55 protein-coding genes, 1 tRNA gene, 1 pseudogene and 1 CRISPR repeat array are annotated in these 57671 nt (G+C 45.8%); of the genes and pseudogenes, 27 read left to right on the top strand and 30 right to left on the bottom strand.

Going from position 1 to position 57671, the window contains the following annotated elements:
• Window positions 1-50: 50 nt before the first annotated feature.
• A CRISPR array of direct repeats spans window positions 51-833; the repeat unit is 37 nt; unit sequence GTTTCAATCCCCTAGATCGGGGAAATTCTAATCAAAT.
• Window positions 834-1264: 431 nt separating this feature from the next.
• From cas2 to cas6, 3 genes are all read right to left on the bottom strand, one after another.
• Window positions 1265-1537 carry a CRISPR-associated endonuclease Cas2 gene (gene cas2, locus Q0174_RS07195; protein WP_298042864.1) on the bottom strand — a complete coding sequence of 91 codons (273 nt, stop codon included), beginning with the start codon at window positions 1535-1537 and terminating at the stop codon, window positions 1265-1267.
• Window positions 1534-3729, bottom strand: coding sequence for a CRISPR-associated endonuclease Cas1 (gene cas1, locus Q0174_RS07200; RefSeq protein WP_298042865.1), 2196 nt, complete (start codon window positions 3727-3729; stop codon window positions 1534-1536). Before cas1 ends, cas2 begins: the two co-directional genes overlap by 4 nt.
• 74 nt (window positions 3730-3803) lie before the next feature.
• Entirely contained in the window at window positions 3804-4616 is an 813-nt protein-coding gene (gene cas6, locus Q0174_RS07205; protein ID WP_298042867.1) for a CRISPR system precrRNA processing endoribonuclease RAMP protein Cas6, read from the bottom strand.
• A gap of 302 nt (window positions 4617-4918) precedes the next feature.
• On the opposite strand from cas6, the pseudogene Q0174_RS07210 reads away from it, so the two are divergent.
• Window positions 4919-5011 (top strand): annotated as a pseudogene (locus Q0174_RS07210) (IS1595 family transposase); the annotation flags it as partial.
• A 172-nt stretch (window positions 5012-5183) separates the two neighbouring features.
• On the opposite strand, the gene nrfD reads toward Q0174_RS07210, so the two are convergent.
• Genes nrfD through Q0174_RS07245 form a run of 7 tightly spaced genes read right to left on the bottom strand, consistent with a single transcriptional unit; the run spans window position 5184 to window position 11397 of the window.
• Window positions 5184-6071, bottom strand: coding sequence for an NrfD/PsrC family molybdoenzyme membrane anchor subunit (gene nrfD / locus Q0174_RS07215; RefSeq protein ID WP_298042868.1), 888 nt, complete (start codon window positions 6069-6071; stop codon window positions 5184-5186).
• A gap of 2 nt (window positions 6072-6073) precedes the next feature.
• A complete protein-coding gene (locus Q0174_RS07220; protein ID WP_298042870.1) occupies window positions 6074-6721 on the bottom strand; it encodes a molecular chaperone TorD family protein in 648 nt (215 codons plus the stop codon).
• Between the two features lie 10 nt (window positions 6722-6731).
• Window positions 6732-7283, bottom strand: a complete 552-nt coding sequence (locus tag Q0174_RS07225) for a 4Fe-4S dicluster domain-containing protein (protein WP_297943581.1) — start codon at window positions 7281-7283, stop codon at window positions 6732-6734.
• 1 nt (window position 7284) lies between these two features.
• Window positions 7285-9576, bottom strand: a complete 2292-nt coding sequence (locus Q0174_RS07230; RefSeq protein ID WP_298042871.1) for a molybdopterin-dependent oxidoreductase — start codon at window positions 9574-9576, stop codon at window positions 7285-7287.
• Between the two features lie 22 nt (window positions 9577-9598).
• Window positions 9599-10495, bottom strand: coding sequence for a hypothetical protein (locus tag Q0174_RS07235; RefSeq protein ID WP_298042873.1), 897 nt, complete (start codon window positions 10493-10495; stop codon window positions 9599-9601).
• 11 nt (window positions 10496-10506) lie between these two features.
• Window positions 10507-11220 (bottom strand): disulfide bond formation protein B, encoded by a 714-nt coding sequence (locus Q0174_RS07240; protein WP_297943572.1) that lies wholly within the window; start codon window positions 11218-11220, stop codon window positions 10507-10509.
• 9 nt (window positions 11221-11229) lie between these two features.
• A complete protein-coding gene (locus Q0174_RS07245; protein WP_169765898.1) occupies window positions 11230-11397 on the bottom strand; it encodes a hypothetical protein in 168 nt (55 codons plus the stop codon).
• A gap of 312 nt (window positions 11398-11709) precedes the next feature.
• Here Q0174_RS07245 and Q0174_RS07250 point away from each other — a divergent pair, with 312 nt between their 5' ends.
• On the top strand, window positions 11710-12861 hold the full coding sequence (locus tag Q0174_RS07250; RefSeq protein WP_298042875.1) for a hypothetical protein: 1152 nt from the start codon (window positions 11710-11712) through the stop codon (window positions 12859-12861).
• Between the two features lie 89 nt (window positions 12862-12950).
• Here Q0174_RS07250 and Q0174_RS07255 read toward each other — a convergent pair whose 3' ends face one another.
• The gene (locus tag Q0174_RS07255) at window positions 12951-13544 is read right to left on the bottom strand and encodes an effector protein (protein ID WP_298042878.1); all 594 of its coding nucleotides are present in this window, start codon (window positions 13542-13544) and stop codon (window positions 12951-12953) included.
• 201 nt (window positions 13545-13745) lie between these two features.
• Window positions 13746-13822: transfer RNA gene (locus Q0174_RS07260), tRNA-Met, on the bottom strand.
• A gap of 70 nt (window positions 13823-13892) precedes the next feature.
• Here Q0174_RS07260 and Q0174_RS07265 point away from each other — a divergent pair.
• A complete protein-coding gene (locus Q0174_RS07265; protein ID WP_298042881.1) occupies window positions 13893-14456 on the top strand; it encodes a LemA family protein in 564 nt (187 codons plus the stop codon).
• Window positions 14457-14766: 310 nt separating this feature from the next.
• On the opposite strand, the gene ybaK is transcribed toward Q0174_RS07265, so the two are convergent.
• The 5 genes from ybaK to rsmA form a co-directional block, all read right to left on the bottom strand.
• The gene (gene ybaK, locus Q0174_RS07270; protein ID WP_298042883.1) at window positions 14767-15240 is read right to left on the bottom strand and encodes a Cys-tRNA(Pro) deacylase; all 474 of its coding nucleotides are present in this window, start codon (window positions 15238-15240) and stop codon (window positions 14767-14769) included.
• 20 nt (window positions 15241-15260) lie between these two features.
• Window positions 15261-16022: a pseudouridine synthase gene (locus tag Q0174_RS07275; protein ID WP_297942974.1), complete on the bottom strand. Its 762-nt coding sequence runs from the start codon at window positions 16020-16022 to the stop codon at window positions 15261-15263.
• 8 nt (window positions 16023-16030) lie between these two features.
• Window positions 16031-16993: a KpsF/GutQ family sugar-phosphate isomerase gene (locus tag Q0174_RS07280; protein ID WP_298042885.1), complete on the bottom strand. Its 963-nt coding sequence runs from the start codon at window positions 16991-16993 to the stop codon at window positions 16031-16033.
• Between the two features lie 376 nt (window positions 16994-17369).
• Window positions 17370-19610: a ribonuclease J gene (locus tag Q0174_RS07285; protein WP_298042886.1), complete on the bottom strand. Its 2241-nt coding sequence runs from the start codon at window positions 19608-19610 to the stop codon at window positions 17370-17372.
• Window positions 19591-20451: a 16S rRNA (adenine(1518)-N(6)/adenine(1519)-N(6))-dimethyltransferase RsmA gene (gene rsmA / locus Q0174_RS07290; RefSeq protein WP_298042888.1), complete on the bottom strand. Its 861-nt coding sequence runs from the start codon at window positions 20449-20451 to the stop codon at window positions 19591-19593. Before rsmA ends, Q0174_RS07285 begins: the two co-directional genes overlap by 20 nt.
• Window positions 20452-20542: 91 nt before the next feature.
• Here rsmA and hisF point away from each other — a divergent pair, with 91 nt between their 5' ends.
• The 6 genes from hisF to Q0174_RS07320 all read left to right on the top strand — a co-directional run bounded on the left by hisF (window position 20543) and on the right by Q0174_RS07320 (window position 24431).
• Window positions 20543-21463 (top strand): imidazole glycerol phosphate synthase subunit HisF, encoded by a 921-nt coding sequence (gene hisF, locus Q0174_RS07295; protein ID WP_298042890.1) that lies wholly within the window; start codon window positions 20543-20545, stop codon window positions 21461-21463.
• Window positions 21464-21816: 353 nt separating this feature from the next.
• Complete coding sequence (locus Q0174_RS07300; protein WP_298042892.1) at window positions 21817-22362, top strand: purine-nucleoside phosphorylase; 546 nt, start codon at window positions 21817-21819, stop codon at window positions 22360-22362.
• Window positions 22359-23468, top strand: a complete 1110-nt coding sequence (gene rlmN, locus Q0174_RS07305) for a 23S rRNA (adenine(2503)-C(2))-methyltransferase RlmN (protein ID WP_298042894.1) — start codon at window positions 22359-22361, stop codon at window positions 23466-23468. Before Q0174_RS07300 ends, rlmN begins: the two co-directional genes overlap by 4 nt.
• A gap of 8 nt (window positions 23469-23476) precedes the next feature.
• Window positions 23477-23710 carry a hypothetical protein gene (locus Q0174_RS07310; RefSeq protein WP_298042896.1) on the top strand — a complete coding sequence of 78 codons (234 nt, stop codon included), beginning with the start codon at window positions 23477-23479 and terminating at the stop codon, window positions 23708-23710.
• Window positions 23703-24110, top strand: a complete 408-nt coding sequence (locus Q0174_RS07315) for a hypothetical protein (RefSeq protein ID WP_297990224.1) — start codon at window positions 23703-23705, stop codon at window positions 24108-24110. Before Q0174_RS07310 ends, Q0174_RS07315 begins: the two co-directional genes overlap by 8 nt.
• Window positions 24111-24239: 129 nt before the next feature.
• Window positions 24240-24431, top strand: a complete 192-nt coding sequence (locus tag Q0174_RS07320; protein WP_297990226.1) for a hypothetical protein — start codon at window positions 24240-24242, stop codon at window positions 24429-24431.
• Between the two features lie 414 nt (window positions 24432-24845).
• On the opposite strand, the gene Q0174_RS07325 is transcribed toward Q0174_RS07320, so the two are convergent.
• Complete coding sequence (locus tag Q0174_RS07325; RefSeq protein WP_297990228.1) at window positions 24846-25328, bottom strand: hypothetical protein; 483 nt, start codon at window positions 25326-25328, stop codon at window positions 24846-24848.
• A gap of 125 nt (window positions 25329-25453) precedes the next feature.
• Window positions 25454-26842: an RluA family pseudouridine synthase gene (locus tag Q0174_RS07330; protein WP_298042898.1), complete on the bottom strand. Its 1389-nt coding sequence runs from the start codon at window positions 26840-26842 to the stop codon at window positions 25454-25456.
• Between the two features lie 75 nt (window positions 26843-26917).
• Between Q0174_RS07330 and purB the strand changes: the two genes are divergently transcribed.
• Together purB and Q0174_RS07340 are read left to right on the top strand one after the other, a co-directional pair.
• Entirely contained in the window at window positions 26918-28255 is a 1338-nt protein-coding gene (gene purB / locus Q0174_RS07335) for an adenylosuccinate lyase (RefSeq protein WP_298042901.1), read from the top strand.
• Window positions 28256-28792 carry a hypothetical protein gene (locus tag Q0174_RS07340; protein WP_298042904.1) on the top strand — a complete coding sequence of 179 codons (537 nt, stop codon included), beginning with the start codon at window positions 28256-28258 and terminating at the stop codon, window positions 28790-28792.
• 103 nt (window positions 28793-28895) lie between these two features.
• On the opposite strand, the gene Q0174_RS07345 is transcribed toward Q0174_RS07340, so the two are convergent.
• A complete protein-coding gene (locus tag Q0174_RS07345) occupies window positions 28896-29528 on the bottom strand; it encodes a hypothetical protein (protein ID WP_298042907.1) in 633 nt (210 codons plus the stop codon).
• Window positions 29529-30161: 633 nt separating this feature from the next.
• On the opposite strand from Q0174_RS07345, the gene Q0174_RS07350 reads away from it, so the two are divergent.
• The 5 genes from Q0174_RS07350 to Q0174_RS07370 all read left to right on the top strand — a co-directional run bounded on the left by Q0174_RS07350 (window position 30162) and on the right by Q0174_RS07370 (window position 34605).
• The gene (locus tag Q0174_RS07350; protein ID WP_298042978.1) at window positions 30162-31508 is read left to right on the top strand and encodes a DASS family sodium-coupled anion symporter; all 1347 of its coding nucleotides are present in this window, start codon (window positions 30162-30164) and stop codon (window positions 31506-31508) included.
• 166 nt (window positions 31509-31674) lie between these two features.
• Window positions 31675-32328, top strand: coding sequence for an amino acid ABC transporter permease (locus tag Q0174_RS07355; RefSeq protein ID WP_298042910.1), 654 nt, complete (start codon window positions 31675-31677; stop codon window positions 32326-32328).
• 2 nt (window positions 32329-32330) lie between these two features.
• Window positions 32331-32987: an amino acid ABC transporter permease gene (locus tag Q0174_RS07360; RefSeq protein ID WP_297897210.1), complete on the top strand. Its 657-nt coding sequence runs from the start codon at window positions 32331-32333 to the stop codon at window positions 32985-32987.
• Entirely contained in the window at window positions 32987-33724 is a 738-nt protein-coding gene (locus Q0174_RS07365; protein WP_298042914.1) for an amino acid ABC transporter ATP-binding protein, read from the top strand. The genes Q0174_RS07360 and Q0174_RS07365 overlap by 1 nt, the downstream gene beginning before the upstream one ends.
• 20 nt (window positions 33725-33744) lie before the next feature.
• Complete coding sequence (locus Q0174_RS07370; RefSeq protein ID WP_298042917.1) at window positions 33745-34605, top strand: cysteine ABC transporter substrate-binding protein; 861 nt, start codon at window positions 33745-33747, stop codon at window positions 34603-34605.
• Window positions 34606-35218: 613 nt separating this feature from the next.
• Here Q0174_RS07370 and Q0174_RS07375 read toward each other — a convergent pair.
• From Q0174_RS07375 to Q0174_RS07390, 4 genes are all read right to left on the bottom strand, one after another.
• Complete coding sequence (locus Q0174_RS07375; RefSeq protein ID WP_298042920.1) at window positions 35219-36604, bottom strand: DUF3137 domain-containing protein; 1386 nt, start codon at window positions 36602-36604, stop codon at window positions 35219-35221.
• A gap of 198 nt (window positions 36605-36802) precedes the next feature.
• Window positions 36803-37996 (bottom strand): MalY/PatB family protein, encoded by a 1194-nt coding sequence (locus Q0174_RS07380; protein ID WP_298042922.1) that lies wholly within the window; start codon window positions 37994-37996, stop codon window positions 36803-36805.
• Window position 37997: 1 nt separating this feature from the next.
• Window positions 37998-38840 carry a DUF3737 family protein gene (locus Q0174_RS07385; protein ID WP_298042923.1) on the bottom strand — a complete coding sequence of 281 codons (843 nt, stop codon included), beginning with the start codon at window positions 38838-38840 and terminating at the stop codon, window positions 37998-38000.
• A gap of 430 nt (window positions 38841-39270) precedes the next feature.
• Window positions 39271-39750 (bottom strand): hypothetical protein, encoded by a 480-nt coding sequence (locus Q0174_RS07390; protein WP_297904142.1) that lies wholly within the window; start codon window positions 39748-39750, stop codon window positions 39271-39273.
• Window positions 39751-39866: 116 nt separating this feature from the next.
• Here Q0174_RS07390 and Q0174_RS07395 point away from each other — a divergent pair, with 116 nt between their 5' ends.
• From Q0174_RS07395 to Q0174_RS07440, 10 genes are all read left to right on the top strand, one after another.
• Window positions 39867-40229, top strand: coding sequence for a DUF1508 domain-containing protein (locus tag Q0174_RS07395; RefSeq protein ID WP_297921438.1), 363 nt, complete (start codon window positions 39867-39869; stop codon window positions 40227-40229).
• Entirely contained in the window at window positions 40230-40676 is a 447-nt protein-coding gene (locus tag Q0174_RS07400; protein WP_298042925.1) for a hypothetical protein, read from the top strand. It abuts the gene before it with no gap.
• Between the two features lie 623 nt (window positions 40677-41299).
• Window positions 41300-41770 carry a cyclic pyranopterin monophosphate synthase MoaC gene (moaC, locus tag Q0174_RS07405; protein WP_298042928.1) on the top strand — a complete coding sequence of 157 codons (471 nt, stop codon included), beginning with the start codon at window positions 41300-41302 and terminating at the stop codon, window positions 41768-41770.
• The gene (locus Q0174_RS07410; RefSeq protein WP_297921867.1) at window positions 41748-42008 is read left to right on the top strand and encodes a DUF493 domain-containing protein; all 261 of its coding nucleotides are present in this window, start codon (window positions 41748-41750) and stop codon (window positions 42006-42008) included. Before moaC ends, Q0174_RS07410 begins: the two co-directional genes overlap by 23 nt.
• Window positions 42009-42019: 11 nt before the next feature.
• Window positions 42020-43279, top strand: a complete 1260-nt coding sequence (locus tag Q0174_RS07415; protein WP_298042930.1) for a hypothetical protein — start codon at window positions 42020-42022, stop codon at window positions 43277-43279.
• Between the two features lie 1089 nt (window positions 43280-44368).
• Window positions 44369-45178 carry a M48 family metallopeptidase gene (locus Q0174_RS07420; RefSeq protein ID WP_298042932.1) on the top strand — a complete coding sequence of 270 codons (810 nt, stop codon included), beginning with the start codon at window positions 44369-44371 and terminating at the stop codon, window positions 45176-45178.
• Window positions 45179-45499: 321 nt separating this feature from the next.
• Entirely contained in the window at window positions 45500-46813 is a 1314-nt protein-coding gene (locus Q0174_RS07425) for a hemolysin family protein (RefSeq protein WP_297882525.1), read from the top strand.
• A gap of 650 nt (window positions 46814-47463) precedes the next feature.
• Window positions 47464-48777, top strand: coding sequence for a sodium-dependent transporter (locus Q0174_RS07430; protein WP_298042934.1), 1314 nt, complete (start codon window positions 47464-47466; stop codon window positions 48775-48777).
• Between the two features lie 124 nt (window positions 48778-48901).
• Window positions 48902-49165, top strand: a complete 264-nt coding sequence (locus Q0174_RS07435) for a type II toxin-antitoxin system RelB/DinJ family antitoxin (protein ID WP_298042937.1) — start codon at window positions 48902-48904, stop codon at window positions 49163-49165.
• Window positions 49162-49425, top strand: coding sequence for a Txe/YoeB family addiction module toxin (locus Q0174_RS07440; RefSeq protein ID WP_298042939.1), 264 nt, complete (start codon window positions 49162-49164; stop codon window positions 49423-49425). Before Q0174_RS07435 ends, Q0174_RS07440 begins: the two co-directional genes overlap by 4 nt.
• Before the next feature lie 695 nt (window positions 49426-50120).
• Here Q0174_RS07440 and Q0174_RS07445 read toward each other — a convergent pair.
• Genes Q0174_RS07445 through Q0174_RS07455 form a run of 3 tightly spaced genes read right to left on the bottom strand, consistent with a single transcriptional unit; the run spans window position 50121 to window position 53862 of the window.
• A complete protein-coding gene (locus Q0174_RS07445) occupies window positions 50121-52637 on the bottom strand; it encodes a molybdopterin guanine dinucleotide-containing S/N-oxide reductase (protein ID WP_298042942.1) in 2517 nt (838 codons plus the stop codon).
• Window positions 52634-53242, bottom strand: a complete 609-nt coding sequence (locus tag Q0174_RS07450) for a cytochrome C (protein ID WP_298042945.1) — start codon at window positions 53240-53242, stop codon at window positions 52634-52636. The genes Q0174_RS07445 and Q0174_RS07450 overlap by 4 nt, the downstream gene beginning before the upstream one ends.
• A 20-nt stretch (window positions 53243-53262) precedes the next feature.
• Window positions 53263-53862: a disulfide bond formation protein B gene (locus tag Q0174_RS07455; RefSeq protein WP_298042948.1), complete on the bottom strand. Its 600-nt coding sequence runs from the start codon at window positions 53860-53862 to the stop codon at window positions 53263-53265.
• A gap of 377 nt (window positions 53863-54239) precedes the next feature.
• Here Q0174_RS07455 and Q0174_RS07460 point away from each other — a divergent pair, with 377 nt between their 5' ends.
• The gene (locus Q0174_RS07460; protein WP_298042951.1) at window positions 54240-54674 is read left to right on the top strand and encodes an Imm12 family immunity protein; all 435 of its coding nucleotides are present in this window, start codon (window positions 54240-54242) and stop codon (window positions 54672-54674) included.
• Between the two features lie 264 nt (window positions 54675-54938).
• Here the strand turns inward: Q0174_RS07460 and hutX are convergent, their stop codons facing one another.
• The 3 genes from hutX to Q0174_RS07475 all read right to left on the bottom strand — a co-directional run bounded on the left by hutX (window position 54939) and on the right by Q0174_RS07475 (window position 57600).
• Window positions 54939-55451: a heme utilization cystosolic carrier protein HutX gene (hutX, locus tag Q0174_RS07465; protein WP_298042953.1), complete on the bottom strand. Its 513-nt coding sequence runs from the start codon at window positions 55449-55451 to the stop codon at window positions 54939-54941.
• Between the two features lie 217 nt (window positions 55452-55668).
• Window positions 55669-56112, bottom strand: a complete 444-nt coding sequence (locus tag Q0174_RS07470) for a DUF805 domain-containing protein (protein ID WP_005872982.1) — start codon at window positions 56110-56112, stop codon at window positions 55669-55671.
• Window positions 56113-56172: 60 nt separating this feature from the next.
• Window positions 56173-57600 carry a TM2 domain-containing protein gene (locus tag Q0174_RS07475; protein WP_298042956.1) on the bottom strand — a complete coding sequence of 476 codons (1428 nt, stop codon included), beginning with the start codon at window positions 57598-57600 and terminating at the stop codon, window positions 56173-56175.
• Between the last annotated feature and the right edge of the window lie 71 nt (window positions 57601-57671).

Consider the following 57671-nt stretch of genomic DNA (forward strand, 5'->3'; position numbering starts at 1 on the left):
TAATCAGATATGCCATTGGTAACACCGCTATAGCTGTTACACGCAAATTTGTTTCAATCCCCTAGATCGGGGAAATTCTAATCAGATATAGACGAGAAAGTTGCTGCGCCGTTACTTGCAAATATGTTTCAATCCCCTAAATCGGGGAAATTCTAATCAGATTCGTTTCCCACTTCCAAAAGAGGCGGATAAAGGTAAACGGTTTCAATCCCCTAGATCGGGGAAATTCTAATCAAATTTTTTCTCGCGAGTGGAATAGTCAATTTTATTGCTGGGAATGTTTCAATCCCCTAGATCGGGGAAATTCTAATCAAATAATTTAGTTTTATTATTTTTTTTAAAGGAGAACAAAGTTTCAATCCCCTAGATCGGGGAAATTCTAATCAAATTTAAGGAGAAAAAATGTTAAGTTTCGATCTTAATCCGAGTTTCAATCCCCTAGATCGGGGAAATTCTAATCAAATAGGAGAAAAACATGAAAACAACAGTAGCGCAACTTGGCGACGTTTCAATCCCCTAGATCGGGGAAATTCTAATCAAATGCTTACTCGCTAAGCGAACTTTATACGATGGAGTATGAAGTTTCAATCCCCTAGATCGGGGAAATTCTAATCAAATTTTCATTGCCAGTGTATAAAGTAGATGCTGGTAACGTTTCAATCCCCTAGATCGGGGAAATTCTAATCAAATTTGCCGAATTACAAGGTAATTTCCGGCAACTGGGAGTTTCAATCCCCTAGATCGGGGAAATTCTAATCAAATTGAATACTTTAACTGGGCGCTTCAGAATATGGAGGTTTCAATCCCCTAGATCGGGGAAATTCTAATCAAATAGCCCAAAAACCGCATTAAAATTGACAATGAGTTTTTAAAGAACTATTTGTGAGCGCCATTATATCACAAAACGCGAAAAAGTCCGAGAAAGGGGCGAAAAATTAATTTCAAATTTCGAGGTTTTTGCTTAGAGCGAGCTTAAAAGCGTGGATTTAAGCGTCTTTGCGTAAGCGCAAAAGTCCGAAAATCTAAACGCAAAAATTAAAATTTTAGGCTTTTTCGAATTTCTGCCAAATTCCGCAAACGTAAAAAGCCCTAAAAATGGGGCTTTAAAAATAGGCTAAATAGCGGAAGTCCGAGAAAGGGTTTTTGGCGCGAGCAAAATTTGAGCTTTGCGGACATTTTGAAACTTAGTAAAATATTAAAGTACGCTAAAATCGGACTTTTAGAATTTGAAAAAGTCCGAAAATCAAATCCCTAAAAATGGGACTTAGACGTAGGTATCAGGAGAGCGAAATATCTCGCCTTCGCCTAGGCTCTCGCTTTTAGCCATACAAGTTTTGCAGATGCGGTAGAATAGGACTTTGTCGGTTTTAGGCTCGATTATGCGCGCGATGCGCTGTTTTAGCTCGGCATAAATCCGCTCGGAGACGTCTAGCTCAAATACTGAGTAGTTCGCCCGCAGCCCGTAGCTTTCTAATAAGGCGGCGAGTTTGTTGCGGCGCTTAGTTTTGCAAACGTCGTAGCAGATGATTAAATTCATTGAAATCTCCCGATGAAAGGCTTATATTTTTCGTTTTGGGTTACGGCGCGTTTTAGGGCGTAGGCTTGCCTATCTATAATATCCTGCGCCTTTAGCTGTTCGCCTCTGTATTGCGTGCAAGCGAAGAGCTTTTCATTTACGTTTTTGGCGATATTTTGCCTGGTTGCGACAGATAGGAGCCCGTCTTTTATCTCAAAGGGCTCGTTTTTATTGACCATCGAGATTACGGCGCGATCGACGATGAAGGCTCGAAATTCCTCGATGAGATCGAAGGCGAGAGTGGGCTTTTGCTCATCAAGCGCGTGCAGATAGGATACATGCGGCGACAGACCTGTGGCGGCAATGGATTTTAAAATTTTTGAATAGAGGATCGCATAGCCGTAGTTTAGAGCGGAATTTACGACGTCGGTAGCGCCCTGAGTCACTCTACCGATAAAGCCGAATTTATAGTCGATGGCTTTTGCGATAGCCTGCCAATAGGCGGTTGCGGCGCTACCCTCAAAGCCCAAAAGCTCGTTTACGCTTGCAGCATTTGGGACGCGGAGCTTTAAAATTTCTTGCATCGCTTTAATTTCGGCGCCTAGATTTTTATGGTATTTGCCTAGATATTTTAGATAATTGATCTGATTTTTTAGCTTGCCGATGATGAACTGCTGGGCGATGCGGAGCGATTTTTTGGTCGTTAGCAGCGAAATTTGCGAAGCGGCGGTTTTAGAGATGGCGGAATTTGCACTAATGAGCGTGGCGTAGCTCAAGTTTGTCTTTTCGTCGATGAAATTTATGGAAATTTTCTTTTTGGCGCACTCTTTGATGACGGCGGAGCTAAGCGAAATTTGAGCGTTTATGATAATCTGGCTGATTTGGTTTATGGGGAATTTGTGCTTGATAGCGCCTTTGCTTTTTAGCACGAGCTTTCCTTGCGACAGAGCGAGGAAGTAAAAAGGCGTCGTGATGTGGATAATCGAGCTTTGCGAGAAGGTTTTTAGGTATTCGCGCTTTTTAGCCTCAAGGGCGTTTTGGACGGATTTGACGGCGGGACGCTTGGCGTTTTTGAAGTAGGTTAGAATTTTAGCCTTTCTAGCCGTTTTGCCTAGCTCGTAGGGGAAGTTTAGGTTGATTAGGGCTTCTGCTAGCGTCCGCTTGTCCGCGGTTTTTAGAAATCTGCGTATTAGGCTCGTTACGACCTCGCCAAAATGCAAGCAAAACCTATCTTTTTGCGAAGGCGAGAAAAGCTTAAGCGAAATGGCTTTTAGATGATACACATAGGCGTTTAAATTTTCTACGCTTTGGCTTATCGCTTGCTTTTTGGCAGAGCTTGCGAGTTTGGCTAGAATGCGCTTAAATTTTTCCTCGCCGATGCTTAAATTTGCGCCTTTAAAGCTTACGCCCAAAAAGACGAATTCGCTATCTTTTCCGTGAATGGAGGTTTTGGCTTCGTTTAGAGATAAGCTTATGGTTTTTAAAAAATCTTTCAGGCGCGCGAGTCCTATCTCGGCGGCTTCATATGAAACAAAAAACATAACGAAATCATCGGCGTATCTGACGAACTCTACGCCTGAGTTTTCTAAAAATTTATCCATTTGATTTAGGTAGATATTCGAAAGCAGCGGGCTTAGGACGTCTCCTTGATGAACGCCTTTTGCGTGAGCGCGGTAATCAAAGCGCTCAAAAATTCCGTTTTTGATCCAAAGCTCGATGAGCCTAATGATACGGGAGTCGCGAATGTTTGCGCGTAAAATTTCAAGCAATTTTTCGTGATCGATATTTTCAAAGAAATCTTTGATATCGGTTTTGACGGCGAAGTCGAAAATTTGAAAAAAATCACGAGCGCGAAAGATCGCGTTAGCATAGGATTTGCCGTTTCGATAAGCATAAGAGCGGTTTGAAAAGCTTTTATCAAAATAGCCTGAAAGCTCGCGAGTGAGGATATTTTGCGCAAATTTATCTTTTAGCGAGGGCACGGCGAGCTTGCGAAGCTCGTCTTTGGCTTCTTTTGGGATAAAGGCTCGTTTTAAGGGCTGCGGCGAATAAGAAAGGCTAAAAATTTCGCTCTTTAGCTCAGCGTAAAATTCGCCCGAACAAATATCCTCAGCGCTAAGTCCATCAAGCCCCAAAGCCGTGCGCTTTAGCCTTTTTAGCGCGTATTCAAAGGCGCCTGCGGTAAAAATATCCTCTAAACTTAGATCAAACATAACGCCTCCTTGTCATTGCATTTAGCTAGTAAATATCGAGCAAAATGCGCCAATACCGTAATCTGTGGCGAAATTTAAATCCGCTCTGCCTTTATCTTGCCTAGTCCAAAAACCGTGCTTTTACCAACTCCAGTAATTTGAGCGAGTTGTAAAAGCTTTGCTGAGCGCTCATCAAGTCCGAAAACTCGCATCCGTCCGATCACGCCGCCAAATTGCATTTTAGTGTGCTGGCGATTTGAGTAGCGATTGATGTCGTAAAAGTGCAAATCCTGCTCGAAGTGGCGGAATTTTACCTCGAATTTATCTATAGCCTCGCCCGTTATGTTCTCAAATCTCATAGCGGTTTGGCGAATAAAGGACTTAAAGTCGATCTCACGGCGGACGAGGACGTTTTTTTGCTTCATACGAAGCGGAGTAAGAAGCGAAATTTCATAATCGCCCGCAGCAAAATCGGGCGTGAAATTTAGCGGCTCAGGCTCATTTGAAAGTAGAAATTTAGGCTCTACGATTTCGCCGTTTAGAGTAAAATTTGAAAATTTAAACTTGCGCCTACTTACCTCAAGTCCGATTTCTTGCATATTTGCAATAGCGATAGCGACGTAAGGCAGGTAGCGCGCAGCACGCTCAAAAAGTAAAATTTTAAAATCAAAGCTCTTTTGATTAAGATTAATATCGAGCCTAAAATTTGGCGTATCGGATACATTTTCAAAAAATTCATTATACGCGCATTCGCCAAATATATCGCATTTCTCGCAGTTTACACTTACGAAAGGACAGCTCGCCTTTCTAAGAGCGTATCCAAAAGCACCCCTGATCGCCGAGCCGATAAAAGGATGCGAGGGCTTTAAATCGGTGCCGCAAATGCCTAGCTCTAAATATTTAAGCATGAATGACCTTTTGTATTTTTGAGAAAATTATACTATAAAATGAGCTTTTGCATTTTAAAGCGGACGAAATATGCTTGCAATTGTAAGTTTGATAAGAAATTTTACACAGTAAAATTATTTAAAATTTGATCACTCTTTAGAATAAAAAGGTGATCTAAATCGGTTTCATGGATATTGAGAAAGAATAGACCGTCTGAAATTTTTCAGATGGTCTTTTTATTTGTCCTCGCGTAGTGTGCAACTTGTTGCACGAAATATGCTCTTGAAAAGTAACGAGCGTAGCGAAGTTAAAAAATAAGTATATAATTCGTTTCCGAATTTCAGAAAAGAAATTTAGAGAAATTCTCAAGTATTTTGCAGAGGATATAGAAGCATCAAAGATATCAAATTTGACTAAGCGTAAATTTAATGGTGTGCTTGTCAAAATTTGGGTTAGTTTTTAACCCAAATTTTAAAGTCAAGAGTTGTGTAGTGCCGTGTCGCTTTTGGCGGTCTACCGAAAAATCACAATTTAAGATTAAAATTTAAAGGTCGGACTTGCGCCCGACCAGTATCAGAAAGGAGGAGTTAAAATATATAGACCGCGCCGAGCACGATAAACGCTCTTAAGCAAAAGCCGCCCACAAGCACGCCGTATTCGTTATAAACACAGCTTTTTACCTCCTCGCCGCCGTGCGCGCAGATGCTGCCGTCCGCATTCACGCTGCAGCTGCGAAGCATAAATTTACTTCCGCCTAGCAGCGGCAGAGCAAGTCCAAACACGACAAAGCCTATCCAAAACATCGGCGCAAGCGAGCCGCCGACTATCTTCGTTACGCTAGCCATGCCCGCAGCCTCGCTTCTCACGCTCGCAAACAGCGCTAGTACCGCAACGATCTCAAGCGCGACTAACACGACGTGAAATTTATGCGCGCAGTGGCTTAGCCCGTGCCCGGCATTTAACGTAGCGGCGGCGTTCGCACTAAGCCCCGTAGAGATCGCGGAGATCGTAAATAAAATCGGCAGCCACACGCTAGCCCAAAGCGGGATCGCCTTTACGACGTAAAGCAGTAGCCCCGTATATCCCATCACTCCAAGCGCCAAAATAGCTCCGAGCGTGAGCATCATATCGCAAATTTTACCGCTCTTTTTGATCTGCAAAAGCACCAAAACGCTGACTACGATAAAAAACGTAAGTAGATACGTACCTATGCTCATCATCGATACCGGACGCGTATAGAGCTGCAAAATTTTAAGAGGATTTATCGCAGCGCTCGGCGCCAGGTCAAATAGCAAAAGCGCGGTTCCTATTATTACCGCAACGGGTGCTAGCAGAAAGCCGAACTTATAAAACCTCTCGTTTAATGAGCCCAAAAAGCCTTTGTAAGCCAAAGCCGAGCACAAAAACGCCCCGGCGCCTAAACCGCCTAAAAACAAATAGATGACTATGAGCCATCCCCAAGTCGTCTGTACCATTGTCATTCCTTTAAATTTTTAAAAATTTCAGGATCTTTTAGTGCCCTTTTCAGCGCATCAATCTCACTATTTAGGTAGAGATTTAAAAAGCCCCCAAAGTTCTTCCAAACGTCTAAATTTGCGTGCTCGTCGCAGCGAGCGGCAAATTTGCAAAACCACTGCGACGGATGAGCAGCAATAAATTCCGCCTTTTTACGCAAAATTTCGTTAAATTTAGCCTCATCCTCCGCCTTTAGCGCGCTAAAACTTAGAAAATAAAGATATTGTAGCTCGTACCCGATGAAATCGTCGGGAAATTTATCAAGCTGCGCATCCTCGAGCTTTAGCCCAGAGCTCTCGTAAAAGCTTCGCACCTGCATCGTCTTTGCCCCGAACATCGTTTGATAGTCGAAATACACCGACTCGTAAGGCTCGGCTTTGGGGCGCTTAGGACCTACGAAGAGCCTATTGAATTCGTAGCGAATTTCATCAATTAAGCTTGGCTCGCTTTTGCATTCGGCAAATTCGAGGATAAATTTATGTTCTTTAAGCTTAGGCGCAAAATCCTGCGTCAAATTTAAAAGCTCGTCCAAATTTTCACCGGTAAGAGGCACCAAAAATACCTGCCTCAAAAAGTCCTCGACGCAAAGGCTCTGCTTTAAATTACGCATCTTTTTATCCTTAGTGGATAACCTCGTTGCGCTTCATGCGAGGATAGAAGCGGATATTCGGCTTCGTAAAAAAGCGTTTAAAGCCTGGCATCTCTTTCTCCATCCCCGCGCTATCGCTCACGTCGCTATCGACCAGCTTTAGCACGTCGCAAGGACAGCCCGCTACGCACGCAGGCTCCTCGCCGCGCTCGAGCTTCTCGGCGCAGAGGTTGCACTTTTGCGCTTTTCCGTCTTTGCCTTTGGTTATCGAGCCGTAAGGACAGGCGACTAAGCAATATCCGCAGCCGATACATTTATCGTGTAGTGGCTGAACTACGCCGTTTTCGAGCTTAATGTAAGCTCCTACGGGACAAACGTCCATACATGCAGGCTCTTCGCAATGGTGGCACGAATGCGAGATGAAAATTTCCTTTTCGATCTCGTCTTCATGGATGAGTATCATATCGACATGGCGCCAGTTGATGTCGGGGTCTTGGTTGTGATAGACCTGACATGAAATTTCACACGCCTTACAACCTATGCAAAAGTTGTAATCAAATAAAAATCCTTGTTTTCGTTTCATTTTATGCCTCCTGTTTTGCAGCTTTTTTTACTTCGCAAAAGCTTGCGGTATAGGTCGATCCGTTACCCAAATCGCTCACTCCGTCCGAGCAAAGGATGTTTGCTCCAGTGCGAGATTTGGTTACTTTAACCCAGATATTATTCCATGCATAAACGATTCCAGGCTGCATCTGATTGGTCTCGACCGCCGTAAATATCGCCGTACCCTTTTCATTCGTGGCTTCAACCGTATCGCCCTCTTTGATACCGCGCGCCAGCATATCCTCGCGCGTCATAAATAGCTCGGCGTTGCCCTTTACGATGACGCGTTTTAGGATGTAAGGCATATTGCCCCAGTTTGAGTTGTCCTGAAGCTGCGTGCCCGGCGTCATAAAATAAAGCGGATACTTTTTCAAATAATCTTTGCCGAAATTTTTATGTTTTTCGTAGTAATCCCAATCATCGTCAAGATCGATTACCGGGTGGTAGCCTGCGTCCTTGAAAGCTTCGGAGTAGAGCTCACACTTGCCGCTTTTAGTGCCGAATACCAGCTTGTCCTTCGGCGCATAAGGGTAGTAAGGGAACTGATCTTTCATCGTCTCAGGCGTTCTAAACGGTTTGATCCAACCTACGCTTTTTAGTTTTTCGTAAGTGATATTTTGCTTTTTGGCAAATTCCGTATCCAAAAACCTTCTGCAAACCGTCTCGCTATCCCAGTCAAAGCACTCCTCGGTATATCCCATCGCCTTGGCTAGAGCGTTAAAAAATTCCAAATTCGTCTTGGCTTCGCCCAGCGGCTTGACGCTTTGGGCGTTGTAGCAGACGTAGCCCGAAATTTGATCGTTTTGAATATCTTCGCTCTCCATAAAGGTAACGCCCGGCAATACGTAGTCAGCGTAATCGCAGGTGTCGGTATCGTAAGGATCGATGACTACCAAGAAAAAATCGTCGTCCATCACGCGTTTTTTGATTAAATTCGTATTGGGCGCCGTTACCATCAAATTCGAGTTGTAGTTGATACAGGCTCGAATTACCGTATTTATCGGCTTACCTAGATAGGTCGGATTTTCCTTTTGGATACCTTTGCCAAATTCTATATAGCTTATTTGCTGGCGCTCTATCTTTTTGCCTTCCGCGTCTTTCGGCGAAAGATCTGGCATGCAGTTATCGAAGTTAAAGCAGCCCTTTACGTGCACGTAAGCCCAAAATAATCCGCCGCCAAGTTTTGTAAGGCAACCCGTAAGTACCGGCAAGAAGGTAACCGCGCGCACCAGCCTTGCGCCGTTAAAGTGTCTTTGTCCGCCGTCGCCGTGCATAATGGCAGGCGCTTTGGCGTGGGCGTATTCTCTCGCGAAAACTTTGATTTGATCGACGCTTGCGCCGCACATATCGCTTAGTTCGCCGTAGGTGTAGAGCGAGCATTCATGTACTAGATCTTCAAAGCCGGTTGTATATTTTTCTACAAATTCATGATCGTATAGATCTTCTTCTATCAAAAATTTGCAGACCGCTAGACAAAATGCCGGATCGCTCGAAGGCTTTAGCTGGATAAACATATCGGCTTGGTTTGCGAGCGGAATTCTGATCGTATTTATGACGATAATCTTGCCACCTCGTTTTTTGACGCGGTGGGCAAATCTGATCCAGTGCACCGCCGTGTAGGCTTCGTTTGAGCCCCAGCTGATATACATATCGCTCTCATCGACTTCCAGCGCGTCTTTTGAAAAGTCCGTGCCGATAACGCTCGGCGTGCCCGCATAGCGCGGCCAGTCGCATGGATTGCGCACAAGCCTCGTAGCGCCGTATTTTTCAAAGAAATTTCCCGGCGCGATCGTCTTTGAGATATGCCCTTCGTTGCCCGAATAGACAAATTCCGTCAGCGCCTCGCCGCCGTATTTTGCCTTGATCTCGGTTAGCTTTGCAGCTATCTCTTTTAGCGCTTGATCCCAGCTGATGCGCTCCCATTTGCCCTCGCATTTTTTACCGACGCGCTTCATCGGATACATTATGCGATCGGCGTTGTATAGATGCATCGCGTAGGTATGACCTTTGACGCAGACCGTACCTTGCGTTAGAGGGTGCTTCGGATCGCCCTTGATGCTAACCATCTTGCCGTCTTTGATCTCTGCGATCATCGAACAGGCATCGCGGCAGTTTCTAGGACAGGTGAGATAGTGATACTCTACGCCCTGCTCGTTTTTATAGGATTTCGGTTTAAAATCCACCTCAAACTGCTCCATACCAAATAGGCTTGGAGAGGCTCCCGCCGTAGCCAGAGTCGCTCCCGCGCCTTTTAAGAAAGAACGTCTTTGCATCTCTTCTCCTTAAATGTGGGCTTTATTTCATATCGTATATGAAAACCTTATTTTCTTTGCCTTCGCGCGAAAAAACATAAAATTTGCCGTCCTTCACCGCAAGCGCTCTCGCGTTTGCCGCTCCGCTAAAACTATACGCATCCTCAATTGTATGAGTTTGCAAATTTAGCTTTAAAATGGTCGAGAAATTTTTACTCAAAAGATAAACGGCATCAGGCTGAGCATCGATGCCCGTGACATAGTATTCGCCTAGGCTCCTGCTCTCTTTTAGCTTTAAATTTGAGCCGATTTGCGGAATAAATTCCTCCAAAATCATCTTGTCGTCGCCGTCAAACACCGCCACGCTCCAATAATCTCTCACGTCGTTAGGTACGGACGCAATGATAAATTTATTCGCAGCCGCGTCGTAATCCCAGCCGAGGATATATTGCTGCTTCGCTCGAAGCGTGGAGAAGCGCCCTTTGTTACCGAGATCGTTTAGCTTCCATTTATCCCAGCCCTCGGTTAAGTGCCTCCACTGGCTGTTTTGCTCCTCTGCACTAAGCCCGTCCGCAGGCTCATAAAAGACGAAGGTTTTATTAAAGCTTATCATGCCGAGCTCATTTTTATACCACGTAGCACCCACGGTCGCCTCCATCTCCATTATAAAATGGCGATCGTGCTTGCCGTATCTAAGCGGCTTTAAATTTTCGTCCGCAACGTAAAATTCGTTATTTTTAGAAACCAGTGCGAACTGCTTTTTATCTGCGTCGTAGTCCGCTCCCGTAATCGGCGCATCGTTTTGCAAGCTTAAGCTTACTTCCGCACTCGGTGCACCGAGCTCCTTCACGCCTTCAAGTGCACCTGCTTTGCTATCGAGATTAAACTCAAACCCAAACGCCAGAGCCGCTAGCGCCGTAAAAATCATCAGCTTTTTCATCTTTTTGCTCCTTAGTTTGGCAGATCCGGAAGCTCCGGATTCCAATCAAATCTAAAATCAAGCGCACTTTGCCAGTGATCTTTTTCCCAAAACCATTTGGCGGGATCAAGACTTAATCTAGCCGGCGTGCTAGAGCCCAGATACGGCGGCGGGCCTGAGACGATGAAAGCCTGTGCGCAGTTTGCGGCGATGATGACGATGAAGATTAAATTTGCAATCTTGCCCAGAGGCAGATAGCGCAAAAACTCGCCGTATTCGCCGCTCGTGCTCTTTTTCATTATCTCGCCCAAATTTTTGCTACATAAAAATATAACCGCCAAAAACGCGATCACGCAAAAATCCACGACGACGACCCAAAGCTGCGTGTGCGCGCCTAAAATTTCAAGTCCGAAGCCCTGCTTTATGTCGAGATAGCCCCCGAACGTCCCATCAAGGCTATAATGGATAAAGCCGTTGAACATCCCCCAGCAAGCCATTAGCAAAAGCGCCGCGACGTAGCCGGGTCTTAGACCATATCTAAGGATAAAAAGCGCGATAAGGCTGATGGCTATCATCGTGATCCTCTCCGCCCAGCACATTACGCACGGGCTATCTCCCATACCAAAGCCTAGTATCAAACAAGCTATGCCGACCGGGAGCGCCACGAGGGCGATGATGGCTAGCGACATTAGATTGAAAAATCCTCGCTCGGCGGCGGGAATTTGATTTTGTTCTAAATTTTGCATATCGCCCTCCTAAAAGTTGCCTACCGGCACGACTACCCATAAATTTACGTAAAATTCCAGTGCGATCAATATCGCGCAGCCAGCTGCCGCGCAGCCCGTAGCTAGATTTTTCCTCTGCGGCTTAAAATATAATATAAGCCCGCTGATCAAAAATAGCGTCAAAATAAGAAATTCCATTTCAAACCGTCCTTTCTTAATAAAATTTAATCCTAAGCATGCTTATTCTTAAAGAAATAATATAATTTTATTTATTAATTCTAGTTTAAAAAATAGATTTTTTTGTTCATATTAAATTTTTTGTATAAAATTTTCCTACCAAAAATATATTTTTATAAATTATTCTATTATATTTAAGCTATTATTAAAGATATGGCTAAAATTTTATAAATTATTTTACTCGCTAATATTTTTTATCCTTAAGATAAAATTTAAAACAACTTAAACAAATATTGTGTAATATTTCAACAAAATTTTAACCTAAGGCGAAATATGGAAAATATATTTTTAGAATCTTACGACGTATTTAAGGTATCGAAAAATGCGAGCAAGCTAAAAATTTACAACGACTTTTTAAGAGACAACAAAAGATACTCAGTAACGCGCTGCTACTATGTCATAGTCGTGGATAATACATTTTTGACCTACTCGCATTTGATGATTTATGAGGAGCTGCTTTATCTTCTGTATTCGCAGAACAAGCTAAAAAACGGCGATTTTTCGTTGACGCTCAAAAAATCGGAGCTCGCGAAAAAATTTAAGACCGATATCACCAAAAGCGCGACCGAGACGATAAAGCGCTTCTATGAGATGAAACAAGTCAAAATCACTATTTTCGTAAAAGACAAAGTCGAAAAACAGATGAATATCATAGAACGCATCGACGCGCCGCAGAGCGAAAAATACGGAGACATCCCCGACGAGATCAATATCTCGCTAAATTCCGAGTTTGTGCGGCTCTACCGCTGCGCGTATCTGGATAAGATCGAGTATTTAAATAGCTTCGATATCGAGCAGGGCAGCTTCATCCGCTACTTTATGCAGCACGAGCTGGACGGCGGCGTAAAAAGCTCTGCGATCATCGATAAAATGGGCGTTACGACCTATCTACCCTTCACTTATAAAAAGCGCTTCGAACAAGAGATCGCGAGAGTGAGCTTTTACTATAAAAACGAGAAATTTTGCATAAAAGACGGCTTCGTCGTCATCGAAAACCACGAAAACAAGGTGATAGATAATCAAAACGCGTCGATTGAGCTTTTCGGCGCGATATACGAGCAGATAACGCAAAACTGCACCAAATCCGTTACGCTAAATGAGCAAAATTTAGCGAAGTATTACGCGCGCTTCGGCAGGTTTGAGACGAGCCAGACGGTGTTTAAAATTTTAAGCAATATGGAGCTCATGCTAAATCAATCGATGCAGAAAGAAAACGCGAAGATTGCCTGTTTTTCACACTTTTTTGAAAGTATCGTTTGTAAAAACGGCGGGGAATTTGAAATTTTGATCGAGCTGAATCAAAAGGGTTTTGAGTATATCGTATCGCGCAGCGCAAATTTGGACTTTTGGAACGTCGAAGCCGCAGACTATGGACTCACGCCGTATCCCGTAAATAGCTGTGCGACAAACGGCAAACTGGGATAAATTTAAGAGGGCAAATTTAAAATTTAGCCGCAAAACGCGTGAGCGCGCCCGCCGCACCTAGGACAACTCGCGGGCAAAATTTTAAAAATTTACTCCTGTGTCCTTAGCTCGGCGATGAGCCCGTCAAGCTCGCCGCTATTTTGCGCGCTCAAAAGCCGCTCGTTTATAAGCCGCATTTGCACCGAAAATTCGCTACCAAGCATATCCGCGACGAAATTTTCGCTCTCGCTCTCATCCGTCACCGGATACATATCGCGCCAGATGTCGGTTATCCACCAGCCGCACTTCGAGACGCAGGTAAAGTCCTTCAAAACGCCCATCTTTAGCTTCATCATCACTTCGTCGGTTTGCTTGATCTCGCTTGCGACGAAGTCCTTGTGGATGCCGTCTAGACAGGTAAAAATGCGGTGTCCTAGACTCTGGACGCTGTTTTCGGAGCAGATCCTAAACTGAAGGACGCTATCTTTAAAATTTAGATCGGATAAGCAGATTGGATGCTTTTGAGTAAAATTCGGAAACGAATCAAAGCTCCTATCGTCGATGCTAAGCGCCCAGCTCGAGTTTGGATTTTTGCGGGCGAACTCGCCGAAACTTAGTCTGATAAATTCTTTATGGCTTAGCTCTTCGGCGGTGAAAAAGTCGTAGTTAGCGCAGTTTGCAGCTTTAAAATCTTTAAATTTCATGATCCCTCCCGTAAAATTTTAGCAAAAAGTATCGAGTGCGTAATTTTACCATTTGCTTTTAAGAATTTATAAATATTTATTTTCGAATCTAAACAAATACAAAGCCAAACTATAGAAATTTTTTTGTAAAATAATAAATATATTCGAAAGGCGGCGCGCTTTTCGGTATCGTAAAAGACGCTTGGGCGCGAAATAATGTTTTGGTGTCAAGAGAGAGACTTGAACTCTCGACCTCCGGCTTATGAGACCAGCGCTCTAACCAGCTGAGCTACCTTGACACGCGAAAAGAAATGGCAAGTATAGCTAAATATTCTTATTTTTAATTGAAACACTTTAAAAGGAGAGAAAATGAATGCGGCTTTGATTTTATTAGTCGTCATAGTTTTGTTAGTTTTGGCGTTAGTAGGCGTTTATAACTCGTTCATCGCCAAGCGTAATCAAGTGCGAAATATCGCTTCCACCGTCGATACGCAGCTTAAAAAACGCTACGACCTAATCCCCAATCTAGTTAGCGCCACGCGAGAATATATGAGCCACGAAAGCGCAGTACTAACGCGCGTTAGCGAACTTCGCTCGCAAGCGATCAATGCGGCTTCTAACGCGGACAAATTTAAGCTAAATAGCGAAATTTCGTCTCTTTTGGGGCAAATCCGCATTGCGGTAGAGGCGTATCCAAACCTGAAAGCTAACGAATCGTTTGCCAAGCTACAAAACGCGTTAGGCGAGTGCGAGGAGCAGATCAGTGCTGCACGCCGCGCTTATAACGGCGCCGTTACAGTTTATAATAACGCCTGCGAGATGTTTCCTACTAACATCATCGCCAGCGTTTTCAACTTCGCTAAAGCGGAATTTTTCGCCGCTAGCGAGCAAGAAAAGCAAGCCCCGAACGTCTCTGAGCTTTTCAAAAAATAGGCGCGAGACGTAGAAAATTTGCGATGAAATTTTAAAATTTCATCGCAAATGGCTCCAAACGCCGTGAGTCTAAATTTATAGTGAATAAAACGGATCACGCGCAAAGAGCGCGTTCTTAAAAGAGACTTGCCGCACCCTGCGTACTCATCATCTTGTTTGAGATATCTTGCGGCATGCGGTACTGAGAATTTTAACAATAAAATTTTACGGTGCAATGCCAAATTTTAAAAGTCTAAATTTCGCAGTGTAAATTTTCGTTAGCTTGCCGCAGGCGTTACTTGCGCAAACGGCAGCAAAAAGTAACGCCTCGTTAGTCGTGAGTAATTTTACAAATTTGCGCCTCGGTTGCGACTGCGAGGTCTTTCGGCGCAAGAGCGATCTGTTTTCCGCGCACGCCCGCGCTAACGTAAATTTTCTCCTGTGTTAACGCCTTTTCATCGATGAAGGTGCGAAAGTGCTTTTTCATCCCAAGCGGCGAGCAGCCGCCCCTGACGTAGCCCGTGACCTTTTGCAAGTCCTTCAAATCCATTAGCTCGCAACGCTTCGCACCGCAGATGTGCGCGAGCGCCTTGAGATCTAGATTTAGATCGCCCTGCAGGCAGGCCACGACGTATTCGCAATCCGCCATGCAGACTATCGTTTTATAAACCCGCTCGATAGCCTCGTTCACGCTGTTTGCTACGTGCACCGCGTCTAAATTTAAAGGATCAACCGCATATTCTTTGATCTCGTAGGAGATTTTCAAACCGTCCAGTACGCGCGCGGCGTTCGTCTTTGAGCTCATTTTGCCTCTTTATTTAAAATTTAATAGCGGATTTTGTTTTCTTTCAGAAAATCGCGCAGATCTTCGTATTCGCTTTGATCGAAATAGCGCCATTTGCCGGGCTTTAGCGTCCCAAGCGTCATTCTGCCGAATGCCGTGCGCTTAAGCTCCACGACGTCCAGATCGAAATAGCCGAAAAATCTACGCAGCTCGCGGTTTTGGCCCTCGTTGATGATCGCCTTTATCTTCGTATAGCCGCCGCTGCTAGGCATTATGCGGTAGCCCAAAAAGGGCTTAAATTCCATCGATTTAATCTTGCTTTTGGCGTGCGCGCCCTTGCTCGCGTCTGCGGCGAAAAAACCCTCTCGGATCGCCGTTACTACCTCGTCCCCTACCTCGCCTTTTACCTTTAGATAGTACTCTCGCTCGATGTCGCTGTTCATCAGCGCCGTGGCGATCGCCGGTGCATCGGTTAGTAGCAAAAGCCCTTCGCTTGCGAAATCCAAACGCCCTACGCTAACAAATCTACTAAACCCCTCCGGCAAGCTATCGTAGATCGTCCGCCTGCCGCGATCGTCCTTTTTAGTAACTAACTCGCCTTTAGGTTTGTTATAGACAATCATCGTAAATTCCGTCTTTGGCTTGATGAGGCGCGAGCCGATGCGGATCTTCTCCTCACCGCTAACCTCTATAAAATCGCTAACGACGCGGCCGTTAATGCTAACCTTGCCCTGCTTAATCAGCTCGTCCGCCTCACGGCGTGAGTAGCCGGTGTTATGAGAGATAAATTTATTCAGACGCATCTTTTGCATTATTTTAGCCCCAGACTCGTTAGATCATGGATATGCAAGATCCCCGCAGGCACGCCGTTTTCGACCACGGGTAGGACTTGGATTTTAAATTGCTCGATCAAATTTAGCGCGTCTATTGCGAGCATATTTTTATCGTCCAGCATTTTAGGATTTTTGGTGGCATATTTTAGCGCGCCGTCATTGATGTCAAAATCCTCTCGCATCAGCGCGCGGCGCAGATCGCCGTCGCTCAAGATCGCCTCAAGCGCGCCCTTTTCGTTTACTAACAAGACGGTGCCGAGCTTTCCGTGCGTCATAACGTCGATAGCTTGTTTTAGGCTGGCGCTACGGCTTGCGACCGGTAAATTTTTGCTTTGCATCACGTCTTTTACTTTGACGAAAAGCCGCTTGCCGAGGCTGCCGCCCGGGTGGAAATTTGCAAAATCTTCTTTGCCAAATCTACGCTGTCTCATCAAACAGATCGCTAACGCATCGCCCAAACCGAGCGTTAGCGTAGTAGAAACCGTCGGCGCGGCGCCGAGCGGGCAGGCCTCTTTGACAATGCTAAGGCTTATGAACTCGTCGCAAACCTTGCCGAGCGAGCTGTTTTTATCGCGCGCCATCGCGATGATCTTCACGCCGAAGCGTTTGAGGTGTGGCAAAATTCTAACCAGCTCCTCGCTCTCGCCACTAAAACTGATCGCAAGCACCATATCGTCCTTGCCGATCATACCCAGATCGCCGTGCAGCGCCTCGGTAGGATGGACGAAAAACGACGGCGTGCCGGTGCTGGCAAGCGTCGCAGCGATCTTAACGCCTATATGGCCGCTCTTGCCTACGCCGGTGACGATCACCTTGCCCTTGCAAGCCAGGATCAAGTTTACAGCTCGCTCAATTTCGCCGCCGATAAGATCCGCATGCCGCAAAAGCTCCGCCCCTTCGAGCCTCAGCACTTCTCGTGCCGTATCTAAAATTTCACTCATTTAACCTTCTTTTTAAAATTTGCTTTCATTTTGCGCCTCTTTGCGCCGTGCCTAAATTTGCGCTAGTCAAAATTTCGCACCTTTAAAATTTATGCCATAAAATTCTAACCTACAAAATCGCGCGCCGCCCTGCCCGCTTGCCGCGGGCTTGCTAGATGCTCTTTAAATTTTGCTTTACGCCGAAATTTTGCGCTCGAAATTTTACTAGCTGCTTTAAAATTTCGCGCTGCAAGACCTGCTAATGCCGCTTTGAAATTCCACGCTGCAAAGCCCGCTCACATCGCAAAATTTCACGCCCGAGCGCTAACCGGCGCCATTAAAATTTCACTCGACCGCCGCAGATCAAAGCCTCCTTGCGCGCTAAATTTAGCCGCGCTTACATCAAATAAATCACCGGCACAATGGTCGGATATTTTTTGATCTTTCTAAAGATGTGCTTTCGCACGGCCTGGCGAATCTTGCCTTCCAGCGCCCAGTGATCGAGCAAAATTTCATCTTTTAAATTTGCTAAAAACTGCTCGATGATGCCCTGCATCTCCTTGGTAAAGTGCGCCGTTTGATTATCGGCGACGAGCCCGTAGGTGATGACGCGCGTCTGGATGAGCCTCTTTTCGTTTTTGTCGATCTGCGCGATGATTACCGCGACGCCCGCATCGGCTAAATTTTGACGGTGCTTGACTATCTCGTCGGAGATCTGCTTGTTGATCTGATTATCGATAAAGACTTTGCCCGTCTTGACGGTCTTGACGCGCTTTAGATATTTTTCGCAAACCTCCATCTGATCGCCGTCGTTCATCAGATAGATATTTTTCTCCTCGATGCCGCACTCCATCGCAGTTTCTTTGTGCTTTACGATGTGGTTGTACTCGCCGTGCACGGGTAGGAAAAATTTCGGCTTTATCAGGCGCAGCATAAGCTTTTGCTCCTCGATCGAGGCATGCCCGCTTACGTGTATCTCGCTGAAGTCCTGATACGCGACCTTTGCGCCGCTTTTTAGCAGGTAGTTAAGCACAGTCGAGACGCTGCTTTCGTTGCCGGGGATCGCTTTGGCGCTGATGATTACCTGATCGGTGGATTTGATTTTAATGTATTTGTGCTCGTCCGTCGCCATACGGTACAGCGCACTCATCGTCTCGCCCTGCGAGCCGGTAGTAACGATTAAAACCTCATTATCGGGGTATTTGGAGACCTGATCGGCATCGACGAAGATCTTTTTGTCTAAATTTACATAGCCGAGCTCCATCGCGGTAAATAAATTTCGTTCCATGCTTCGTCCGATGACGCAGACCTTGCGGCCGTATTTTACGCCGCGCTCGATAGCCTGATAGACGCGGTGGATGTTTGAGCTGAAGGTGCTCATTATCACGCGCCCCTTACAGCTTGAAAATATCGTATCAAAGGTCTTTCCTACCGAGCTTTCAGACTTTGTGATCCCCTCTTTGTGCGAGTTCGTGCTATCGCTCATCAAAAGCATAACTCCGCGATCGCCGTAATACGCAAGGCGGTTCAGATCGGTCGGATAGCCGTCAATCGGCGTGTGGTCGATCTTAAAATCGCCCGTGTGGATGATCGTGCCCGCCTTCGTCGTGATCGCAAGCGCGCTTGCATCGATAATCGAGTGCGTTATGTGGATAAACTCGACCTCAAAATCGCCGATCTGATAGAGCTGGCGCTTCTGCACGGGGCGGAAGTAGCTACGCTCGGCTTTTAGGCCGTGCTCTTCAAATTTATTGCTTATCATCCCCAAAGGAAGCGGCGTAGCGTAGATCGGGAATTGAAATTCTTTGAAAAAATATGGCATCGCGCCGATATGATCCTCATGCGCGTGGGTGATAATGATGCCTTTGATCTTGTTTTTTATCTTGCGAACATAATCGAAGTCGGGGATTAAAATGTCCACGCCAAGCATACTCTCCTCCGGAAAGCTCATGCCCACATCGACGATGATCGCACTCGTATTGGTCTCAAAAACGGTCATATTCGCGCCGATCTCGCCCAGTCCGCCAAGCGGCGTGATACGCACCGTCTCATCGCTGCGATTAGCGTCTTTAAGCGGGTGCAGGCGCTCCTCGTGGATCAGCTTGTTTTGCGCGATCGCATCGTCCATCGCCTTTTGCCACGGCTCGTTGCCAGTAAGACTTTTTGGCATATTTGAGCGCTTTTTATGCTTTTTCTTTTTCTGAGCGTCTGCGGAGCTTGCATCGTCTGCGGCGCTAGAATTTGCGCCTTTTGCGCTGCTGCTATTTGATTTTGCACGACCGTCGCGGTTTAAATTTGAACCGCCCGCGCCGTTTTCGTTGTTTTTTGGGTATGCGCCGCCGAAATGCGCACCATTCGCGCCGTTTGAATGCACGGCGTTTGAACCGCCATTTGACGAGCCACCCACAGAATTCGATCCGTTGCGGGAGCCGTTTTTTGGACCCTGTGAAGGAGCGGAATTTTGCCCGTTTTTCGCGCCTTTATTTTTGCGGGAGCCGTTTTCATGCTCGCCGCCGAATTCCGCGCCGCCCGCAGAGCCCTCACTCGCGATAGATTTTTTTAGATTTTCCTTGCGTTTTTTGTAGCGATTGCTTTTTTTGAGTCGTTCGACGCCGTTTTCATTTCTGTTTTCTTCCATCTTTTACCTTTAAATTTTTAAAAATTTCTAAAAAAAGGGTGGAATTTAACTCGTGCGCCCGAGCCGTGGGCGGAATTTTCAAATTTAAAAAGATCTCTTCGGCTAAGTCTCTATCAAATTTTGCGCTTAAATTTTTAATAAGCGTCTTTCGCGGCGCGCTGAAAGATACGCGTAAAAAGCTTTTAAATTTCTCGTATTCATCGAGATTTTGGAAGCGGGCACAACTTGTTACGCCGAGGCTGTCTGCGTTTATCTTGGCGCCGGGCTTAAAATTTTTGCCTTTTACGAGCCTAATCACCGATGAGGTCACCTTCGGCGCGGGCTCGAAGCAGCCGGGCTCAACGTCAAACAGAAGCTCGCAACCGCCCGCAAGATCGGCCAGGATCGAAAGAGAGCTAAAATCGTTCTGTCCGGCTTTGGCGCAGAATTTTAAAGCGACCTCCTTTTGGATCATCACCAAAAATCCGCCGCATAGCTCATCGTCGATCGCCTGCAAAATCATCTTTGTAGCGACGTAGTAGGGCAAATTTGCGACTAAAAAATATTCGCCGCATTCAAGTCCCCGCTCCTGCCAAATCCGCAAAGCATCGCCCAAAACCAGTTCAAGCTCGCCGCCAGCGATCTGCTGTGCAAATTTAGCGCTTAAAATTTGATATAAATCTTCATCTATCTCGAAACTTTTTAATCTGTAAAATTCCAAAAGCTTACGAGTTAAATCACCTAAGCCAGCCCCGATCTCAACGACATTCTGTACATTCTCGGGAATCGCTTGGATGATCTTGCTTAAAACGGCTTCGTCTTTTAAAAAATTTTGCCCGAACTCTTTTTTCGCCCTAATCATCGCGAGAGTCTAGCCAAATTTTACTTATAAAGTCATTATGTTAAGTAAAATTTGGCTAAAATCATAAAAAATTTTATTCTAAAGGGCTGCTTTGAATAGATTTGCAAAACGCATAATCCCGTGCCTAGACGTCAAAGACGGACGAGTAGTAAAGGGCGTAAATTTCGTAGGTCTCGTGGATGCGGGCGATCCGGTGCAGGTCGCCAAACGCTACAACGAGGAGGGTGCGGACGAGCTGTGCTTCCTCGACATCACGGCGTCGCATCTGGGGCGCGATACGATCGTGGACGTCGTAGAACGGGTCGCGCGCGAGCTTTTTATCCCGCTAACAGTAGGCGGCGGTATCCGTACGATCGACGATATCTCGCGTCTGTTAAACGTCGGCTGCGATAAAATCAGCCTCAACTCAGCCGCGATCAAAAATCCAAATTTGATAGACGAAGCGGCGAATAAATTCGGCTCGCAGTGCGTCGTGGTCGCGATCGACGCGAAACGAAATTCTAGTGAAATTTCGCACGGCAATTTATATGGCGCGGCGAGGAATTTGAGCGAGAGTTTGCACGACGGCGCACGAAATTCGGACGCGAATTTACGCAATGAGGCGCGGAATTTTGGAGAGATCTCACGCGGCTCGCAGGATGAAATTTTAGCTGGGAACGGCGAGCCTTGCGGCTATAGCGTTTTTATAAACGGCGGTAGGCTAGATACCGGCAAAGATGCACTTGCCTGGGCAAAAGAGGCGCAGGAGCGCGGTGCGGGCGAAATTTTACTCACGTCGATGGACTGCGACGGCGTTAAAAACGGCTTTGAGTTAAATTTGACGCGGATTTTTAGCGAGCTTGATATCCCCGTGATCGCAAGCGGCGGTGCGGGCAAAATGGAGCACTTTAAGGACGCATTTTTAGCGGGCGCAGACGCATGCTTGGCAGCATCAATCTTTCACTTTAGAGAGATCGAAATTAAGGCGCTAAAAACGTATCTGCAGGAGCAAGGCATCGAAGTGAGACTGTAAATTTGGTCAGATTTATACCGCAGGGTTGAAACTTAGCCGCCAAAGCGACCAAATAATTAATTTTATTTCAGCCTTTATTATCTTGCAAGTTTTTTGCAAGCATCGTTTTTGCTTAGATAAAATTTATTCGTTTTAGCTAAATCATAAGCTTTTTTATGATACTTTTACATCTTCTACCCGCCACCTGCACTGCTACCATTATGAAAGGTAAGAGTACAGCTCTCATAGATATTTGCTTAAATTGATTTTAATTTCACCCGATACTTTACGACGAAAAAATTTCAAAATTTAGCCTTAAATTTATCGTCATTTTGCTATGATTAGTGAAAAATAATGAAAGCGTGAATGCGTAAATGATAATCTCTGCCGGACGAAATGAAATTTTTGATTTTGCCCTGCCCATGGGCGTAGGGCTAGTGGATATGAGTATAAATTTGACTAAATTTTTATGCGAAAATAGAAAAAATTTGCCGAGCGAGATCATTTTCGTGGGTTCTGCGGGGCTATACAAAGAGGGTAAAATTCTAAAAATTTATGAAAGCAGATCGGCTGTAAACTGCGAAATATCAGCGCTTTATGAACTTTCATACTCTCCGATTAACTATGAAATTATAGCTAGGGATTCTGCCAATGTTTCATATGAAACAATAACTAATAGCTCAACTTTTATCACGACCGATAAAAAATCCGCGTTAAAATTCTTTGAGCGAGGTTATTTTTTAGAAAATATGGAATTTTTTGCGGTTCTCAAGGTAGCACAAAAATTTCAAATTCCCGCTTACGGAATTTTTTGTGCGACGAATTTTTGTGATTCAAATGCTCACACGGATTTTTTAAAAAATCACGCCGCTGCAAAAGAAAATTTAACTAAATATCTAAAAACTAAGGCATTAATTTGAAAAACATCTTTGATTTTACGATGAAAGAGCTTGAAAATTTCGTCGAACCAAAATTTAGAGCCAAACAAATTTACGAATGGATTTACAAAAAGAATGTGGACGACTTTACACAAATGCTAAATCTACCAAAAGAGATCCGTCAAAGCTTAGCTCAAAATTTTTATTTAGATCCACTTGAATGCGTCAGATCCGAAACAAGTAGTGATGGCAGTATCAAATATCTTTTCTCTCTCAAAGACGGCAAGACGATCGAAAGCGTTCTGCTACCGATGAAGGATGAGCTGCGAGATGAAAACGAAAAAATTATAAGACACGCGCGCTACTCAATCTGCGTAAGTTCGCAAGTAGGTTGCAAAATCGGCTGTAGCTTCTGTCTGACAGCAAAAGGTGGCTTCGTACGGAATTTAACTCCAGGCGAAATCGTGGCTCAAATTTGGCTCATCAAGAAAATGAACGCGATCCCGTACGAGCGCCGCGTCAATGTCGTATATATGGGGATGGGCGAACCGCTTAATAACCTAGACAACGTTGCCAAAGCCGTGCAAATTTTAAAAGAAAACGATGGACTCGCCATAGCGCCGCGTCGCCAAACGATAAGTACGAGCGGACTTTCTACGCAGATAAAAAAGCTTGGCGAAATGGATCTTGGCGTGCTACTCGCGATCTCGCTGCACGCAGTGGACGACAAACTGCGTGAAAAACTAATGCCGATAAATCGCGCCTACAATATCGCATCGATCATGCAGGCGGTGCGCGAGTTCCCAATCGATCTGCGAAAGCGCGTAATGTTTGAATACCTCATGATCGATGGGGTAAATGACCGCTCAAGCGATGCTAAAACGCTAGTGAAGCTTCTGCACGGCATCCGCGCAAAAGTAAATCTGATCTATTTTAATCCGCACGAAGGCTCGAGCTTTGGCAGACCAAGCCCCGAAAATATGGTGAAATTTCAAGACTATCTATGCGCGCACGGCATTACTTGCACGATCCGCCAGAGCAAGGGGCTAGATATCAGTGCGGCGTGCGGACAACTCAAACAAAGAAACGAGCAGGGTAAAATTTTAGATCAAAATGGCGCCAATATGAATAAAATTTTAAAAAAATAGAAAAAAATTTGATATTTCTAGATCACAAGGCAAATCGGCAAAAAATTTATAACGAAGTAGCAATGGACGCACAAAAGATAATGGATGAGATCGGCGTTTTCTTGGACAGATCGCTGCTTAAAAAATCCAAGATTACAAAGGTGGAAATTATCCGCTTTATCGAGGCAAAATGGGCGGAGGCGCAGACGATGAGAAATACCGCATCTACGCCTCATACATCTATCGGCGCGCATGGTGAATGAATACAAATGGGCGGGCGACACCCCAAATATGCTGCGCTGGCTAGGTGAGATGGACAAGCACGCCAGAAGTAATAAAAATCCGCCCTACGTGAGCGATTATTGCAAGGGCGAGTGCCGCCTCGAGTGCGGCGCAGAGCAGGAGGTGCTTAAATTTTTGCGCAAAAGTTACGAAGCGGATGAGGAGTATCTTTTCACCCGCAGCCCAAAGGTCGCGGAGTTTTTTAATGCACATCTTGCGGAGCCTAAAATTTTGCCAAAATTTGAAGATGAGGAATACGAGAACTTTAGTTTCCCGCTGCGGCTGGAGTATTTCGGCAAAGCTTTAGAGCAAGAAGGCGAGTTTTGCTGCACCTTTTTAGATGAAGACGGCGAGGAGACGGACAAGCCAAATCGCGCATAATCGGACGTACTAGAGTTTCTAAAACAAAATCAGGAAGAAATTTTAACGGGCATCTTAAGCGAAATTTTAAAAAACTACCTAAAATGGCAGGAGATCTACGACTATCCGAGCAAAGCGAAAAGCAATTTCATGCCTGACGTCGCTACGCCGCAGGAGCTTAGCGAACTATTGGAGCTGCAAAATATCTATATCCTAGACGGCGCGAAAATCGGCTTTCAGTTTAGCTGCTCGTGGGACATGGAGCACGGTCTAGGCGTGATGACGCGCAAAGGCGAAGTCATTAATATCGGCGAAGCAGAAGTGGCGTTTATGGCTATTTGAAAAAATAAACCAAATTTTAAAGTATAAAACAAATTTTTATAGTTACTTTTAGGCTAAATTTTACGCATTTTTTTATCACTTTTACCATATGCAAATACAAGAAGCCAAAATAATAAAAATTAACTGCCGCGTCTTAATCTTACACACATCTTACCGATCAAATTTCGCACTAATTTGCAATTATGATTATATAAATGAATGGGTGTAGAATTTTAGCGATACAATGAGAAATATCGCATCTCTTCTCTCACTTTGACATTTATAAAGTTTCTCTCATATTGGTTATATATTGCTATCCGGATTTTAAATTTACGTACCATTAAACTCGCGATTATGCCAAAACAAACACTGAAATCATCCATAAATTCCTTCTAATCTACCCTTGGCATTTCGAATTTTCATAGAAATTAACAATTACAATCCAAGTCTCATGCCAATATCTTGCGATATTTCTATTGTTTGTTTTTGTTCTATGCTACGGTCTATACCCAAACCAAGCATCCTCTTGCAATATTCCACAAAAGAAGCAACTACCGTTTTGCTCCCTATGCTTGCTATCAATGCCGAGCTTTCTAAATTAACAGAGCTTCCCGCCCCGTCCTTTTGCTTAAATATAAAATTGGCGTATTCGTCAAATTCTCTTTTAAATATTCCATATTCTTTATTGCATTTTTTAAAAGAATCAACATCGGATTTAAAATCTTTTATACTACCGCCCAACTTATCTTGAAACATCCAATATTTATGCGCTCTGAGCTCAAATTTACCGTAATTTTCGCTACCGAAAATAAATATATGAAACCCGTTGTCTAGCCAAGCTGAATTATGTGCTTTTATAGCTGTAACGCTTTTTCCCAATATAGCCATCGCAAAATAAAATCGTCTTAAAATTTTCAAATGACCATAGATGAGAAATTAATAAATTAAACGCCGTTGTAATCACAAAATTTTATAAAAACCAGCAAAAGCAAAATCCTAGTCATAAAAATAATCGCCGCCACCTCAAAATTTTATTGAGTTGCTTAAATTTTACCGATTTTAGCAAGATTATAAAACTCTCTCGCGGCATCGAATTTGCTTTTTATCTCGTATCGTTCGCCGCCTAGTTCAAAGCGGATTGCATTCGCGTGCAGCAACAATCTCGGCGCTCCCGTCGTTCTGATCCGCTCTGTCTCATCCATCTTTTTATCCAATATCCGCTCCGCTTGCTCGCGCGAAAGCCCGTACAGCGGCTCTCCCAATATCGGCGCACCCGCGGCAAATAGATGCAGCCTGATCTGATGCTGCCTACCCGTCAGCGGATAGCACTCGATCAGGCTAGCGTCTATGTCCGAGAAATACCGCATCGGGCGTATCAGCGTGATCGCCTCCTTACCGTCGCGCGATATTTTCATACGAATTTTAAGATCGGCAAACTCGTCGCTAGGAGCGATCGGAGCATCAATCACAAACCCCTCAAAATCCTTTAAAAATTTCAGTTTCTCGCTAAATTTTGCGTATTTTGCAGGCTCAAATTTTTTAAAATTTACGCAGCCCATAGAAGTAGCCAGCAAAGATTTAGCCACAGATAAGGCGCAAGGTTTATGTCCGTTATCCGCGCTACTCATCGCGATAGCGGGTTTAAGCTTATCACTCACGCCGCAGGATAAGGCATCAAATTCAGATCCGCTGCCAATATCGCCAGTAGGAGCGCCAGATTCAAATTTAGCTTGCATGCCGTCAGATAGAGCATCGCACCATAATCTCCTATTCGCACTATTAGACAAGATATTAAATCCAAATTTATTGCCTACTCCTTTTAGAGCTAGTGTATCGCGCAGATCCGACACGTTATCTGGCAAACTCATAGCATCGTCCGCAAATTTTGATCCGCAAATTTCATACGAACCTAGCGCATAGCAATTCTCTATCTCGCCATTGCAAGCAGCACTTTGCAAATCCCCTCGCACGAGCGCTAGATAGCTTTTCATCACCCTACGCTGTTCGAAGCACTCTTTAAGCTCGCGCGCCGTGTCTTTATCCTTAGCGACGATAAGAACTCCGCTGGTTTCAAGATCGAGCCTGTGCGCCACGCACGCGTCCTGCCCGTATAGCGACCAGATCTCATCATACATATTATAAGGCGAGTTGCGCCCGCTGGGGTGGCTTAAAATTCCACTCGGCTTGTCAAATGCCGCAAACGCATCGCACTCAAAGATCGGCTTCAGTCCGCGCGGCTCGCATTTGTAGTCAATCAAAAAAATTTCTCCGCAAGCAACGGAGTTTTTATGCAAATTTTGATCCTCCGCATCGGTTACGCGATGCTTGTCACAGATGCGCTGCGCGGATTTCATATCGTATCCGAGGCTAAGCAGAATTTCGTAAATTTTGCGTCCCTCAAAGCTTCCCAAGCTTCTTTTCTCATAACCCATATTAAACTTTCAGCCCCATTTTTATATAATTTTTGCCATCATTATACAAGAAATTCTAACCGAAAGGCTACTAAAATGGTCGAAAGATACGCAAGAAAAGAGATGTCTGAAAGATGGAGCTTGCAAGCCAAATACGATGCGTGGCTCAAAGTCGAGCTCGCGGCGGTTAAGGCGTGGAATAAGCTAGGTCTAATAAGTGACTGCGATAAAGATAAAATTCTACAAAACGCAAGCTTTAGGATCGAGCGGATAGATGAGATCGAAAAGACCACCAAGCACGACGTGATTGCATTTCTAACGAGCGTGAGTGAGAGCCTTGGGCAGGAGAGCCGCTTCGTGCATTACGGCATGACTAGCAGCGATTGCATCGATACCGCCGTCGCGCTACAAATCAAAGAAAGCATGGAGCTTATCATTGAGGATGTGCAAAATTTAAAAGCCGCGATAAAATCTCAAGCCATGAAGCACAAAATGACGCTGATGGTCGGGCGCAGCCACGGTATCCACGGCGAGCCGATCACTTTCGGACTCGTGCTTGCGGTCTGGTACGATGAGATAAATCGCGCGCTAGAGCTTTTGCAACACGCAAAAAGCGTCATCAGCTACGGCAAAATAAGCGGTGCGATGGGGAATTTCGCCCACGCTCCACTAGAGCTGGAAGAGCTGGTATGCGAATATTTGGGGCTAAAGCCCGCTCCCGCATCCAATCAAGTCATCCAGCGCGATCGCTACGCGCAGGTAATGAGCGCACTTGCGATTCTAGCTTCCAGCTGCGAAAAGATCGCTATCGCAATCCGCCACTATCAACGCACCGAAGTTTATGAGGCGGAGGAATTTTTTAGCCCAGGACAAAAGGGCAGCTCTGCGATGCCGCACAAACGAAATCCTGTGCTTAGCGAAAACGTAACGGGACTATGTCGTATGATCCGTAGCTTCGCAATACCCGCGATGGAGGACGTAGCGCTATGGCACGAACGCGATATCAGCCATAGCTCGGTCGAGAGATTTATCCTCCCCGACGGCTTTATAACTACTGATTTTATGCTAAATCGCTTGACAATCTTGATCGAAAAACTGCTCGTATATCCAGAAAATATGATGAGAAATCTAAATTTAACCGGTGGGCTCGTGTTTTCGCAGCGCGTGCTGCTAGAGCTGCCTAAACGAGGAGTTAGCAGAGAGGATGCTTATAAAATCGTGCAGCGTAATGCGATGAAGGTCTGGGCGGATCTGCAAGAGGGCAAAAAAGCTATAGATGAGCAAGGACATAGCCTATTTTTGCAAAATCTGCTAGCAGATACAAAGCTACGAGAAAAGCTAAGCGAAAGCGAAATCAAAGAGTGCTTCGACTACGGATATTACACCAAAAATGTAGACGCGATTTTTAAAAGGGTGTTTGGCGGAGTAAATTGAATGATAAATAAACACAAAATAAAATTGGTACAAGAAGATATAGAACAAGTAAGAATTGTCTTAAGTATAGGTAATATTGATATGATGGAAGATATCTGTATTAGATTAAATAAGAAATACAAGTTAAAATTTGACCATATTATAGCCCAAGAGTTTCAAGCCAAACATTGCAGCCTAGAAAAAGCACATAATATATTGAGTTGGATATTAGGAGAATTAAAATTTCTTGAAGCAGAGTTAAAAGACGAGGCAAACACTATCAGGAGCAAAGAATCTTCAAATTTAAATATATACAACACGAATACAACCAACATTAATCAAAGCATAATTATTAAAAATACTATAGATCAAATTCCAGATGAAATTCTTGCTAAAAATTTGAAGTATGAATTAAAAGGAATACTTAGCGAGCTTGAATATTGCAAAGATAATCAAGAGAAAAAATCAAAGCTAATGGAAGTTATTAAATGGCTTGGAGATAAAGCTGTTGATGTTGCCATTGCCTGTTTACCGTATCTTAGTCAAATAAAATTCTAAAGCAGGGGTTAATAAAATTTTAACCCCTGCTATTTCTCTATAAAAGTATAAATTTAGAAATTCTAGGAATGCCAGATTTGCGCTTCTGTTTACCGCAATGATTTTAAAATTTAAAATTATACCCCATATAAATTCCATGGTTAGTCTCATACACCTTGTCTACGCCCTCTCCGAGCTTACTGGCCTTGTACCTCGTATAGTCCGCCTTGTAGCCAAACTCGATCTCGTTATGCTCATCAAAGCTATATAGCCCGCCTAGTCTTGCACCGATGACCCAGCCAGGCAGAGTCTTTGAAAGCGAATCGCTGCTTCCGTCAGATTCGTCATATGAATAAATTTTATATTTCAAAAATGAAACTCCTGTATATGCGCCCGCTACGAGTTTAAAGCCATTCGTAATCTCAGGCATAAAATCCCCGCCTACGAGCAAGCTGTGCTTATTCCACTCGTGTTTAAATATGATGTCCTCGTCAGTGCCAGTTTTCGAAGCTTTGAAATCATACAAGTACTCGCCGTACGCCCTAGCTATACCAAAATCATAGCCGCCTTTAAAGCCGAGCGCAGCCTGCCCCTTATTATCTTTATTCGTGCCAGAATCGTCCTCGTCAGACCATTTAGTAGTGATGCTGGATTTAAAAGAATAATCTCCCTCGATACCTAAAAATATCCCCTCGCCAAAGCTTGAACTCACGCATACCGCAGCGGCAAACGCCGCGATTAAAATTTTGTTTTTCACATTTTCTCCTTATAATTTATAATTTCGGGCTTTCCGCCGCTGCTTTGCCATTTTACCGCTTGCTATCTTTGAGCGTCTTCCGCCAAGCTCGCTCATAAGCGCGTTTAAAATTTGCTGATTATAATATCCTTTTTTTGAAATTTCGATGAATTTCGCGACAAGACTTGGAATTTTATCTCACTCGCCTTGGATAAAATTTTATCTCGTTTGCTAAGGACAGAATTCTATCTCGATTGCCTGGATGAAATTCGACGAAATTCTACGCCGCCTCCCTTGAGCAGTTAGCAAATTTAAATGCCGGGTGTCATTAAAAAATAATCTGTGATGAAATTTAAAGCGCTTACTTAGTTGTTCGTTTTTATGTATAATTTAAAATTTACACACGAGATAAGTGCCGTGTTACCGATAGTAACTGCAATTTTAAAAATTTAAGACGATTTGATTTGGAATTTATAAAATTCCCGTCTCATTTTTGTATCATAAGCCAAATCCAAAAAAGGAGTATCTATGGAAGAACACAAAGTGGAGTTACGCAACTCCCGCTTACAAGGACCACTGGACTCAGACGTAGACGAGCTGGGTTTAGACAGGCTCACCGACACCGTGCCGTTTCCTAAGCGCGGCGTCATCATTATGGCGATTGCCGCTGCTGTGGGCTTTGCGCTATATGCCGCGTTACCATTTGAGCCTAATGTCAAAAAAGGCCTTGCGTTACTTGCTTTTATCGCGATTATGTGGCTTACAGAGGCCGTGCATATCACGGTAACCGCGCTTATGGTGCCGGTGCTTGCGGTAGCTATCGGACTTGGCAAATTCGCCAAAGATGGCACTTTCACAGCTGCCACCATCAAAAGCACGCTTGCAAATTTTGCAAACCCTACGATCTTTACCTTTTTCGGCGGTTTTGCTCTGGCAACGGCTCTGCATATGCAAAAGCTCGATAAAAAGATCGCGATGTGGCTAATCGCCCGCGCAGGCGGTCGCTTGGGTGTAGCTGCGATTTTAATCTGCCTTGCTACGGCGATCCTTTCGATGTGGGTTTCAAACACCGCAACTGCTGCGATGATGCTTCCGATCGCGCTTGGAATTTGCGCCAACATGGACGAGAGCAAAGATCACGGCACGCTCGTGTTTTTGCTTTTGGGTATCGCGTATTCTGCAAGCATCGGAGGTTTGGGCACGCTCGTGGGATCTCCGCCAAATTTAATCGTGGCTCAAGCCTTGCACTACAGCTTCGCAGACTGGATGAAGGTGGGTTTGCCGCTAATGTGCGTGATGCTACCGATAATGCTTGTGGTGCTTTATATAATTTTCAAGCCGAATTTAAGCCATAAAATAGAGATGGATCTGGAGCATATCCCTTGGACGCGCGAGCGCATTATTACTATCGTCGTATTTGCTCTAACAGCGCTTGGCTGGATATTTTCAAAGCAAATTTCAGCCCTTGTGGGCTTTAAAGTGGATGATGCTTACGTCGCCATCTGCTCGGCAGTCGTAATCGTCATACTAGGGCTTGCTAAATGGCACGACATCGCCGAAAACACCGAGTGGGGCGTGCTGTTGCTTTTCGGCGGTGGACTTACGCTAAGTGCGGTTTTAGGCGATTCCGGAGCTTCTAAGGTGCTTGGCGATCTAGTCGCGCACACTTTCGGTGGAGCGCCTACTTACATCGTACTTTTGGTAACGGCAGTTTTCATTATCTGCCTTACGGAATTTACGAGCAATACCGCCTCTGCTGCGCTTTTAGTACCCGTATTTGCGGGAGTAGCGGCTCAAATGGGGCTACCGAAAGAAACTCTTACTATAGTAATCGGTGTGGGCGCAAGCTGCGCTTTCATAATGCCGGTAGCGACACCGCCGAATGCTTTGGTTTTCGGCACGGGACGCATTCGCCAGGCAGAAATGGTACGAAGTGGTGGAATTCTAGCGATATTCTCCGCGTTTTTGGTTTCGGGATACGCGTATATTTTTTACTCGTAAAATTCCGTCAAAATTCTATAGTCCGGGTATCTGCTCGGACTAAATATATTTATAAGATATATTTTTAAACTCCTAAATTTTCGGAATCTTTATAAAAAAATTCTGATTTAATACTATTTTAATCAGTTATCTGTATAATACACATATCTTACGGAAAGAAGAATTTATGGATTTTGATTTTATAGCTAAATTTAGCCCAATGTTCGTAAAGGCGGGAATTTTAACGCTAAAGCTCGCATTTTACGGGATTTTACTATCCATCATCATCGGCTTTATCTGCACGCTAATAAAATATAAAAGAGTACCTCTGCTAAGTCCGCTTGTAAACGCATATATCGAGCTATCTCGCAATACCCCGCTTTTAATTCAACTATTTTTTCTATACTACGGTCTGCCGAAGCTCGGCGTTCAAATTTCAGGCTTTACCTGCGCGATTGTAGGTCTTGCGTTTTTGGGCGGAAGCTATATGAGCGAGAGTTTTAGGCTCGGTTTTGAGGCGATAAAAAAATCCCAGATCGAAAGCGCGATGAGCCTGGGGCTAAGCGAAGCACAGATAGTGTTTTACGTCGTGCTGCCGCGCGCTTTTGCGATCGCCCTGCCCTCCATCAGCGCAAACATAATCTTTCTGCTTAAAGAAACTTCGATCGTTAGCATCGTAGCACTCGCCGATCTCGTTTATGCCGCAAAGGACGTGATCGGGTTGTATTACAAGACGAACGAGGCACTGTTTATGCTAAGCGTTTCGTATCTGATCATAATCCTGCCGCTTTCACTAGCGCTTACGCTGCTTGAAAAACGCCTTGCGTATATGAGAGGCTAGCGATGGAACTCTTAAGCGGTGAAAATTTAATCAGGCTTCTTGGCGGGCTTGGGGTCACGCTGCAAATCGCGCTCATCTCGATCGCAGTTTCGCTCGTACTAGGCTTGGTGCTTGGAATTTTAATGGCCTCCGGGCGCAGAGCCTTATACATCCCGCTTAAAATTTGCCTAGAGATCGTGCGCATAATGCCGCCTATCGTTTGGCTATTTATCGTATATTTCGGCGCGAGCAAGGCTTTTGGCATACACATCTCAAATATCGCGGCTTCGATCATAGTCTTTAGTATCTGGGGCGTTTTTGAGATGATGGATCTGGTGCGCGGCGCCGTGCTTAGCATCCCTAAGCATCAGTTCGAAAGCGCCGAAGCGCTCGCATTTAGCAGATCGCAAATTTATCTCTACGTCATCCTGCCGCTTGCGATGAGGCGCCTGGTGCCCGCAACGATAAATTTATTCAGCAGGATGATAAAAACAACCTCGATCGCCGTGCTAATCGGCGTCATCGAGCTCGTCAAAGTCGGACAGCAGATCATCGAAGTGAATGTCTTTCGCGACAATTACGCGCCGCTAATCATCTACGGAGCGATATTTTTCGTATATTTTTTGATCTGCTATCCGATCTCGGCGCTTTCGAAAAAACTAGAAAACAGGTGGAGCTGATGGAAATTTTAAAAATCGATAAAGTCAATAAATTTTACGGCGAGCTGCACGCGCTAAAGGACGTCAGCCTTAGCGTCGCGCAGGGCGAGGTCGTGGTGATCCTAGGCCCTAGCGGCTGCGGCAAAAGCACCCTACTTCGCACGATAAACGGGTTAGAGGAGATACAAAGCGGAAATTTTATAATCGAAGGCGAACGGATCGATCAAAATTTCAAAGAGTGGCGCAGGATCAGACAAAAGATCGGAATGGTCTTTCAAAGCTATGAGCTTTTCGATCACCTCAGCGTGCTGCACAACATAATCCTAGGCCCGATGAAGGTACAAAACGTCCCGAAAGAAGACGCGATAGCTTTAGCGCACGAATGGCTAAAGATCGTAGGTCTTGCGGATAAGGAAAACTCCTACCCCAAAGAACTTAGCGGCGGGCAGAAGCAGCGCATCGCAATCGTGCGAAGCCTGGTGATGAAGCCTAAGATCATGCTTTTTGACGAGGTTACCGCAGCACTTGATCCCGAGATCGTGCGCGAAGTGCTCGACGTAATGCTAAATCTTGCCAAAGAGGGGCAGACGATGCTAATCGTAACGCACGAGATGGGCTTTGCGCGCGCCGTAGCTGATCGCATAGTTTTTATGGACGAGGGAAGCGTCGTCGAGATTAACGAACCGGAGGCGTTCTTTACCGCTCCAAAAAGCGAGCGCGCGAAGAAATTTCTAAATATGTTCGAATTTAAAAAATAAATTTTAATAAAGGAGAAAAGATGAAAAAAACGCTAAGCACGCTTTTTATCTTAGTTGCGTTATTTTTCGCAGGTTGCAACGACGAGGGCAAAAGCTCCTCAAATTCCGCGCAAGGTTCCGCTGCGCCGCAAAGCTATATAGACGGAGTTAAAAAGCGCGGCGTAGTAAGGATCGCTGTTTTCGGCGATAAGCCGCCGTTTGGCTACATTGACGAGACGGGCAAAAACGCGGGATATGACGTGTATTTTGCAAAACGTATCGCAAAGGAACTTTTGGGCGATGAGAGCAAGGTGCAGTTCGTGCTCGTAGAGGCCGCCAATCGCGCGGAATTTTTGGCGTCTGATAAGGTCGATATCACGCTTGCAAATTTCACCGTAACGCCGGAGCGCAAAGAGGTCGTTGATTTCGCGCTGCCATATATGAAGGTAGCTCTAGGCGTCGCAAGCCCGAATGGCGATATCACCGACGTTTCGCAGCTTAAGGACAAAACGCTTTTAATCAACAAAGGCACGACCGCGGATCTGTATTTTACGAAAAACCATCCCGAAATCAAGCTTTTAAAATTTGACCAAAATACCGAGACTTTCGGTGCGATGCTGGACGGCAGAGGCGATGCGATCGCGCATGATAATACGCTTTTGTTTGCGTGGACGAAGTCAAACCCAGGCTTTAAGGTAGGCATTCGCTCGCTCGGCGATCAGGACGTCATCGCGCCTGCGGTCAAAAAGGGCAACGACGAGCTTCGCAAATGGCTTGACGATCTAATCGTAAAGCTTGCGGGCGAGAAATTTTTCCACGCCGACTACGACGCGACGCTAGCGCCCGTATACGGCGACGACATCAAAGCTGACGATGTCGTAATCGAGGGCGGAAAGTTATAAATTTTGATTCGCCGTCTGGTTTAGCGGGGCAATTGTCAGCCCTGCGACCTCGCAGCGACGAGCCGCCGTAGCTTTACCGAACGGCGGCTGCAAACGTCAAAAGTGGTGGCGAGCGCTTCTATAAGCTAGCTAAATTTATCGATCTGGCGGCAGAGTTTTGCTTCCGTACGGCGAATTGCCGCCGAGTAAATTTAGCCGAGCCGAAACGCAGCCTAGCGCGGGTCGTCGCGGCAAATTTTAAGTCGCACGCATAGCATAAATTTCAAGCGATAGTAATTCTAATACAACCCGCTCGTGCAGTAAAAATTTATGCCGCACAAGCAGCAATAAATCGCAAGTGCTAGCTCGTTAAACGGAGCGGGGATTTGGCTCAAAGTAGCTTGCAAAGTCTTATACGAACGCTGCGCGCGCTCTATCTCTCGATTGGCTCACGCAAAGGAGCGATCACATGTCCACCTAAACGCACGATCCGCGCAACGCATCCATTTCCACGTTCAGCTACACGGTGCATTTGTGTCGCTAAGCCTATAATCCCGCGCGCTATGTCCTATCTGTGCGCCGCCACGGCTGTATGCAATCGCCTCTGCGATACTCCACCGCACCGCTGCCCACTTCATTCGCTCCAAATTTTACGGTTCAAATTTAGCTCGCTCACGATATCAACGAGCGCGCCGATCTCATCTACGTAAAGCTCTATCGTGGAGTCCTGCTTTAGCGAGCAGTCGATTCTAGGCTCGAAATTATCGCGCCAGGTCTCGATCGCCACGTAAATTTTATCCTCCCTTAGCACCGCGTTTATCTGCGAGCCCAGCCTTAGATAGACCTCCGTCAGTCGCTGCATCAAAAGCGGCGTCAGAGCGTATCTCGCACCCACCTGATCGGTCGTATAGACGTCGAAAAACTCCTCAAATTTCACGTCGTCCATATTCGCTCGCTGCCCGTATTTGCGCAGATTTCGCGAGTTTTTGTGACATACCCGCACCTCGCAATTAAGCCTTTTGTGAAAGTCCGCGACGAAAAGCACTCCGTGAAATTTTACGTCGGTGCGAGTGCCGTTTTTAGTGCGCACCTTTTCGGCGGCGTAAAAGTCGCTAAATCTCACGCGCACGCCCTGCACCTCCCCGCTCATCATATCCTCGCTCGATTGCTCGTTTATGTAGCAGTCGTAAATTTCAAAAAACTCATCCGTCCCCAGCCCGCCATTTTCATCGTAGCTAAGCCCGAAGCTTTTTGCGATGCTCGCGACGACCCTGTTTTTAAAATTTGATCTGAAATTCTGTCTTTTACTCGCCGTTAAAAGAGCGCTCACGACGCCGTAAACAGCCACGCCGAAAAATGCTCCGACCGCCATCTCCTCCCAAAAGCGCGCCACCAGTGCGCCCACGCCGATCCCTACGACAGCGGCGATTAGACCGGCCTTTTTCACCGCTTTTTGCAGCGCCGCGCGCTCATCCTCTAGGCTCTGCAGATCGGTTAGAAAGTTAAATTTTGACTGGGTTGCGCCGTCTTTTTCACTCCCGCCCGCACCTTCGGTAGTTTTGGGCTCAAACCTCTCGTAAATAGCGCTCGCGCGGCTATCACTGCTTTCGTAGCTACCGCCCTCGCCCGCTTCAGCTTTTAATACCCGCCCCTCTTTCGCATCGGCGCTAAAAATTTGTCCATCTTGTGCTGCACCCTGCCCTAACACGCCTGTATCTTGCGCCGTATCAAAGCCGCTAAATTTATCAAAATTTGCGCGCTGCGTGCCGCCGTTTTTGCCAAAGCTTAAACTGTAAAATAGGCGGTAGAGCAGTCCGTTTAAAACCGGGAAGATGATGAAAAGCGCGATTATGAGCCAGTTTGTATCAAACGAGACGAGCTCCGTCCTGGTATTCAAAAACGCATAAAGTCCGAGCAGCAGCAGGGTTATCAAAAATGAGACGAGCTTACTAATGCGCGCGAGCTTTTCGCGCCGTTTTTCAAGCAGATAAAGCTCCTCTAAATCGCCGTTTCTATCCATAATCCGCCTTTTGTAGCGCATTTAAGCGCCGGTTCATTTGTCGCGCAAATGTTTAAATTTAACCGCGCACCGCCGCCTGATCGCCGCTAAATTTAGCGTAAAGCTTGCGCCCTGCCGCAAAATTTTAAAATTTAATCCGTCGCTTTAATTTGGTCGTTATAAAATTTTAAATTTCGCCTTTGCCGCGCCGCAGCTTGCTCAATGCGGGCAAATCTTTAGCGCCTCTTTCAGCCGCCCTAGCCCGTCTTTTAGCAGCGCTCTAGAGGTCGCGATATTTAGGCGCAAAAATTTCTCGCCGCCCCTGCCGTATTGCGCGCCGCAGGAGAGATACAGCCCCGTTTTTTCGCGGATGAAGCGCGCAAGCTCCGCGCTATCCTGCGTGTAAGCGCCCGCATCGAGCCACATCAGATAGGTCGCATCTTGCGGCACGACGCGCACCTGCGGAAGCTCACGCGCGATAAATTCCGTCGCGAATTTACGATTTTCGCTGAGGTATTCGCGCAGCGCATCCAGCCACAGCGCACCCTTCGTAAATGCGGCGATCGCGCCCTGCACTGCGAAAAAATTCGGCTCGGCGATGTCGTCGGAATTTAGCGCCTTTGAAATTTTATGACGCAAGCGCTTATCTGCGGCAAAGACCGCCGCGCTTTGTAGCCCCGCGATGTTAAACGCCTTGGTTGGCGCGATTATGCTGGCCGAAATCCTCTCGCAGCTCTTACTTGCCGCAGCAAAGGGCGTGTAACGCACGCCCGGCTCGGTCAGATCGCAATGCACCTCATCGCTAAGCACCGTCACGCCGTGCTTCTCGCACAGCTCGCCGATACGGGCGAGATCGTCCCTGCTAAAGGTGCGGCCGACCGGATTGTGAGGGTTACAAAGGATAAAAAGCGTCGTCTGCGGATCGGCAAGCTTAGCCTCCAAATCCTCCCAATCGATGCTATAATCGCCGCTAGCATAGGCAAGCTCGTTTTGCAACGGCACACGGGCGGCGTTTTTGATGCAGTAATAAAAGCAGTTATAAACGGGGCTCATCAGTAGCACGTTTTCGGCGGGCGAAGTAAGCTTGCGGATGATCGAATCGATCGCAGGCAGCGTGCCGCCGGCATAGATCAGCCACTCCTTTTGGATTTCATAATCGTGGCGCGAAAGCCACCAGCCTTGATACGCGCTGCGCCACTCATCATCGATAATCGAATAGCCCAAAACCCGCTCATTTAGCCTCTTTTGCAGAGCCTCGATGATCTCGGGCGCGACGGCAAAGTCCATATCCGCGACCCACATCGGAAGCTCATTCTCGCCTACGTCCCATTTAAGTGACTTTGTGCCGCGGCGGTTCGGCAGAGCGTCGAAGTCGTATCTCTCTTTACCGCTTATAAAATCAAAAAGTCCCATCTTACGCCCTTAACTCAGTGATGATCTCTATTTTAGACGCGTCGGTCGAGCCGTCTAGGATCAGCTCGCCGATGCTTTCCGCGCGGATTAGCCCGCTGCTTGGATTTTTGACGCTGTCAATCGCGCCTTTTACTTCGACTTGCACCTCGCTGTATTCAAACGCTAGCGTCGTATTTATGAGCTCGCAGTCTTGCAGGCGCAAATTTTGCATATAGCAAAAGCCCTGCAAGCTCTCGATCTTGCAGTTTCGTAGCGTTACGTTTTTGGAATTCCACCCGAAGTACTCGCCCGCGATGAAGCAGTCCTCGATGAGGATATTTTCGCAGTTCCAAAACGCGTCCTTAGAGAGGAGCTTGGAGTTTTTAATCGTTACGTTTTTGCAGCCGTCGAAGCAGTAATCCCCGAAGAGCGATAGATTTTCGATGCTTAAGCCTTCGCAATCAAGCCCGAAATACGCGCCCTTTGCGGTGACGTTTTTTAGCGTGACGTCGCTGCAGTGCCACAAGGTCTCCTGCGCGTCGTGGAATTCCACGTTTTGCAGCGCGGCGTCTTTTATGCGGCGAAGCCCTTTAGGCGCGCCGTAGAGGCAGTCTTTTAGCACCACGCCGCGGCTATACCAGATCCCTGCGCGCGCGACCTCGTCGAATAAGCAGTCCTGTGCACGAATATTTTCGGCGTACCAAAACGGATATTTCCACTCAAATTTACAGTTTTGCGCGACGATATTTGCGCTGTGTTTTAGCGGCGACTCGCCCTCACCGAAGACGGAATTTTCGATCCGCAGATCCTTTGCGCCGAACAGCGCGCGCTCGCCGCTAAAGTGCTTTTGTCTTAATATTTGCATGGCTTTCCTTAGATTTAAAATTTGCTTCAGATTATACAAGGAATTTCAAAATTCCGCATAGATTAGGCGTATGAAACGCAAGCGAATTTTAAAAATTTTAAAATTTAAAGGCGGCGAAGGACTAAATTTGACGCGCTTCGGTAGTGGTTACGAAACATATGCGGCGAATGCACGGCAAATCGCCGCACGTTTATAAAGGCGTTTTTGTAAACGCCCTAATGAAGCGCGCCTAGATCACTACGGCTATTCGCGTATTCGTTTAGGCACCCGTATCTGCCCACGACGCGTGTCGCTCGAAAGATACATAAAAATTTATCGCAAGCGGCGCCTTATAAAATTTGTAAAATTTTCTACAATCAACGTGCAAGTTTCCCTAAAGCGTCGTGTCTGAAAAAGCGCAAATTTTACCCCGCACACAAACTGGGCGCGTCTAATGCTCGTGGTGATGCAAGTGGATGTCTTCGCCGCGGTCTCGATCTGTAGCGCGCTTTCGCAGATCAAAATACACAAAAAGCCCACTAGGCTCGCCATCCTCGTAAATTTCAAGCTTGTAGCGCATTACGGCGTGCGTGCATACTGCAACGTCAAGCGTCGCTTCATAGCCGTCTGCGCTGCGCTTTAGCGGGAATTCCGCATTGCCCATATTCATACTCACGCCCGAAATTTTAACGCTCGGATTTTTCAGCTCACGCGAAATTCCGCTTATTTTTAGCTCATTTGCTCCCGCTTCGATCGGATGGCGCGCTACGCTAAAGAGCGCCTTCTGCCCGCCCGCGTTAGTCTCGCAGTCCTGTGCGGCTAGATTGCAACCCAGACGCGTCCTTATATCCTTAAATAATGCATCGCTCTCATCCGCGCCAAATCCTAAAGTAGCGGCGAAAATCAAGCTAAAACGTAGAGCCTTTATCATTATGATCCTTTGTAAATGAAATTTGTACGCAATTTTAGCAGAAAATTCCGCGCCTATTAAAAATATTTATTAAAATTTTAGCTAAAATAATGATATCTTCTACGAAAGGATGAAAAATGGCTGAGTTTTTAATCAAAGATGCTAAGGACGGCTGCAAATTCGATCTACTTTATGACGGGCATGTACTGTGCACCTCCGAGGTTTACACGAGCAAGGCCGCTTGCAAAAACGGCATCGAAAGCGTCGCAAAAAACGCCGCGCTAAATAAGATCGAGGATCAAATCGCAGGCGGAGAAAAGCTAAACAATCCGAAATTTGAGCTTTACACTGATAAAGCAGACAAGGTTCGCTTCCGCCTAACGGCTAGCAACGGACAGATCATCGCCGTTAGCAAGGATTTTGAGGCTAAGGCGGACGCCCTAAAAGTAATAGAGCTTATTGTAAAACAGGCCCCGAAAGCCAAGATCAAGGAGGCGTAAATGGACATAAACGGACTTGTAAATATGGTCTCCGCGCTCAAAAGCGACGATAAAAATTTAAGAGAATTTCAAAGCGGTCCGGTCGCTTTTATCGAAAAATTTCTAGGCGTTGATCTGCCAGACGATCAGATAAATGCGATAATTGCGGGCATCAGCTCAAATTTTTTAAGCAAAAACGAAAGCGGCGGATCTAGTTCGCTAGGCTCGATGCTGGGCGGACTTTTGGGCGGCGGCGAAGACGTGCAAGCAAATGCCGTCGATAGCAAAGGCGTGGATTTTAGCGCGCTGATCGGCAAAATCGCAAGCGCCAAGCTCGACCTAAACGGCGACGGCAAAGTCGATATCAACGACGCAAGTAGCTTTTTGGGCGATCTTTTAGGAGGCGGCGCAAACGGCGAAGATAAGGGGCTAAGCTTAGGCAGCCTGCTAAAAACGTTTAAAATTTAAACGAGGCTAAATTTAAAACGCAGACTGGATTTTGCGCGGCGATATTTAAATTTGCGCGCGCTATTTTAATCCGCGCCTGCGTACTACGGCGCTTGCGTGAAGGGTTTAAATTTATGCTGTATTGCGCGTAAAAACCTCGCGCTTAATTAAGGCGGGCTCAAATTTAAAGCAAAAGTTATTTAAAATTTAAGCCCGTTTCGCCTTTGCAGCGTTTTGTTTATGGCACCTTGACGGAGCGCCCCGCTCGATCCTCTTTAAACCCTCGCTTCAAGATGAAACAATCTCAAATGCCGCTTAAATTTTATCTTTGTCCTTCAAGCGTCCGCTTTAAATTTAGTCGCTCTTTGGCTCGGTTTCATTTCGCTACCCATTCAAATTCCCGCGCAGCGCGTCAAAGCATATAGTCAAATTTTATCAAAATTTTAAAAACGGCTATAAATTAAGCGCGAAAGAGTTCGCCCAAATAGGATATATTTTATTTCTATTTACTGTTTAGGTAGTATAATCGTCTTTGTCCGACAAGATAAAACCTCCTTTTTGTATGAAGCCCGAGTTTAAAAGCTCGGGCTTTTTTTATGCCCGAAATTCTGCTATAATCCCGCCAAAAACTGTAAGGAAATTTTATGCTTTCACATATCGACGAAAACAATATGCCGCGCATGGTAGATGTCGGCGCCAAGGACGAGAGCGAGCGCGTAGCCACCGCTAGCGGCATCATCCGCATGAGCGCGGAGGCGTTTGCCGCCGTTAAGCAAAACACGGCCAAAAAAGGCCCCGTGCTTCAAACTGCCGTAGTTGCCGCGATAATGGGCGCTAAAAAGACGAGTGAGCTAATACCCATGACTCATCCGCTTACGATTACTTCGATTAAAACCGATATTGAGGAGCTTACGAGCGAGTGCGCGTTTAAGCTTTTTGTAACTGTAAAAATCACGGGCAAAACGGGCGTTGAGATGGAGGCGCTAACGGGCGTGAGCGTGGGGCTGCTGACGATTTATGATATGCTAAAAGCGATAGATAAATCGATGCAGATCACCGACGTCGTGCTGCAGCGCAAAGAGGGGGGCAAGAGTGGCGTGTATATTAGGGGCTGAAAAGCCGAAAATCGACTATCCACTTTTTTGGGAATATAAAATCATCCTAGACGCAAGCACCCAAAAGCGCGAGCAGATCGATGAAATTTTAAAGGGCGAAAATTACAAAATAGACTTTTCGCGCTTTTCAAACGGCGGCAAATATATGAGCTTCAACGTAAGCGTTTTCGTTAAAGACGACTTACATCGAAACGAAATTTTCGAGCGCTTAAAAGCCCACTTTAAATATGTATTGTGACAGGAGATGAAATGAAAGAAGCAATAATCAAAAAATTCGGCGCCGATCTCGCGCAAATTCCACAAGCCGAGCTAGCCTCATATGTGCAAGAGCTCGCCTTGCAAGAAGCCACGAAGGCTTTGTGTGAGCTTGACGACGAGAGTAAAAGCGCCAAAAGCACGCAATTAATCCTAGACTTCGCAGCCGAGTTAAAAGACGCGGGCGCGCTTAGCGATGAGACGGCAGAAGCCCTACTTAACGGCGTTAAAAAGGCGCTGTGCGACGAGGACGAGCAGGGGCTTTACAAGCTCATCTACGACTACGACGATCTGCGCAAAAAGATCGCTTGTAAGCAAAAGGCTATTAAAGCACTTGTTTTGCGCAGCTACGATGATCTGGATACTGCGCTGCAAAACGCAAGCGAAACAGAGCTAAAAGAGCGCATAGGCTCGGCGCTACAGCGAGCGATCGCGAGCAAACTTCCGCTTGCGGATGTGCTTAAAGAAGCAAGCGAACTGGCTTTCATAAGCGTGCTCGAAAGCGGAACCGACATCGAGGACACCGCGCACGAGACGGCTAAAAACATCGCATTTTCGGCTATCGGCGACGGGGAATTTACGAAATTCCGCACGAAAGAAATTTCAAAAATCATCATAAATCGCGCGATTTTCGTCGCAAACGAGAGTAAAAATACCGCCTCTGCGCTGATTAGAGGCGCGATTTTAGGCTGCTACGACGGCATAAACAAAGCCGCCGAAAGATACCGCGACGAGCTAAGTTTCTCGCCAGCAAGCGACGCACAGAGCCTAGAGAACGAAAGGCTTCAAATTTCGCAGATGAGCGAGCTATTTAGCGCCGTGCTAAGCGACGCGGTCGCAAGCTCGGAGGAGCCCGCTAAAAGCGAGATCGCCAAGATCGCCGATGAAGAATTCGGAGGCTATTTGGCTAAATTTAGAAAAATTTCAAGCGATCTTGCCGAGCAACTAAGCGCCAAAATCGGCGAGATCGAGCTTGGCGAGCGCGCAAAAAAGGCGAGCGCCAAGGCGCGCGAAATCACTCAAGAGCTAAGTCAAAAAAGCGCCAAAATCATCGAAAACCTCGATCTGGACGAGAAACTGGACGCAATCAAAAAAGAGCTTAGCGAGTTTGAAAAGAAGATGAGCCAAAAATTTGCCGAGCTAAAAAGCTCCGACGTCGCCAAAAACGTAAGCGAAAGGGCGCGCGAGATGAGCGCTAAGGCTTACGAGGCCGCAAAAGAGACGATCGCCAAGCTAAAGTCCAAAAAGGACTAAATGGGCGTCACAGGTGCGAAATCCCTAGCGGCAAACACTCGGCGCTCGCTGCTTTGCGCTGCAAAATTTACTCACATGTCTTAAAACCCGCGAGCCCCAAAGAAAGGAGCTTTCATTAGAGTTTGCGAGGCTTATGCGGAATTCTTCATGCGCTTTAATGGCACAACAGAATTCCGTGCCGATAAAGAATTTACTAATTTTGCGTAGCTAAATTTAGATGTGCACTGTAAAATTCCGTGCCGCCAAAAATCCTACGGCGATGCGAGACCCCAGTCCAACCAAATCTTGCCGTAGCTATAAAATTCTAAATGTAAAATTTTATAGCTGCCAGAGCATATATAAAATTCCAAAAACGGCGCAGATTTTTAAGCTTAAAATTTCATCGTACAAATTTGCGTAGCCGAATTTTAAAATTCTAAACGCATAAAATTAAAATTCCGCCTCAAAGTGATATAGCACGATTTGCGGTTTGAAATTTTATCCCGACGCGCGCAAATGAAATTTCGCGAGATAAACTCTACGAAAAGGCGTCTGTGGCGTTTGGCATTTCTACGATCATTTTCACTGCAGCGTAAGATGCGGCGCATTGGCTTTTACCAAATTAGTAATTAAAAATTTATGTACCGCAAAAGATTAGCGCAGCTCATCTCAAATTATAGCGACATCCGAGCCCATTTTATCGCGCGATTTGATCGCATAAATTTTAAACCGATCTTGCTGCGCCCGGGTCGAGCGCCTGGTGTAAATAAAATTCTACCGGATTTATCGTTGCGTAAATTTAAAACCGCGCCCCCGCTCTATTTGGGCGCAGAGGCGCCTTATTTATACAACGTAGCACTTGGATTTGGATAAATCCACTACTTTCACATAGCAATGCCTCGCTTACGCCGCGATAAAATTCTGCGAAATCACCGCTAAATTTTATCGCTAAATTACAAAGCCCAATTCTATTTTAAAGGCGACGGCCGTCCTTAAATTTCACGACAAATTCCAAATAGATCGCGCCTGCAAAATCCAGCAATCCAAAATAAAATTCTAAAAATTTAACCAAATTTCGCTAAAATCGCCGCAAAATTTCAAGGAGAAAAGATGAAAAAATTAGCTCTTTTAATATCCTTTGCTGCGATGATGATTTTTACCGGCTGCGCGAGCACCACGCAAGGCGGCGCCGTAGGCATCGACCGCTCGCAATTCATCACCGTAAGCGAAGCTGAAATGGATCAAAGTGCCGCGCTTGCCTACAGGCAGATTACCGCCCAGGCAAACGCCAAACATGTCCTAAATACCGATAAAAAGCTAACTGATCGCGTTAGAGGCATCTCGAAGCGCCTAATCGCTCAAGTCGGCGCATTTCGCAAAGACGCACTGAAATGGAACTGGCAGGTAAACGTCATCAACGACCCTACGATCAATGCTTGGTGTATGCCTGGCGGTCGCATCGTCGTATATACGGGTATCATCGAAAAACTAAAGCTTACCGATGCCGAGCTGGCTGCTATTCTGGGGCACGAGATGTCGCACGCACTGCGCGAACACAGCCGCGAGCGAGCCTCGACTGAACAGATGAAAGATGTCGGTATCGCTGTAGCAAGCTCTGCAGCGGGGCTTGGAGATCTGGGCTCGGCGGCTTTGAACATGGCGGCGCAGTACACTTTCACGCTGCCGTTTTCGCGCACGCATGAGACGGAGGCCGATCTGATGAGTGTCGAGCTGATGGCGCGCGCAGGATACGATCCAAGGGCGGCGATAAACGTCTGGGAGAAGATGAATAAGCTAAACGAGAGCCATCCGCTTAAATTTATGTCCACGCACCCTTCAAACGAAGATCGCATCGCCGATCTAAAAGAGGTGATGCCGAAAGTCTTGCCGCTTTACGAGGCCGCCACAAGAAATAGATAGTCTTGCGATTTAAAATTTCGCAAGAGCTTGCGCGCTAAGGTTTTTTAAGTAGCAGGTTTTATCGTCGCATTTAAATTTCTTAATGGGCCTGCGCGCGGCGCTAGGATTATCCGCCGCCGCGCATAAGCTCTATTGCGATAAAATCTCGCCGCAACAAAGACCTGCCGCAGCGCGAAATTTTAAATTACCGCAGAATTCTACGCACGGGCGCGAGGTATTTTCCGCGCCTTTTGGATTTTAAAGCGTTTTTAGATATAATCATAAACATTTATTTTTAAATTTCAAAGGATAAGAAATTTGGACACAGACAGTTCGGTTTTAATGTTAGTTTTAGCTTTTGTATTCATCTTTATGAATGCTTTTTTTGTTCTTTCGGAATTCTCAATCGTCAAAGTAAGAAAGTCTCGCCTCGAAGAGCTTATCAAGGATAAAATTCCAAACGCAAAGCTCGCTTTTAAAATTTCAAACTCCCTTGACACCTACCTCAGCGCCACTCAGCTAGGCATTACGATAAGCTCGCTCGCCCTCGGCTGGATCGGTGAGCCCGCGGTATCGAGACTGATCGAGCTACCGCTAAGATCCATCGGCATAGGCAGCGGAGCGGCGGCGCATACGATCGCCTTCGTCATATCTTTTACGCTCGTTACGCTATTTCACGTCGTGCTCGGCGAGCTAGTGCCAAAATCCATCGCTATTGCCAAAACCGAGAAGATCGTGCTTTTTATCTCCAGACCGCTTCATATTTTTTGGATTATGTTTTTTCCGATCATAAAAGCGTTTGACTTCATCGCTGCCGTCTCGCTTAAAATCATCGGCGTAAAGCCTGCCAAAGAGAGCGAGCTTGCGCTTTCGGACGAAGAGATCAAAATCATCGCAAGCGAGAGCCTAAAAGGCGGCGTACTCGATAGCCTCGAGACCGAGATCATCAAAAACGCCGTCGATTTTAGCGACACGGTCGCTAAAGAGATAATGACGCCACGGCGCGATCTTATATGCCTAAATAAGCAAAAAAGCTACGATGAAAACTACGCAACCGTATTGCAGTCGAAATTTACGCGCTTTCCGTATATCGACGGCAGCAAGGATAACGTCCTAGGCCTCATCCACATCCGCGATATCATCCAACAAAAGGGAGATAAAAGCTTCGATAAGATCGTGCGCAAACTCATCATCGTGCCTGAAAACAGCCCAATCTCTAAAATTTTACCGATGATGAATAAGCAGCGCATTTTTGCCGCGCTCGTCATCGACGAATACGGCGGCACTGCGGGTTTTTTGACAATGGAAGATATAATAGAAGAAATTTTTGGCGACATCAACGATGAACACGACGCGAATGCGCAAAATTTCAAACGTATCGACGAGAACACCTTTGAGTTTAGAGGGCGTTTCGAGATCGAAGGCGTCGAGGAGGTTATGGGCATTGACTTCGACGAAGAGACCGAGCAGCTAACGATCGGCGGCTACGTCTTTAATCTCTTTGGCAGCCTACCTGAAATCGGCGATAAAATAAGCGATGAGAACTGCGATTACGAAGTACTGCGAATGGATGGCACAAGAGTTTCGCTCGTAAAAGCGATCAAAAAAGCAGTCGCGCAGCCGCAAGAAAATGAAGAAGCGGAGAAAAATAACTAAGCCAAAGTGTGAGTTAATAAAATTCGCTCTATGATGCTGCGCGCCGGGAATTTCAAGCGCGCTGCCGCTTGCGACGCTCTCAATTCCCATCTAGGGTGAAAATTTATTCGCCGCTCCCGTATAGATGCCCTAATAGCGGGCACAGGAATGCCACTCGCCTTGTAGAGCGCCATAAAAGTGCTATTTATAAGTCCTCTTCATATTACAAACAAAAGGCGAAATTCTGCCGCGAAAATTCTGCCAGAGCGACGCTAGATAGAATTTCTTGATGAGCCTATTTTTAAATTTTGCGAGATCGTAGATTTTAAAAATTTCAAAATTTTGCGGAATTTTAAAATTTCAATTGATCTAAATTTCTCGCCTAACTTAAATATCAAGCCCTGCTACAAGCCTGGGCTAAGCGGATTTTAAAGCCAAAGCCTAAGCGTAAAATTCTAAAATTATTAAAGATAAAATTTTGCTGCGTAGTATCGCAGAATTAACTCTATCGATTTTGATCATAAAATTTCACCAATCTTACTTTAAAACTTCGCGGCTTTAAATTCTAAAAATTCCTAAGTAATCAAGTCGGCACGCCTTAAAATTCCGCATAAATAAATCTTAAATTCCTTTTTGCTACCATAACGAAAATTTTTCGCACGGATGGCTTTATGACAAAACACAAATTCTCATCGCGCTGGGCTTTTATCATCGCCTGCGTGGGCTCTGCTGTAGGTATGGCAAATGTCTGGGGCTTCCCTTACAAACTCGGCACGAACGGTGGCGGCGCATTTTTGCTAATTTACGTTTTTTTTGTAACGCTGTTTTCATACGTAGGCCTAAGCGCCGAATACGCGATCGGTCGCCGCGCCAAAACAGGCACGCTAGGCTCATACGAATACGCGTGGAAAAGCCGCGGACTGGGCTCTATCGGTAAGGTTATCGGCTGGTTGCCACTTGCCGGTTCGATGTGTATCGCAGTGGGCTATGCCGTCATCATCGCCTACGTTTTAAAGGCACTAGTCCAAGCCATAGACGGCTCGCTAATGAGCGAAAATACCGATACGTGGTTTAACTCTTTTGCCCTGACGTCCTACTCCGTGGTGCCTTATCACTGCATAATCGTTGCAGGCACGTTGCTGACGCTGTTTTTCGGCGCCAAAAGTATCGAAAAAACGAATAAAATTATGATGCCGCTATTTTTCGTGCTATTTGCAATTTTGGCAATTAGGGTTGCGACACTGCAAGGCGCTGCAGGCGGATATGCGTTTCTTTTCGGCGCCGATTTTACTAAGCTAGCAGATCCGATGGTTTGGATTTCTGCGATGGGACAGGCGTTTTTCTCGCTATCGATTACGGGCTCAGGGATGATCGTCTATGGTGCGTATCTATCCAAGGACGAAGACATCGTATCTGCGGCGAAAAATACCGCGTTATTTGACACGCTAGCCGCGATGGTAGCTGCGCTAGTGATGATCCCTGCAGTATTTGCTTACGGAATGGATCCTGCGGCGGGGCCTAAGCTACTTTTCGTAACTCTGCCTAAAATTTTGCAAGATATGGCAGGTGGTAGAATTTTTGCGGTGATTTTATTTACCGCCGTGATTTTTGGTGGAATTTCATCGCTTCAAAATATGTTCGAAGTAGTCGCCGAATCGCTAATGCATAAGTTTCCAAGGCTAAGCCGCGCATTCACGCTTGCGCTATTGTGCGCGATCTGCCTGGGTGCGGGCCTTGGTATGGAAGCGATAAGCTCATGGGGTCCGTGGATGGATTTCGTATCGATTTATATCATTCCGATCGGAGCAGTAATCGGCGCGATATCGTGGTTTTGGGTGATTAAGCGAAATGAAATTTTAGATGAGATAAATCTGGGCGCAGAGAGGGTTCGCGGCAAGCTCTGGTATGATATCGGGCGCTTTGTCTATGTCCCGCTGGCGCTACTTTTATGTATAATCGCGCTTAGTATGCATATTTCGTTTTGAATTAAAATCTTGCTAGATTTAGAATTAATAGTGTTCTCTCGTAATGGAATTTTAGCAAAGCACATTTATAAATCATTGCATTATCCATATAAATAATGTATAATACAATCAAAAAGGAGACAATATGACGCGATCTATAAACGTAAATTTTAGAATGGATGCCGAGCTTAAAAAAGGGTTGGAGGAAGTATGCTCTGAAATGGGGCTAAATTTAACTACTGCTTTTACAATATTTGCTAAAAAAGTATTGCAAGAACGCAAAATTCCTTTCGAGCTGACGGCAGATCCCTTTTACAGCCACGAAAATTTATCTCATCTTAAGCGCTCTTTTGACGAATTAAAGGAAACTAGCGGGATTGAACGCGATTTGTTAGAAGCGGATCAATGAAAAAAACCTGGTCGCAAGAAGCTTGGAAGGATTATCTGTATTGGCAGGAAAATGATAAAAATATTCTAAAGCGCATAAATAAGTTAATCCTAGATATAGAGCGTAACGGCTACGATTGTATAGGCAAACCCGAAGCGCTAAAGGGCAATTTATCGGGGCTTTATAGTGTTAGAATAGATGGAAAAAATCGGCTCGTATTTAGAATATCTAATGGCGCCATAGAAATAGCTCAGTGTAAAACTCACTATGGAGATAAGTAAAATACGCACAAAAGCATCAATATCAAAGCGGTAGGATTTGTCCCAAAATAAAAACTTTCACCCAAAAAAGGCGTGGAATTTTAAAATTTTATCTTATTTTATGGCTTAAAATTTTGAAATTCAGTGCAGATTTAAAGTAGTAAATTTCAAAATTTTACCTTGGCTGCTAAAAAGAAATTTCGTCATCAAATTTAACAACAGAAATTTCTTTTTAGTAAATGCCGTATCTGCAAAAGAGTATCATGAGCTGCTGCAATATTTCAAGGCGCTAAACGTAAAAATAGAAGATCGGACCGATTTTATACCGCAGGCTCAAAATAATGACTATTTCACCGATAAAAATGAAATTTGGAGCGATAATTTTAGCGATACGCAAATTCCGAAGAAAATTTTAAATGGAAGCTTAGGCGATTTTTTAGTTTGGATTGAAATTCTAGCTCAAACGGCGAGTTCTTAAATTTAGCGATAATTCCGCGAGCGAATGGAGGGGGTGAGGCAGCGAGACAATACAGCTCACTAACTCAGCGGCTCACCATAACTAAAAACCACGACAATTCAAATTAGTTCTAGTTCGTCATCACGATCGTAAAGCTACGGCAAGTAAAATCGATCCAACCCGCTGTCGCAGTAAATCCACGGCGGGTGCGGTTCGGGGCATAAAAAGCCGCTCTAAAGCCCGAACCACTCCACAATCCTTACTTCGCCCCTTTAGGCGGCATAAACGCGGTTAGTTTGATATCCTCGCCCGCCTTGTGTTTATAAAGCTCGATATTTACTAACGCCGTGTGAGAGATATTGCCGTTAGCAAGCTCGCTCGTAGGCAGGTCAATCGTAAGCACGTTCGGATTTCCATTTTTGCAAAGACCCTCGGCATTAGGATCGTACCACGCGCCTTCGAAGATCTGCACCACGCCGCGCATTATGTCATCGCTTACGTTGGCTCCCGCCAAAATTTCGCCGCGAGCGTTATAAACGCGCACCAGATCGCCCTGCTTGATACCGAGCTCCTTAGCGTCCTCGGTATTTATTAGCACCGGCTCGCGATCCGCGACGGCGTATCTCTTGCGATTTGAGGTGTTACTCTGCTGCGAATGCAAGCGATCGAGCGGATGCAGGCTAAGCAGGTGAAATTTCGCAGGCTTTTCCTTCATACCCAGCCACTCTACGGGCTCGAACCACATCGGATGCGCGCCGCAGTTTTTGTAGTTCATCGCAGCAATCGTATCGGAGTAAATTTCAATTAGCCCGCTAGGCGTTCCCAAAGCCTCCAAAACAGGATCGTTTCTAAAATCCTCAAAGCTCACGTACGCAGCACTCTCCGGCGTTTCGTAAAATTCCGTCGGCTCGTTCTTCTCCCACCACTGCTCAAAGCTCGGCATCTGCACGCCCAAAGCGGTGTTTGCATTCACGGCGCTAGCTGCTCCTTCGTAAAATTCTTTGATCCAATCCATCTCCGTTTTGCCGCCGTCCGTATAAGCCTCGGCAAGTCCGTCTGCGTAAGCCTTGCAAAGGTCGGTAAAAATTTGATAATCGTCCTTCGCGCCGTGCTGCTTAGCGACGACCTGCTTCATAGGAATTATATGCATATTGGAGTAGTCCCCGCTCATCGTGATGTCGTTGCGCTCATACTCCGTAGTGGTCGGAAACACGATGTCCGCCATCTTCGCAGTCGGCGTCCAGTAAATTTCATTCACTACGATAGTGCGCGGCTTACGCCAAGCCTTGATATTAGTGTTGGTGTCTTGATGGTGCACGATCGGATTTCCGCCGACCCAGTAGATGAAGTCGATCTGAGGATAAGTGATCTTTGCGCCATTTGCGTCGATCGTCTTGCCAGGATTTAGCAGCGCGTCTGCGATGCGAGCTAGAGGGAAGGCAACCTTCGCCGTATTTACCAGCCACGCTTGAGCTGCTTCGCCGCCTTGCTTCTGATCCTGCGCAAGCCCTAGGAATTTGCCGTCCTTAACGACGCCGACGCTTGCCGCGTTCATTCCGCCGATCACGCTGCCCGCACAGGTAGGCGCGCCGCCGTTAGCATAATGGTAGCTAAAACCGAAGCCGCCTCCTGCAAGTCCGATCTGCCCTAGCATCGCGCACAAAGTCACGATCATCCAGTGCGCCTGCTCGCCATGATGAGCGCGCTGGATACCCCAACCAGCCATTATCATCGTGCGATTTTCGTAAAATTTTATCGCAAGCTCTTTGATCACGTCCGCGCTAATGCCGCAAATTTCACTAGCCCACTCGGGCGTCTTAGCCACGCCGTCGCTCTGCCCCGTGAGGTACGGCACGAATTTTTCAAAGCCCACGGTGTAGTTTTGTAAAAATTCCTTATCGTACTTGCCCTGCGAGTAGAGGTGCTGCGCCATGCCTAACATCATCGCTACGTCGGTGTTCGGGCGAGGAGCGATCCATCGCGCCTTGCCTTCGAAATACTTGCCGCTTACGGTTTTAATCGGATCGATGATGATGATCTCTTTGTCGCTGTTTTTTAGCTGCTCGAAATACTTAAATCCCTGCTCGTCAGAGCTCGTCCACGCCACGCGAAGCGTAGAGATCGGATTGAGCCCCCAAAAGACCACTACTTTGGAGTTTTCAAGCACCACGGGCCACGAGGTTTGCTGCTCATAGACCTGATTTGAGCCCGTTACGTGCGGCATGATGACCTGAGCCGCGCCCGTGGAGTAATCGCCCGTGACGCCCGTAAAACCGCCGGTTAAGTTCATAAATCTATGAAGCAGCGTCCTTGAGACATGCACGTTGCCCGTGCTCTGCCAGCCGTAGCTGCCGGCAAACACCGAGTCCGCGCCCTTTTGCTCGCGCGTCTTTTTAAGCTCACGCGCGACGAGTTTGATCGCGTCTTCATATTTTACCTCGACCCATTCGTCAAGTCCGCGAAGCTCTGGCTTAGGATTATCGGGATCGGCGAGATAGGATTTTCGCACCATCGGCGCCTTGATGCGCGTGTTATAAACGAGATCCGCCATCGTATTTTGAAGCGTATTGGGAATTTTAGAGGTGATCTTCCACGGCGCGGACTTTACGATCTTGCCGTTTTTGACGCTCGCTTTTAAAATTCCCCACCGCGCCGCGGTTAAAATTTCGCCATTTTTCTTAAGCGCAGTAAGTTTATCCGCCGCAAGCATCGAGCTTGGGATGAGCGGAAGCGCCGAGACCGCCGCGCCGAGCTTTAAAAAATTTCGTCTTTTCATTTCATATCCTTTAAATTTACGTCCTTGGAGTGCTTTTGCAGATACTGCACCACCGTCCAGCTCTCATCCTTGCTAATCGGCGTGCGCGAAAGCATCGATTTGATGTAGCCCGGCCATCTGTTTGCTTCATAGCTAGCGGGCTGATGCAGAGCATGGCAGACGCTACACGAGGCCTCAAATTTCTCCTTAGCGCCCGCGAAAATTTTATCCACGTCGCCGCTTAGCGCGCCCTCGTCGGTGTAGGCGGTTATTTTAACCTTATTAAAGCCGTCCTCTTCGCCCAAGCTCTCGCTTTGAAATTTAGCCTGCTTCGAAAACGCCACTGCGATTATGCGCGCTTTAGGCGTGAAATAAATAACGTTCGGCGCCTTTGGATTTTGATAGCCCGTGAGCGAAAATTTCACCACTCCGTCCTTAACCTCCAAGACCTCTATGGCGTTTGTGGGCAGCAGCCTGCCGTCCTTATGCGACAAATCGCCGCTTACGCTTACCTGCTTTAGCACCGTGCCGTAAAGCGTCTCGCCCGCCTTAACCTCGGCGCCAGCGTAGCTTGCGATCGCAGCCGCAATAGCCGCCGCAGCCGCAATAGAATTTAAAAACTTCATGCTTATCCTTTCTTAAAATTTTAAAAACTTCTCGTAAATCTGCCGTATAAAAAGCCCGCAAACATAACGGCCAAAACGGCCGCGAATGCCGCAAACGCTACCTGCGCGCACTGCGCCGCGTCTGCAAATTTTATGCTCGGCACCAGATAAAATCCCTCGCCGTAAAATCCGCCGAAAAAGCTCTGCACGTCACTAAGCGCGGTGCCTGCGGGAAAGGACGGAGTGCCCGTGCAGCTTGCGGGGCGAAACAGCTCCGGCAGCAGGCTATCAAGCGGCGCCGCAAAAGGAAATGCGGGTGCCGCGAGGCAATTTGCGGTATCTACGGCGGGGTGCGGAGCGGAGCTTTGTAAATAGCCGTATATCGCGCCCGCAAATCCGAGCGCATAAGCAACGAGCCTTGCTATGAAGCCAAACGGCAGCAGCAAGCCGATGAGCGCGCCCACGCCCGCTACGGCAAAGCCCAGACGCACGAGGGTGCTCATCTGCGTAGGCGACATAAAAAGGCAGCGCTGAAAGAAAAAATATGATGTCGCAAGATAGCCTGCGCTTATCACAAAGAGCCAAAACCACGGCGTAGCGGTATTTTGCCACGCGTAAATCTTCAAAATCAATCTATTCAAGATCTCCTCCGTCTTATAAAATTCTTAAGAATACTTTTTAATCTTAAGATTTAAATTTCTGAGAGAATTATAGCAGTAAAAGATAAAATTTCAGGTCTACATTGCCCTAAATATCGGAGTTTAATAAGCTTTAAGCTTAACGTATAAAATTTCAATTTTAAAATTTGACGCTCCTTGCGTGGCGGCGGAAAGTTTTTGAGATATGAAATTAAAACGGTAGATTTTATAAAATTTAATCTTCATTCGGGTCTATTTTGATAAAAAATATATCGATTTCAAAACTCCGTAGCTCCAGCACTCAATAAATATTATGAAGATGATATAATGAGCCAAAATTTTGAATAATATCGCTTTATAATTTAAGGACGAGGTGCCGTATGAAATTTAACATAAATGCCGTTATCGGCGGGGCGGATGATGTGCCGATCTATATACCGGATATTATAAGAGTGGCAAGGCAAGAGATTAAAAGGGTTTTTAGCAACTTTGAAATGGAGTCTCTACAAAAGATCGATATTTGCCTTTGTTTGAGCGGGGAAGTATCGAGATATTTTCCGAAATCGGGAATTTACCAGCCGAAATATTATCTTAAAAGCAAAAAAATTATCGCGTATATTCATTTTAGCTCAGACGAGTGGAGCTCCGATAAAAGGGCGAACGTAGATAAATTTTTAGAAAAGTTCAAGCAGTACCTTATAGAGCTTGGAGATATTACCGGGCGGAAAATTGCTAATAATAATTTGGAATTTGACGATACGCGGTACAAAGACAATATAAATAAAATTTTTGAAAATTTAGTAGTAAATTGTTGAAATAAAATTTAAAAAGGCTATCTATCTGAAGCGGTAAAATTCCGCTTCAGATAAGGCAGGCGTGAGCTGGGCTCGTAAAATTCCAAACGCCCTTAAGACGCAAAATAGCGACGAGGCGAGTTTGGAATTTCATCATCAACGATAATTTTAAATTTTGTCTAGAGTTTACTGGCGGGCTCAAAGCGCCTGCCTATCACCGCGCAGAATTTTAAACTCAAGCAAGCAATGCGCGAGCAATGGGGCAAAATTAATCCCGCGCGAATGCTAAATCGCGGCTTTTAACGCTTCAAATTTCGCGTCTTGCTCGGCTAGCAGCTGTCCTTTCTCATCGCGCGAGACGTAAATTTTAAAGATATTCTCGCCCGCTTTGTCGTAAAAGCCCACGAATTTTGAAAGCATCTCCATGAAAGTCTGTGTCACGAGGATGATCTTATCGATCTCATCCGTCTTTAGATGACCTGCTAAAATGCCCAGCCCGTGCGCCTCATCGCCGTTTGCGCCCATGCCGAAATTATAAAATCCGCGCGCGCTCTTGCCGCTTGGGATCTTGGTTTTAAACTCGATGATGAAGCTCGGCGTATTTTTCACGAAAAGCACCTCGCCCCAACTCTCAAGCTCCCTAATGACCTCGCCGAATTTATCGCCGCCCGCGCTCTTTCCGAAGCGCTCGGGCAGGTTTAGTAGTACGTCGATCTCCTTGGCGCCGAGCTCTTTGCAGATCTGCGCGATCGAAATTTTAGGGTTTTGCGCGAACAGCGCCTCGATTCTCTCTTTCATTTTCATCCTTTCTAAAATAAAATTTTGAGCGCCATTATAATATAAAAATTCTAAGTTACAGATAACGGCAATCAATTAAAGCGTAATTGAAAAGTTTATTTGAAGAAAGATTTAGCGCTACAAAGTGCTTATGCGTAGAATTTTAAACGACAATACAAAGAATTTTATCTGCACGGAATTTTAGAATTCTAAAATTCCGCAAAGCTTTAGAGCTTTATCATAGCGGATCGTATCCGAAGCGATTGGACCCGCTATCGCCGCGCTGCACGAAAAATACAAGCAGCACTATCCAACCCACAAATGATACCAAAAGCCCGATATCGCCGAAAAAAGCACCTACTATCGGCGTTAGAATAAGCAGAAAAAACCAGCCGCTTCTATCCGTGTCATGTAATCGCCTGACTGATACAGCGATGGCTGGCACGAGCATAGCCAGCTGAAAAAGCGCATCTATAATGCCGATTTCTTGATGGACGATTTTGCCGGCTATTATTTGATTGTACCCTATCGTAGTGCCTAAAACGCCATCTATCAAGCTCAAAACAATCCCGCCAAGCACGGTAAATAGAAAAAACCACCAGTACTCCGACCTCGATGCTCGCCCGCTAAATGCGGCGTATTTTTGCTTGACGCAAGTTTGCACGGACTCCATAAAAGTCATTTAAAACTCCTTTTTTAAAATAATATAGAATTATACTAATCGCCCCTTAAATTTAAATACCTAAAACTCCCGCCTATTCATCTGCCTTACGTGATACGCCAGATTCGCTAGATTGTAGCCACCTTTTGAAGCGGTAACCTCCCTAGTGCCATAAACCGCCGAAACATTTAAAACTACCGAAGCTAACCACCCTATGGCAAATACTAAAGCGAAAAGCTGCGAGTCAAGCGCTATCAAGACTAGAGTTACTATCTCCGTAGCTGCAATAACATAAAACGCTCTTAGATAGTTTTTCTCTCCGCTACAATCATAAAGCTCTTTACTAACTAGCAGCTGATAGATCAGATATACCGCTGTGCATACGTAATAAATGCTTATCATAAAAACTGATGGTTTAAACAATTCAAATCCTACAAATATAGTGCTTACTGCGCTTATAGCCGAGGAAACCCCGACTAACACGGCGTTTGATAGCAGATCCGTGCTGCGTATAGCGCGCGCTAAAAAATATAGCCCCACAGCTAGGCATATCATCGATATAAGTCCGACGCCTTCCAACGCACCCACTTTATCTACATTCTTGATATATCTGCCTACCGCATTTAACGCCTCAAGCCCAAACGCTATGTAAAGGGTAGTTTTGGCAGTAGATAGATTTTCGCTCTGCTCTTTAGCGTCATCCGCATAAACATACAGGATTGCTCCCGCGCCTACGGATACATTTAGCTTTCGCACCATATCAGGCAACCTAAAAAAGTCGCTAACAAGCCAAATTAAAAACAAAACATTAGGCACCGAGAAAATAACCATAAAATGAAAAAAGCCCTGTTCTATATCTTTTAGGTCTGATGCTTGCACACCCAAATCCGGACGAGACGAGTTTATAAGCGCTAACAGATCGTTACCTTCTATACTCGTCCACATGACAGCAACCACTACTAAAAAAAGCCAGATGAGAAATGGCAGCCCGCCTAAAAGCTGAAAAATCGCGGAAATTATACGCCCAAGATAAAATCTATGCGCACCGAAAGGCCCTAGGAACATATAAAATACGTAGGCCTTATTTAGATCGTAAGCCCTAGCTGAGCTTTGTGTAGAGCTAATTCTATCGGAATTTAAGGAAGCTGAATTTTGCCAAGTGGAATTCTGCTCTGCAAAATTCTGCGAGTTCGTAGCATCTTCGGTAGAATTCAAACTTTTAGCGTTAGAATCTTGCTCGCTAGAGCCTGTCGCGGCAGAATCTCGTAAAATAGAATTTTCTTCATCCGAGCCTTGAGCTGCAAAAGCTAAATTTTGCTCTATAGAATTCTGAGCCGCGAAATTTTGCTCGCTAGTATCATCCGCCGCAAGAGCTTCTCGCGCTAAATCTAAATTCTCAGATTGCTCCTGTGGTTTCTCGTCCAGAGGCTTTTTCTCTTCGCCACTTTTACGTCTTATACTGGCTAGCGATGCAGGATTACTGCTGCCGCCCCAAATATCTTCGCCCATCTGCTCTCCTTGATTTTTAAAGCAATTTTACCTGAAATTTAAGGAATTTCTGTATATTCGCCGCTACAAAT

The sequence above is a fragment of the uncultured Campylobacter sp. genome (genome assembly GCF_937996225.1).
GTDB lineage: Bacteria > Campylobacterota > Campylobacteria > Campylobacterales > Campylobacteraceae > Campylobacter_B.

Excerpts from the sequence above, each read along its gene's own strand:
- cas2 (WP_298042864.1), bottom strand. The coding sequence starts at position 1,537 with ATGAATTTAATCATCTGCTACGACGTTTGCAAAACTAAGCGCCGCAAC.
- cas1 (WP_298042865.1), bottom strand. The coding sequence starts at position 3,729 with ATGTTTGATCTAAGTTTAGAGGATATTTTTACCGCAGGCGCCTTTGAA.
- cas6 (WP_298042867.1), bottom strand. The coding sequence starts at position 4,616 with ATGCTTAAATATTTAGAGCTAGGCATTTGCGGCACCGATTTAAAGCCC.
- nrfD (WP_298042868.1), bottom strand. The coding sequence starts at position 6,071 with ATGGTACAGACGACTTGGGGATGGCTCATAGTCATCTATTTGTTTTTA.
- Q0174_RS07220 (WP_298042870.1), bottom strand. The coding sequence starts at position 6,721 with ATGCGTAATTTAAAGCAGAGCCTTTGCGTCGAGGACTTTTTGAGGCAG.
- Q0174_RS07225 (WP_297943581.1), bottom strand. The coding sequence starts at position 7,283 with ATGAAACGAAAACAAGGATTTTTATTTGATTACAACTTTTGCATAGGT.
- Q0174_RS07230 (WP_298042871.1), bottom strand. The coding sequence starts at position 9,576 with ATGCAAAGACGTTCTTTCTTAAAAGGCGCGGGAGCGACTCTGGCTACG.
- Q0174_RS07235 (WP_298042873.1), bottom strand. The coding sequence starts at position 10,495 with ATGAAAAAGCTGATGATTTTTACGGCGCTAGCGGCTCTGGCGTTTGGG.
- Q0174_RS07240 (WP_297943572.1), bottom strand. The coding sequence starts at position 11,220 with ATGCAAAATTTAGAACAAAATCAAATTCCCGCCGCCGAGCGAGGATTT.
- Q0174_RS07245 (WP_169765898.1), bottom strand. The coding sequence starts at position 11,397 with ATGGAATTTCTTATTTTGACGCTATTTTTGATCAGCGGGCTTATATTA.
- Q0174_RS07250 (WP_298042875.1), top strand. The coding sequence starts at position 11,710 with ATGGAAAATATATTTTTAGAATCTTACGACGTATTTAAGGTATCGAAA.
- Q0174_RS07255 (WP_298042878.1), bottom strand. The coding sequence starts at position 13,544 with ATGAAATTTAAAGATTTTAAAGCTGCAAACTGCGCTAACTACGACTTT.
- Q0174_RS07265 (WP_298042881.1), top strand. The coding sequence starts at position 13,893 with ATGAATGCGGCTTTGATTTTATTAGTCGTCATAGTTTTGTTAGTTTTG.
- ybaK (WP_298042883.1), bottom strand. The coding sequence starts at position 15,240 with ATGAGCTCAAAGACGAACGCCGCGCGCGTACTGGACGGTTTGAAAATC.
- Q0174_RS07275 (WP_297942974.1), bottom strand. The coding sequence starts at position 16,022 with ATGCGTCTGAATAAATTTATCTCTCATAACACCGGCTACTCACGCCGT.
- Q0174_RS07280 (WP_298042885.1), bottom strand. The coding sequence starts at position 16,993 with ATGAGTGAAATTTTAGATACGGCACGAGAAGTGCTGAGGCTCGAAGGG.
- Q0174_RS07285 (WP_298042886.1), bottom strand. The coding sequence starts at position 19,610 with ATGGAAGAAAACAGAAATGAAAACGGCGTCGAACGACTCAAAAAAAGC.
- rsmA (WP_298042888.1), bottom strand. The coding sequence starts at position 20,451 with ATGATTAGGGCGAAAAAAGAGTTCGGGCAAAATTTTTTAAAAGACGAA.
- Q0174_RS07300 (WP_298042892.1), top strand. The coding sequence starts at position 21,817 with ATGATAATCTCTGCCGGACGAAATGAAATTTTTGATTTTGCCCTGCCC.
- Q0174_RS07320 (WP_297990226.1), top strand. The coding sequence starts at position 24,240 with ATGCCTGACGTCGCTACGCCGCAGGAGCTTAGCGAACTATTGGAGCTG.
- Q0174_RS07330 (WP_298042898.1), bottom strand. The coding sequence starts at position 26,842 with ATGGGTTATGAGAAAAGAAGCTTGGGAAGCTTTGAGGGACGCAAAATT.
- purB (WP_298042901.1), top strand. The coding sequence starts at position 26,918 with ATGGTCGAAAGATACGCAAGAAAAGAGATGTCTGAAAGATGGAGCTTG.
- Q0174_RS07340 (WP_298042904.1), top strand. The coding sequence starts at position 28,256 with ATGATAAATAAACACAAAATAAAATTGGTACAAGAAGATATAGAACAA.
- Q0174_RS07350 (WP_298042978.1), top strand. The coding sequence starts at position 30,162 with ATGGCGATTGCCGCTGCTGTGGGCTTTGCGCTATATGCCGCGTTACCA.
- Q0174_RS07355 (WP_298042910.1), top strand. The coding sequence starts at position 31,675 with ATGGATTTTGATTTTATAGCTAAATTTAGCCCAATGTTCGTAAAGGCG.
- Q0174_RS07360 (WP_297897210.1), top strand. The coding sequence starts at position 32,331 with ATGGAACTCTTAAGCGGTGAAAATTTAATCAGGCTTCTTGGCGGGCTT.
- Q0174_RS07365 (WP_298042914.1), top strand. The coding sequence starts at position 32,987 with ATGGAAATTTTAAAAATCGATAAAGTCAATAAATTTTACGGCGAGCTG.
- Q0174_RS07370 (WP_298042917.1), top strand. The coding sequence starts at position 33,745 with ATGAAAAAAACGCTAAGCACGCTTTTTATCTTAGTTGCGTTATTTTTC.
- Q0174_RS07375 (WP_298042920.1), bottom strand. The coding sequence starts at position 36,604 with ATGGATAGAAACGGCGATTTAGAGGAGCTTTATCTGCTTGAAAAACGG.
- Q0174_RS07380 (WP_298042922.1), bottom strand. The coding sequence starts at position 37,996 with ATGGGACTTTTTGATTTTATAAGCGGTAAAGAGAGATACGACTTCGAC.
- Q0174_RS07385 (WP_298042923.1), bottom strand. The coding sequence starts at position 38,840 with ATGCAAATATTAAGACAAAAGCACTTTAGCGGCGAGCGCGCGCTGTTC.
- Q0174_RS07390 (WP_297904142.1), bottom strand. The coding sequence starts at position 39,750 with ATGATAAAGGCTCTACGTTTTAGCTTGATTTTCGCCGCTACTTTAGGA.
- Q0174_RS07395 (WP_297921438.1), top strand. The coding sequence starts at position 39,867 with ATGGCTGAGTTTTTAATCAAAGATGCTAAGGACGGCTGCAAATTCGAT.
- Q0174_RS07400 (WP_298042925.1), top strand. The coding sequence starts at position 40,230 with ATGGACATAAACGGACTTGTAAATATGGTCTCCGCGCTCAAAAGCGAC.
- moaC (WP_298042928.1), top strand. The coding sequence starts at position 41,300 with ATGCTTTCACATATCGACGAAAACAATATGCCGCGCATGGTAGATGTC.
- Q0174_RS07415 (WP_298042930.1), top strand. The coding sequence starts at position 42,020 with ATGAAAGAAGCAATAATCAAAAAATTCGGCGCCGATCTCGCGCAAATT.
- Q0174_RS07420 (WP_298042932.1), top strand. The coding sequence starts at position 44,369 with ATGAAAAAATTAGCTCTTTTAATATCCTTTGCTGCGATGATGATTTTT.
- Q0174_RS07425 (WP_297882525.1), top strand. The coding sequence starts at position 45,500 with ATGTTAGTTTTAGCTTTTGTATTCATCTTTATGAATGCTTTTTTTGTT.
- Q0174_RS07430 (WP_298042934.1), top strand. The coding sequence starts at position 47,464 with ATGACAAAACACAAATTCTCATCGCGCTGGGCTTTTATCATCGCCTGC.
- Q0174_RS07435 (WP_298042937.1), top strand. The coding sequence starts at position 48,902 with ATGACGCGATCTATAAACGTAAATTTTAGAATGGATGCCGAGCTTAAA.
- Q0174_RS07440 (WP_298042939.1), top strand. The coding sequence starts at position 49,162 with ATGAAAAAAACCTGGTCGCAAGAAGCTTGGAAGGATTATCTGTATTGG.
- Q0174_RS07445 (WP_298042942.1), bottom strand. The coding sequence starts at position 52,637 with ATGAAAAGACGAAATTTTTTAAAGCTCGGCGCGGCGGTCTCGGCGCTT.
- Q0174_RS07450 (WP_298042945.1), bottom strand. The coding sequence starts at position 53,242 with ATGAAGTTTTTAAATTCTATTGCGGCTGCGGCGGCTATTGCGGCTGCG.
- Q0174_RS07460 (WP_298042951.1), top strand. The coding sequence starts at position 54,240 with ATGAAATTTAACATAAATGCCGTTATCGGCGGGGCGGATGATGTGCCG.
- hutX (WP_298042953.1), bottom strand. The coding sequence starts at position 55,451 with ATGAAAGAGAGAATCGAGGCGCTGTTCGCGCAAAACCCTAAAATTTCG.
- Q0174_RS07470 (WP_005872982.1), bottom strand. The coding sequence starts at position 56,112 with ATGACTTTTATGGAGTCCGTGCAAACTTGCGTCAAGCAAAAATACGCC.
- Q0174_RS07475 (WP_298042956.1), bottom strand. The coding sequence starts at position 57,600 with ATGGGCGAAGATATTTGGGGCGGCAGCAGTAATCCTGCATCGCTAGCC.